Source organism: Streptomyces radicis (assembly GCF_003626575.1).
Classification (GTDB): Bacteria; Actinomycetota; Actinomycetes; order Streptomycetales; family Streptomycetaceae; genus Streptomyces; species Streptomyces radicis.
Map to the genome: position 1 here is coordinate 338582 of NZ_RBDY01000003.1, position 56402 is coordinate 394983.

At 73.2% G+C, this 56402-nt stretch carries 54 protein-coding genes (1 of these 54 cut by a window edge); 32 read left to right on the top strand and 22 right to left on the bottom strand.

Going from position 1 to position 56402, the window contains the following annotated elements; genetic code table 11:
* The 7 genes from D7318_RS07135 to D7318_RS07165 all read left to right on the top strand — a co-directional run.
* Positions 1-773, top strand: the 3' portion of a protein-coding gene (locus tag D7318_RS07135; RefSeq protein WP_120696003.1) for a LacI family DNA-binding transcriptional regulator. It extends 247 nt beyond the left edge of the window; the window shows 773 of its 1020 coding nt (coding positions 248-1020); its start codon lies off the left edge, out of view; its stop codon occupies positions 771-773.
* A gap of 191 nt (positions 774-964) precedes the next feature.
* Complete coding sequence (locus D7318_RS07140) at positions 965-2275, top strand: extracellular solute-binding protein (RefSeq protein WP_120696004.1); 1311 nt, start codon at positions 965-967, stop codon at positions 2273-2275.
* Positions 2276-2283: 8 nt separating this feature from the next.
* The gene (locus tag D7318_RS07145; RefSeq protein WP_230423463.1) at positions 2284-3186 is read left to right on the top strand and encodes a carbohydrate ABC transporter permease; all 903 of its coding nucleotides are present in this window, start codon (positions 2284-2286) and stop codon (positions 3184-3186) included.
* A complete protein-coding gene (locus D7318_RS07150) occupies positions 3183-4085 on the top strand; it encodes a carbohydrate ABC transporter permease (protein ID WP_408055454.1) in 903 nt (300 codons plus the stop codon). Before D7318_RS07145 ends, D7318_RS07150 begins: the two co-directional genes overlap by 4 nt.
* A gap of 31 nt (positions 4086-4116) precedes the next feature.
* The gene (locus D7318_RS07155) at positions 4117-6411 is read left to right on the top strand and encodes a beta-xylosidase/alpha-l-arabinosidase (protein WP_120696005.1); all 2295 of its coding nucleotides are present in this window, start codon (positions 4117-4119) and stop codon (positions 6409-6411) included.
* Positions 6412-6452: 41 nt separating this feature from the next.
* Complete coding sequence (locus D7318_RS07160; RefSeq protein WP_120696006.1) at positions 6453-7349, top strand: oxidoreductase; 897 nt, start codon at positions 6453-6455, stop codon at positions 7347-7349.
* A 104-nt stretch (positions 7350-7453) separates the two neighbouring features.
* A complete protein-coding gene (locus D7318_RS07165) occupies positions 7454-7888 on the top strand; it encodes a hypothetical protein (RefSeq protein WP_120696007.1) in 435 nt (144 codons plus the stop codon).
* 219 nt (positions 7889-8107) lie between these two features.
* Here the strand turns inward: D7318_RS07165 and D7318_RS07170 are convergent, their stop codons facing one another.
* Entirely contained in the window at positions 8108-9061 is a 954-nt protein-coding gene (locus D7318_RS07170) for an ArsR/SmtB family transcription factor (RefSeq protein ID WP_120696008.1), read from the bottom strand.
* A gap of 355 nt (positions 9062-9416) precedes the next feature.
* Between D7318_RS07170 and D7318_RS07175 the strand changes: the two genes are divergently transcribed.
* The 4 genes from D7318_RS07175 (at position 9417) to D7318_RS07190 (ending at position 12462) form a co-directional block, all read left to right on the top strand.
* Positions 9417-9941, top strand: coding sequence for a DUF2617 family protein (locus D7318_RS07175; RefSeq protein ID WP_230423465.1), 525 nt, complete (start codon positions 9417-9419; stop codon positions 9939-9941).
* Positions 9938-10363, top strand: coding sequence for a DUF4247 domain-containing protein (locus D7318_RS07180; RefSeq protein WP_230423467.1), 426 nt, complete (start codon positions 9938-9940; stop codon positions 10361-10363). Before D7318_RS07175 ends, D7318_RS07180 begins: the two co-directional genes overlap by 4 nt.
* Positions 10364-10438: 75 nt before the next feature.
* Positions 10439-10879, top strand: coding sequence for a DUF350 domain-containing protein (locus D7318_RS07185; RefSeq protein WP_230423469.1), 441 nt, complete (start codon positions 10439-10441; stop codon positions 10877-10879).
* Positions 10876-12462 (top strand): polyamine aminopropyltransferase, encoded by a 1587-nt coding sequence (locus D7318_RS07190; RefSeq protein ID WP_220729531.1) that lies wholly within the window; start codon positions 10876-10878, stop codon positions 12460-12462. The genes D7318_RS07185 and D7318_RS07190 overlap by 4 nt, the downstream gene beginning before the upstream one ends.
* Before the next feature lie 114 nt (positions 12463-12576).
* On the opposite strand, the gene D7318_RS07195 is transcribed toward D7318_RS07190, so the two are convergent.
* The gene (locus D7318_RS07195) at positions 12577-13797 is read right to left on the bottom strand and encodes an ROK family transcriptional regulator (RefSeq protein WP_120696011.1); all 1221 of its coding nucleotides are present in this window, start codon (positions 13795-13797) and stop codon (positions 12577-12579) included.
* Positions 13798-13968: 171 nt separating this feature from the next.
* On the opposite strand from D7318_RS07195, the gene D7318_RS07200 reads away from it, so the two are divergent.
* Both D7318_RS07200 and D7318_RS07205 read left to right on the top strand, forming a co-directional pair.
* Complete coding sequence (locus tag D7318_RS07200; RefSeq protein ID WP_120696012.1) at positions 13969-15309, top strand: MGH1-like glycoside hydrolase domain-containing protein; 1341 nt, start codon at positions 13969-13971, stop codon at positions 15307-15309.
* The gene (locus tag D7318_RS07205; RefSeq protein WP_120696108.1) at positions 15309-17225 is read left to right on the top strand and encodes an amylo-alpha-1,6-glucosidase; all 1917 of its coding nucleotides are present in this window, start codon (positions 15309-15311) and stop codon (positions 17223-17225) included. The genes D7318_RS07200 and D7318_RS07205 overlap by 1 nt, the downstream gene beginning before the upstream one ends.
* Before the next feature lie 126 nt (positions 17226-17351).
* On the opposite strand, the gene dusB is transcribed toward D7318_RS07205, so the two are convergent.
* The gene (gene dusB / locus D7318_RS07210) at positions 17352-18491 is read right to left on the bottom strand and encodes a tRNA dihydrouridine synthase DusB (protein ID WP_120696013.1); all 1140 of its coding nucleotides are present in this window, start codon (positions 18489-18491) and stop codon (positions 17352-17354) included.
* Between the two features lie 56 nt (positions 18492-18547).
* Between dusB and D7318_RS07215 the strand changes: the two genes are divergently transcribed.
* Positions 18548-19702 (top strand): aldo/keto reductase, encoded by a 1155-nt coding sequence (locus tag D7318_RS07215; RefSeq protein WP_408055455.1) that lies wholly within the window; start codon positions 18548-18550, stop codon positions 19700-19702.
* Between the two features lie 12 nt (positions 19703-19714).
* Positions 19715-20299, top strand: coding sequence for a TetR family transcriptional regulator (locus tag D7318_RS07220; RefSeq protein ID WP_120696015.1), 585 nt, complete (start codon positions 19715-19717; stop codon positions 20297-20299).
* A gap of 57 nt (positions 20300-20356) precedes the next feature.
* On the opposite strand, the gene D7318_RS07225 is transcribed toward D7318_RS07220, so the two are convergent.
* Entirely contained in the window at positions 20357-21739 is a 1383-nt protein-coding gene (locus D7318_RS07225; protein ID WP_113686354.1) for a glycine--tRNA ligase, read from the bottom strand.
* 174 nt (positions 21740-21913) lie between these two features.
* Here D7318_RS07225 and D7318_RS07230 point away from each other — a divergent pair, with 174 nt between their 5' ends.
* From D7318_RS07230 to D7318_RS07245, 4 genes are all read left to right on the top strand, one after another.
* Complete coding sequence (locus D7318_RS07230; protein ID WP_120696016.1) at positions 21914-22924, top strand: metal ABC transporter substrate-binding protein; 1011 nt, start codon at positions 21914-21916, stop codon at positions 22922-22924.
* A gap of 91 nt (positions 22925-23015) precedes the next feature.
* Positions 23016-23771, top strand: a complete 756-nt coding sequence (locus tag D7318_RS07235) for a metal ABC transporter ATP-binding protein (RefSeq protein ID WP_120696017.1) — start codon at positions 23016-23018, stop codon at positions 23769-23771.
* The gene (locus tag D7318_RS07240; RefSeq protein ID WP_120696018.1) at positions 23771-24691 is read left to right on the top strand and encodes a metal ABC transporter permease; all 921 of its coding nucleotides are present in this window, start codon (positions 23771-23773) and stop codon (positions 24689-24691) included. Before D7318_RS07235 ends, D7318_RS07240 begins: the two co-directional genes overlap by 1 nt.
* A gap of 82 nt (positions 24692-24773) precedes the next feature.
* Positions 24774-25196 carry a Fur family transcriptional regulator gene (locus tag D7318_RS07245; protein WP_120696019.1) on the top strand — a complete coding sequence of 141 codons (423 nt, stop codon included), beginning with the start codon at positions 24774-24776 and terminating at the stop codon, positions 25194-25196.
* Here D7318_RS07245 and D7318_RS07250 read toward each other — a convergent pair.
* Positions 25193-26041, bottom strand: coding sequence for an isoprenyl transferase (locus tag D7318_RS07250; RefSeq protein ID WP_120696020.1), 849 nt, complete (start codon positions 26039-26041; stop codon positions 25193-25195). The two genes, D7318_RS07245 and D7318_RS07250, sit on opposite strands and share 4 nt — an antisense overlap.
* Positions 26042-26088: 47 nt before the next feature.
* On the bottom strand, positions 26089-26838 hold the full coding sequence (gene recO / locus D7318_RS07255) for a DNA repair protein RecO (RefSeq protein ID WP_120696109.1): 750 nt from the start codon (positions 26836-26838) through the stop codon (positions 26089-26091).
* Between the two features lie 124 nt (positions 26839-26962).
* Between recO and D7318_RS07260 the strand changes: the two genes are divergently transcribed.
* From D7318_RS07260 to D7318_RS07270, 3 genes are all read left to right on the top strand, one after another.
* The gene (locus D7318_RS07260) at positions 26963-28174 is read left to right on the top strand and encodes a PP2C family protein-serine/threonine phosphatase (protein ID WP_120696021.1); all 1212 of its coding nucleotides are present in this window, start codon (positions 26963-26965) and stop codon (positions 28172-28174) included.
* A 170-nt stretch (positions 28175-28344) separates the two neighbouring features.
* Positions 28345-30075, top strand: a complete 1731-nt coding sequence (gene leuA, locus D7318_RS07265) for a 2-isopropylmalate synthase (protein ID WP_120696022.1) — start codon at positions 28345-28347, stop codon at positions 30073-30075.
* Between the two features lie 113 nt (positions 30076-30188).
* Positions 30189-30842: a TerB family tellurite resistance protein gene (locus tag D7318_RS07270; protein WP_230423472.1), complete on the top strand. Its 654-nt coding sequence runs from the start codon at positions 30189-30191 to the stop codon at positions 30840-30842.
* A gap of 37 nt (positions 30843-30879) precedes the next feature.
* On the opposite strand, the gene era is transcribed toward D7318_RS07270, so the two are convergent.
* The 8 genes from era to D7318_RS07310 all read right to left on the bottom strand — a co-directional run bounded on the left by era (position 30880) and on the right by D7318_RS07310 (position 38268).
* Positions 30880-31824, bottom strand: a complete 945-nt coding sequence (era, locus tag D7318_RS07275) for a GTPase Era (protein ID WP_120696024.1) — start codon at positions 31822-31824, stop codon at positions 30880-30882.
* Positions 31821-32186: a cytidine deaminase gene (locus D7318_RS07280; protein WP_120696025.1), complete on the bottom strand. Its 366-nt coding sequence runs from the start codon at positions 32184-32186 to the stop codon at positions 31821-31823. Before D7318_RS07280 ends, era begins: the two co-directional genes overlap by 4 nt.
* Before the next feature lie 33 nt (positions 32187-32219).
* Entirely contained in the window at positions 32220-32933 is a 714-nt protein-coding gene (locus D7318_RS07285; protein ID WP_147437636.1) for a hypothetical protein, read from the bottom strand.
* A gap of 598 nt (positions 32934-33531) precedes the next feature.
* Positions 33532-34824 (bottom strand): hemolysin family protein, encoded by a 1293-nt coding sequence (locus D7318_RS07290; protein WP_120696027.1) that lies wholly within the window; start codon positions 34822-34824, stop codon positions 33532-33534.
* Positions 34821-35318, bottom strand: coding sequence for an rRNA maturation RNase YbeY (ybeY, locus tag D7318_RS07295; protein WP_120696028.1), 498 nt, complete (start codon positions 35316-35318; stop codon positions 34821-34823). Before ybeY ends, D7318_RS07290 begins: the two co-directional genes overlap by 4 nt.
* A 12-nt stretch (positions 35319-35330) precedes the next feature.
* Complete coding sequence (locus D7318_RS07300) at positions 35331-36374, bottom strand: PhoH family protein (RefSeq protein WP_120696029.1); 1044 nt, start codon at positions 36372-36374, stop codon at positions 35331-35333.
* 92 nt (positions 36375-36466) lie between these two features.
* On the bottom strand, positions 36467-37231 hold the full coding sequence (locus D7318_RS07305) for a YoaK family protein (protein WP_230423473.1): 765 nt from the start codon (positions 37229-37231) through the stop codon (positions 36467-36469).
* Complete coding sequence (locus tag D7318_RS07310; protein ID WP_120696030.1) at positions 37180-38268, bottom strand: PfkB family carbohydrate kinase; 1089 nt, start codon at positions 38266-38268, stop codon at positions 37180-37182. Before D7318_RS07310 ends, D7318_RS07305 begins: the two co-directional genes overlap by 52 nt.
* Before the next feature lie 51 nt (positions 38269-38319).
* On the opposite strand from D7318_RS07310, the gene D7318_RS07315 reads away from it, so the two are divergent.
* Positions 38320-39606 carry a 6-phospho-beta-glucosidase gene (locus tag D7318_RS07315; RefSeq protein ID WP_120696111.1) on the top strand — a complete coding sequence of 429 codons (1287 nt, stop codon included), beginning with the start codon at positions 38320-38322 and terminating at the stop codon, positions 39604-39606.
* A 25-nt stretch (positions 39607-39631) separates the two neighbouring features.
* On the opposite strand, the gene D7318_RS07320 is transcribed toward D7318_RS07315, so the two are convergent.
* Both D7318_RS07320 and D7318_RS07325 read right to left on the bottom strand, forming a co-directional pair.
* Entirely contained in the window at positions 39632-40540 is a 909-nt protein-coding gene (locus D7318_RS07320) for a ribonuclease Z (RefSeq protein ID WP_120696031.1), read from the bottom strand.
* 12 nt (positions 40541-40552) lie between these two features.
* Positions 40553-40912 carry a histidine triad nucleotide-binding protein gene (locus D7318_RS07325; protein ID WP_120696112.1) on the bottom strand — a complete coding sequence of 120 codons (360 nt, stop codon included), beginning with the start codon at positions 40910-40912 and terminating at the stop codon, positions 40553-40555.
* Between the two features lie 162 nt (positions 40913-41074).
* On the opposite strand from D7318_RS07325, the gene D7318_RS07330 reads away from it, so the two are divergent.
* Positions 41075-41281: a methionine/alanine import family NSS transporter small subunit gene (locus D7318_RS07330; RefSeq protein WP_120696032.1), complete on the top strand. Its 207-nt coding sequence runs from the start codon at positions 41075-41077 to the stop codon at positions 41279-41281.
* Positions 41265-42614 (top strand): GTPase-associated protein 1-related protein, encoded by a 1350-nt coding sequence (locus tag D7318_RS07335; protein WP_120696033.1) that lies wholly within the window; start codon positions 41265-41267, stop codon positions 42612-42614. Before D7318_RS07330 ends, D7318_RS07335 begins: the two co-directional genes overlap by 17 nt.
* 29 nt (positions 42615-42643) lie before the next feature.
* Here the strand turns inward: D7318_RS07335 and D7318_RS07340 are convergent, their stop codons facing one another.
* From D7318_RS07340 to hrcA, 3 genes are read right to left on the bottom strand one after another with little or no spacing between them, the layout of a single operon-like run.
* Positions 42644-43393: a 16S rRNA (uracil(1498)-N(3))-methyltransferase gene (locus tag D7318_RS07340; RefSeq protein ID WP_120696034.1), complete on the bottom strand. Its 750-nt coding sequence runs from the start codon at positions 43391-43393 to the stop codon at positions 42644-42646.
* Between the two features lie 11 nt (positions 43394-43404).
* Positions 43405-44538, bottom strand: a complete 1134-nt coding sequence (gene dnaJ, locus D7318_RS07345; protein WP_120696035.1) for a molecular chaperone DnaJ — start codon at positions 44536-44538, stop codon at positions 43405-43407.
* A complete protein-coding gene (gene hrcA, locus D7318_RS07350) occupies positions 44539-45555 on the bottom strand; it encodes a heat-inducible transcriptional repressor HrcA (protein ID WP_120696113.1) in 1017 nt (338 codons plus the stop codon).
* Between the two features lie 163 nt (positions 45556-45718).
* Between hrcA and D7318_RS07355 the strand changes: the two genes are divergently transcribed.
* From D7318_RS07355 to hemW, 3 genes are read left to right on the top strand one after another with little or no spacing between them, the layout of a single operon-like run.
* A complete protein-coding gene (locus tag D7318_RS07355) occupies positions 45719-46471 on the top strand; it encodes an MBL fold metallo-hydrolase (protein ID WP_230423474.1) in 753 nt (250 codons plus the stop codon).
* 12 nt (positions 46472-46483) lie between these two features.
* Positions 46484-47326, top strand: a complete 843-nt coding sequence (locus D7318_RS07360; protein ID WP_120696037.1) for a DUF3097 domain-containing protein — start codon at positions 46484-46486, stop codon at positions 47324-47326.
* Positions 47327-47364: 38 nt separating this feature from the next.
* Positions 47365-48588 (top strand): radical SAM family heme chaperone HemW, encoded by a 1224-nt coding sequence (hemW, locus tag D7318_RS07365; RefSeq protein WP_120696038.1) that lies wholly within the window; start codon positions 47365-47367, stop codon positions 48586-48588.
* A gap of 441 nt (positions 48589-49029) precedes the next feature.
* Here hemW and D7318_RS07370 read toward each other — a convergent pair whose 3' ends face one another.
* The gene (locus D7318_RS07370) at positions 49030-50910 is read right to left on the bottom strand and encodes an AMP-dependent synthetase/ligase (RefSeq protein ID WP_120696039.1); all 1881 of its coding nucleotides are present in this window, start codon (positions 50908-50910) and stop codon (positions 49030-49032) included.
* Between the two features lie 105 nt (positions 50911-51015).
* Entirely contained in the window at positions 51016-52875 is a 1860-nt protein-coding gene (gene lepA, locus D7318_RS07375) for a translation elongation factor 4 (protein ID WP_120696040.1), read from the bottom strand.
* A 172-nt stretch (positions 52876-53047) separates the two neighbouring features.
* On the opposite strand from lepA, the gene rpsT reads away from it, so the two are divergent.
* Complete coding sequence (rpsT, locus tag D7318_RS07380; RefSeq protein WP_120696041.1) at positions 53048-53314, top strand: 30S ribosomal protein S20; 267 nt, start codon at positions 53048-53050, stop codon at positions 53312-53314.
* 236 nt (positions 53315-53550) lie between these two features.
* Positions 53551-54372 (top strand): hypothetical protein, encoded by an 822-nt coding sequence (locus tag D7318_RS07385; RefSeq protein WP_120696042.1) that lies wholly within the window; start codon positions 53551-53553, stop codon positions 54370-54372.
* 43 nt (positions 54373-54415) lie between these two features.
* Here the strand turns inward: D7318_RS07385 and holA are convergent, their stop codons facing one another.
* On the bottom strand, positions 54416-55402 hold the full coding sequence (gene holA / locus D7318_RS07390) for a DNA polymerase III subunit delta (RefSeq protein ID WP_120696043.1): 987 nt from the start codon (positions 55400-55402) through the stop codon (positions 54416-54418).
* A gap of 53 nt (positions 55403-55455) precedes the next feature.
* On the opposite strand from holA, the gene D7318_RS07395 reads away from it, so the two are divergent.
* Entirely contained in the window at positions 55456-55725 is a 270-nt protein-coding gene (locus tag D7318_RS07395; RefSeq protein ID WP_120696044.1) for a hypothetical protein, read from the top strand.
* A gap of 48 nt (positions 55726-55773) precedes the next feature.
* Positions 55774-56241 (top strand): pyridoxamine 5'-phosphate oxidase family protein, encoded by a 468-nt coding sequence (locus D7318_RS07400; protein ID WP_120696045.1) that lies wholly within the window; start codon positions 55774-55776, stop codon positions 56239-56241.
* Positions 56242-56402 lie beyond the last annotated feature (161 nt).

Sequence of the window (56402 nt, forward strand, 5' to 3'; positions counted from 1 at the left end):
TCGAGGAGGTCGCCCACGCCTCGGGGGTCGGCACGGTCGTCTCGGCCATCCACGACAGGGCGGGGGCGGCGCGGCAGTGGATGACCAACCTGCGGGCGCGCGCCTCCGACGGCGTGATCCTGGTGACCTCCGCGCTCGAGCCGGTGCTCCACAAGGAGCTGCACCGGCTCGGCGTGCCGATCGTCGTGGTGGACCCGGCGGGCACGCTCGCGCTCGACGCGCCGACCGTGGGGGCGACCAACTGGGCGGGCGGCCTGGCGGCCACCGAGCACCTGCTCCAACTCGGCCACCGCAGGATCGGGTTCATCGCGGGGCCGCCGCGGCTGCTGTGCAGCAGGGCGCGGCTCGACGGCTACCGGGCGGCGCTGGAGTCGGCCGGGGTGGCCATCGACGAGTCGCTCATGGTGCCTGGCGACTTCTACCACGAGACCGGGTTCACCGGGTGCCGGCGGCTGATGGAGCTCGACGACCCGCCCACGGCCGTCTTCGCGTCGAGCGACCAGATGGCGATGGGCGCGATCGAGGCGCTGCGGCAGCGCGGTCTCCGCGTTCCGCAGGATGTCTCGATCGTCGGCTTCGACGACCTTCCGGAAATGCAGTGGTCGGCTCCGCCGCTGACGACCGTGCGTCAGCCGCTGGCCGAGATGGGCAAGGTGGCGGCCCGCACGGTGCTCCGTCAGGCGCGCGGCGAGGAACTGGACTCGCCCAGGCTGGAGTTGGCGACGGAGCTGGTGGTGAGGGCGTCGAGCGCCCCGCCGCCCGAGCGCCGCTGAGGGGCCGCGGGGCCCCCGGACGAGGGGCCTTGCCCGACTCCCCACTCGATTCCCCACCCGACTCCCCACCCAACTCCGCACGCGGCTTAATCGACTTGTTGTCGTACGCACCGTTGACGCGAAGGGCACCGCCCCCGTAACTTCCCCGGCACCTGCCCGATAATTTTCGGCGAGTTTCCGGAAGGTGTGCGATGCGAAGCTCTGATCCGTGGCGACCCCGGCGGCCCAGAACCCTGGCGGCTGCGGCCGTTCTCGCGCTGGCGGCCCCCACCCTCGCTGCGTGCGGCAGCGACGGACCCGGCGGCGGCGGTGACACGCTGGAGGTGTGGGTCTACCAGGACGGCTCGTCCACGATCCAGCAGGAGTTCGTGGACCGGTTCAACGAGACGTCCGACATCGACATCGAGCTCACCCAGATACCCGGCGAGAGCTACCAGGACCGCATGCGCACGGCGATGGGCACGCCGAACGCGCCGGACGTCTTCTTCAACTGGGGCGGCGGCTCCATCAGCGACTTCGTGGCCGAGGACATGCTGGTGGACCTCACGCCCTACTTCGACGACGACCCGGAGTTCCAGGACGCGTTCATCCCGACGATCCTCGACGCCGGTGCGGTGGAAGGGCGTTACTACGGCGTCCCGATGCGCGGCGTGCAGCCCGTCATCCTCTTCTACAACCGGACCCTCTTCGGCGAGGCGGGCCTGGAAGCCCCCGCGACGTGGGACGACTTCCTCACCGCGGTGGACACGTTCCAGCGGGACGACATCACCCCGGTCGTGCTCGGCGGCGCGGACATCTGGCCCAACATGATGTGGCTGGAGTACCTGCTCGACCGCCAGGGCGGCTCCGAGGTCTTCGACCGCATCCGCAACGGCGACGCGAGCGCGTGGGGCGACCCGGCGATGCTCTACGCCGCCGAGACCGTCGTCGAGCTGGTCGACTCGGGCGCGTTCGGCAACGACTTCCGTTCCGTGGCCACCACCAACGACGGCGCCCCGACGTTCTTCGCCTCCGGCGAGGCCGCGATGCACCTGATGGGCAGCTGGGAGTACTCCAACCAGCTCACCAACCAGCCGGAGTTCGCCGAGAACGACCTCGCCTGGACCACCTTCCCGACGCTGCCCGACGGCGTGGGCGACCCCTCCTCGGTGGTCGGCAACCCGACCAACTACTGGTCGGTCAACTCCCAGGTGGAGGGCGAACGCCTCGACGCCGCCGTCGAGTTCCTCAAGCTGCACGGCGACGAGGACTACGCCCAGGCGCTCATCGACAACGGCGACATCCCCACCACCTCCAACGCCGTGGACCTGATCGGCAGCAGCCCGAACCCCGAATTCGCCCAGTTCCAGTACGACATGGTGGAGAACGCCGCCAGCTTCACCCTCTCCTGGGACCAGGCGCTGCCCGCCTCCCAGTCGGCCCCGATGATCGACGCCATCGACCAGCTGTTCAGCGGACAGCTGAGCGCACAGGAATTCGTCGATTCCATGCAGGAGTTGTAGGGCGCCCCGTGAAGCCGCAGACGTCCAAAGCTCCGCGCGCCGGTCGCCCAGGCATCGCCTGGGCGATCCCGGGCGTGCTCTTCTTCGCGTTCTTCGCCGCCGCGCCGATGGGCATCGTCGCCTATCTGTCCTTCACGGACTGGGACGGCCTGAGCGACCCCTCCTGGACGGGCCTGGACAACTGGACCAGGCTCTGGGAGGACGACGGCATGCGCAACGCCGTCTGGCTGAGCCTGCTACTGACGGCGCTGACCTGGCTCACCCAGACCCCCATCACGCTGCTGCTGGGCGTGTGGGCGGCGGGGCGCCAGCGCAACAGGGCCGTGCTCTCGGCCGTCTTCTTCCTGCCGCTGCTCGCCTCGTCCGTCGCGCTCGCCCTGCTGTGGCGCACCATCTTCGACCCCAACTTCGGCCTCGCCGCCGACATCGCCGACTGGTTCGACCTGGAGAGCGCCGACCTGCTCGGCAGCTCGCGGGGCGCCTTCGCGGCGATCCTCTTCGTCACGGGCTGGCAGTTCATCCCGTTCCACATGCTCATCTACCAAGGCGGCGCCCGGCAGATCCCGCGCTCGTTCTACGACGCCGCGTCGATCGACGGAGCGGGCACCGTACGGCAGTTCTTCCACATCACGCTGCCCCAACTGCGCAACACCATCGTCACATCAACGGTGTTGATGGTCGTCGGCGCGCTGACCTACTTCGACACCGTCCTGATCCTCACCCGCGGCGGCCCGGGGGACGCCACCGAGATCGTGCCGTACCTGATGTACGACACCGGCTTCGCGGCGTTCGACCTCGGCTACGCGAGCGCGATCGCCTGCGCCCTGGTCGTCGTGGCCACCACGGCGTCCCTGCTGCTGGTGCGGCTGACCGGGTTCACCAGGATGCGCAGCACCCGGGAGGGGATGTGACCAGCACCATCGACAAACGGCCCCCGCGCCTGGCGGACGACGGGCCGCGGGCCGAACGCCCCCGCGCCCGGCGGCCGTTCCGCCTGCCGCGCGCCAACTACCCGGGCGGCCTCGCGGCGTTGATCTGGCTGGGCATCGTGGTGGTGCCGCTGTATGTGCTGATCGTCTCCACGATCCAGACGCGGCAGTCGTACCTGGAGAACGGCCCGCTCTCGATCCCCGACGAGATCACGTTCGACGCCTACCGGACCGTGCTCGAGGGCGACTTCCCTCGCTACCTCCTCAACACCCTGGTCGTCACCGTCGCGTGCGCCGCCATCGCGGTGACGCTCGCCGTGACCGTCGCCTACAGCGTCGTGCGCACCCGATCGCGGCTCTCGCGGCGGGTGTTCCAGCTCTTCCTGCTCGGCCTGGCGATCCCCTCCCAGGCCGTGATCATCCCCGTCTATCTGATCATCACCGAACTCCAGCTGTACGACACGCTGTTGGCGATCATCCTGCCCACCGCGGCGTTCTCCCTGCCGGTGGGCGTGCTCATCCTGGTCGGCACCATGCGCGACATCGACGAGGAGCTCTACGAGTCCATGGCTCTCGACGGCGCGAGCCAGGTCCGCATGCTTCTCCAGCTCGTGGTGCCCGTCTCCAGGGCGGGCATCTCCACCGTCGCGGTCTTCTCCGCCCTCAACGCGTGGAACGGCTTCCTCTTCCCCCTGATCCTCACCCAGTCACCGGAGACCCGGGTACTCACCCTCGGCCTGTACGACTTCGTCGGCGAGTTCCGCACCGACATCCCGTCGCTGCTCGCGGCCGTGGTCCTGTCGATCGTGCCGATCTTCACCGCCTATCTCTTCGCCCGCAGGCAGCTGATCAACGGCCTGATGGGCGTCGGCGGTCGCTGACCAGCGCCGTCCGCATCCGACAAGGAGCCCTATGCACCACCGCCCCTGGCAGGACACCTCGCTCCCGGCCGACACCCGCGCCGCGGAGCTGCTGTCCGTCATGACCCTCGAGGAGAAGCTCGCCCAGCTCGTCGGCCTCTGGCCGGGCTCGGACGCCGGGCAGGACGACGACGCCGACGTGGCGCCCATGCAGAGCCAGGTCAACTCCGGGTCCCCCGACCTGTCGGCCCTGCTGCCCCACGGCCTCGGCCAGCTGACCCGCCCGTTCGGCACGGCCCCCGTGGACCCGGCCGAGAAGGCGCGGGCACTCGCCGAGGACCAGCGGAAGATCGTCGCCGCCAACCGCTTCGCCCTCCCCGCGCTGGTCCACGAGGAGTGCCTGACCGGGTTCGCCGCGTGGCGGGCCGCGATCTTCCCCACCCCGCTGGCCTGGGGCGCCTCCTTCCACCCCGAGCTGATCGAGGAGGCCGCCCGGCTGATCGGCGACTCGATGCGCGCCGTCGGCGTCCACCAGGGCCTCTCCCCCGTCCTCGACGTCACGCGCGACCCGCGCTGGGGCCGCACCGAGGAGACCATCGGCGAGGACCCCTACCTGGTGGCCACCGTCGGCACCGCCTATGTGAAGGGCCTGGAGTCCGCCGGGATCGTCTCCACCCTCAAGCACTTCGCCGGACACGCCAGCTCGCGCGGCGCCCGCAACCACGCGCCGGTCTCGATGGGCCCGCGCGAGCTGGCCGACGTCGTGCTGCCGCCGTTCGAGATGGCGCTGCGCGAGGGCGGGGCGCGTTCCGTCATGTCCGCCTACCACGACATCGACGGCGTGCCGACCAGCGGCGACCCCGTGCTCCTCACCCAACTCCTGCGGGAGGACTGGGGGTTCACCGGAACGGTCGTCTCCGACTACTTCTCCGTCTCCTTCCTCGAGCTGACCCACCGCGTCGCGGGCTCCCCCGCCGAGGCCGCGGCGCTCGCGCTCGCCGCGGGCGTCGACGTCGAGCTGCCCGCGCAGCGCTGCTACGGCACCCCGCTGTTCAAGGCGGTCCAATCGGGCGAGGTCGCCGAGGAGTTGGTGGATCGCGCGGTGCTGCGCGTGCTGCGCCAGAAGGCCGAGCTCGGCCTGCTCGACCCGGACTGGTCGCCCGAGCCGCCCGCGCTCGTGGACGGCGGCACCGTCGACCTCGACCCGCCCGCGATGCGCGAGGTGGCGCGGCGCATCGCCGAGGAGTCGGTGGTGCTGCTCGCCAACGAAGGGGGCGCGCTGCCGCTCGCGCCGCGCGGGCGCATCGCGGTGGCCGGGCCGCTGGCGGACGACGTCGCGCCGCTGCTCGGCTGCTACACCTTCCCCCGGCACGTCGGCGTCCGCCACCCCGAGCTGCCCGTGGGCGTCGCCATCAGGACCCCGCTCGACGCGCTGCGCGACGAGCTGCCCGACGCGGACATCGACCTCGTGACGCGGCCAGCCGACGCGGCGGACGCGGACGTGTGCGTCATGGTCGCCGCCGACCGCTCAGGGCTCTTCGGGCGCGGCACATCGGGCGAGGGATGTGATGCCACCGACCTGGAACTCCCCGACGAGCAGGGGGCGTTGCTCGACGAGCTGCTGGCCACCGGCGTTCCCGTGGTCCTGGTGCTGCTCACCGGTCGGCCGTATGCGCTGGGCCGGTGGGCCGATCGCCTCGCCGCCTGCGTGCAGGCGTTCTTCCCCGGCGAGGAGGGCGGCGGCGCGGTCGCGGGGGTCCTCTCCGGACGGATCAACCCGTCGGGGCGGCTGCCGGTCGGGGTGCCACGGCACACCGGCGCGCAGCCGTGGACGTATCTCGCGCCGCCGCTCGGACAGCTCGGCGACGCCAGCAACATCGACCCCGGCGCGCTCTACCCGTTCGGACACGGCCTGTCCTACACGGAGTTCACCTGGAGCGACGCCCGGGCCGACGCCGACGCGGTGGACACGGACGGCGAGACGACCGTCACCGTCACCGTCACCAACACCGGCGAGCGGGCCGGGACCGAGGTCGTCCAGCTGTATCTGCACGACCCGGTGGCCAGGACCGCGCGCCCGGTCGACCGGCTCGTCGGCTACGCCCGCGTCGACCTGGCGCCCGGTGCCTCCGCCGATGTCGGCTTCGCGTTCCACGCCGAACTCGCGGGCTACAGCCTCGGGAACGGCCGCCACCTGGTCGAACCCGGCGCCCTCGAACTGCGGTTCGCCGCGTCGAGCCGCGACCCGCGGCACTCCGTCCCGCTCACCCTGACGGGGCCCGAGCGCCATGTGGGCCACGAACGCCGCCTGCGCTGCCCGGCGACCGTGCGCATGAACGGAGGGTAAGCGGCTCGCCACCCACCGCGGTCGCGGCCTACCCTGGGGCCATGGGCTGGACCGTACGCGACATCCCCGACCTCAAGGGCCGCACCGCGGTGGTGACGGGCGCGGGCAGCGGACTCGGCTATGTCACCGCCCGCGAGCTCGCCCGGCGCGGCGCCCGTACCGTCCTGGCCTGCCGCAGCCAGCGGAGCGGCCAGGACGCGCTCGAACGCCTCTTCGGCGAAGTCCCCGAGGCCCGGGCGGAGATGCAGCTCCTCGACCTCGCCGACCTGGCCTCCGTACGGGCGTTCGCGCTCGAGTGGGGCGACCGGCGGCTCGACCTGCTCATCAACAACGCCGGGCTGATGGCCGTTCCCTATGCCGAGACGGCCGACGGCTTCGAAATGCATTTCGGCGTCAACCACTTGGGGCACTTCGCCCTGACCGGACTGCTCCTCGACCGCCTGGTCGCCTCGCCCGGATCCCGCGTGGTCACCGTGTCGAGCCTGCTCCACCTCATCGCCGACGTCGATCTGCGCGACCTCAACTCCCAGCGGCGCTACCGGCGTTGGGTGGCATACGGCCGATCGAGGACGGCCAACCTCCTCTTCACCCACGAGCTGGCCCGCCGCCTGCGAGGCCGCGACGTGGTGGCCGTGGCCGTCCACCCCGGCTGGGCCGACCCGGGGCCGCCCGCGCGGGGTCGGCGCGGGCGGCCCACGCGGCTCGCCCACCGCCTGGTGGCCGCGCCCCCCGAGGTGGGCGCGACGCCGTCGCTGTACGCGGCGACGGCACCGGCGATCGCCCCCGACTCGTTCACGGGCCCGAGCGTGCTGGGCGCGCGCACCCCCAGGGGCGGCCCCGGCGGCCCCTGGCGCGCCCCCTGGACCCGCAACGCCAGGACGGCGGCCCACCTGTGGCGGGCGTCCGAGGAGCTCACGGGGGTGCGGTGGGAGGGGTGAGCCGCGCCCGACGGCGTAGCGTCGCCCTGTACGCGGGTCGTTCCGCGGGGTCGTTCCGTGGGTCGTTCCGTCGGGGGATGATGGGTGATTTCTGCGGTGTCGACATGGACGAGGATCTCTACGCGCCGCTGTTCCCCAACGGCTCCGAGTTGGACGTCGATCGGTCCTTCGACGACTACGCCCACGGGCCCCTTCGGGGCTGCGAACTGTCCGTGGACGGCGAGGCCTTCGTCGAGGCGGACGCGGCCGGTACCGGCTCGTTCGACCGGTGGGAGCTGGGTGATCTCAGCCTGGACGACGCCGAGAACGTGCCGGGAGACCACGAAGCGCTGGTCTGGCCCGGCGTGGCCAAGGCCATCGCACCCTGCACCGTGCAAGGCCCGAGCGGGGAGCCCTCCATCAGGGAGCCGCGCGTCATCGTCGAGGCCGAACACCCGGGCGACGACGCCGAGTCCGTGGAGGCGCTCTCCCGCCTCATCCAACCGTTCCTCGCGGGCGCTCTCGAGATGACGCCGTGCCAGGGGCACGGCGCCGGGTGAGGCGTTCCGTTCTCCTCGTCCACGGCGTTCCCACTCCCACCGCCCAGTGCCGCGCTAGGGCCTGTCTGACAATTCCCGGTGGATCAGCGAGCGGCGGATGGCGCCCGCCTGGCAAGGCGCCGGATCGCAGCTCGTACTTGGCCGTACTCGCGCGATTCGGCAACGCAGCCAGGCGGGATGCCAGTCGTCGCGAGCCCGCCGGGGATTGTCAGACAGGCCCTAGGTCAGCAGCTCCAGGCCGAGCGGCGTCAGGGTGTGCAGCACCTCGCTGCCCCTGCGCGTCGAGTGGATCAGGCCCGCGTCGCGGAGGACGCGGGCGTGCTGACTGGCCGACGCCGGGGACACGTTGGCGCTGCGGGCCAGCTCGCCCGTGGTCGTGCCGCTGCCGATGCAGCGCAGGACGCGGGCGCGCGTCGTGCCGAGGAGGCGCGGAAGTGCCATCGGGCTGCCGGACGTCGGAGGCGCGTGCTCGATCGGATAGACCAGCACCGGGGTCTGGCCGTCGTCCGCGTAGGTGACCGGGCGGCGGGAGCAGAAGAAGGACGGGACGAGCAACAGGCCCCGGCCGCCCGGGTGGAGGTCGCGCGCCACGGGGTAGGGCGCCTCCAGGACGGGGGCGTTCCAGCGCAGGACCGGGCGCATGCCCTCGAGCAGGCCCTGCGCGCCGCCCGACATCAGGTCGCGGGCGCGGACCGCGCGATCCGCCGCCACGTCGGCGTGCACCCGGGCCCACACCGACGCGTCGGCCTGGAGCGCGGTGCGGTGGTAGCGCGCCAGGTCGGTGGCCAGCTGCTCGACGGCCTCACGGTCGCCGCCCGCGAGGGTGCGCAGCCAGCCGTGGAACGGCGTCGCCGGGTCGAGGCGGGCTATCTCGGCGGCCAGGCGGCGCCGTGGCGTGGCGCGCAGCGCGTCCAGGCCGCTGTCCCAACTGTCGGCCGCCTGCGGGGGGTTGAGGAAGTCCGGGAAGTAACCCGTCGGCGGTATCAGGGCGCGTAACGTGCCGGGCAGCGCGCCGAGCCGCCGCCGCGCGCCCTCGCGCCAGCCGCCGTAGACGTGCGCCCCGCGCCGGTCGCGGAAGCGGTGCGTGCTGAGCACCGTCTCCCACAGCGGATCGGGACGGTCCGCGACGCGGATGCGGGCCAGGTCCTCGCCGGTGAGATGGATCCGCAGCACCGAGCGCCCTCCTTGTGCAACAACGCTTGCATCACCCCACCCCATTGACCACGGAGTTTCAGCCTACGCCGAAATGATTCGCCCGATGGCCCGGTTGTCCGCGAAGGTGGGGCCGTCCGGCACCGCCCGGTACGGGGGGAACAGCGTCGGCTCCGCTTCGCCACCGCTGTTTACCAGACACGCCGAGGGCAGCTGAGGGGACCTTTCTTCCGCCACGGCGCGTCCTCCGGGCGTGTGCCGGACGCCACGGTGGCCCCACCATGTCCCAATGGTGTAACCGCGCCCCGGAGTTGGCATGCTCCCGTGCCATACTCAGCGCCGAAATCACCGGGGAACGAGTGGCGGGGGAGTCGAGTTGGCCGCCGAGCGCGGGGGCGTCGGCGTGGGCGGAATACGCCTGGCGACGCCCTATCTGGACACCAGCGCCGAGCAGTTGTCGTTCGCCATAGGACTGCCCGCGCGCCCGGCTCTGGCCGTCAGCCGGATCGAACTCGGCGGCGTTTCCCTGGAGTTGCGGCTGCTCGGCGCGTCGCACCAGGTGTTCGCCGGGCCCGTCGCCGAGACGTTGGCCTGTCTGCCGGGGGAGCCGGGCGGGGGACCGCCTCCCTCGGTGGAGCGGGACGTCGAGGGGTGGCGTTACCGGTTCGGCTCGCGGGTCCACCGCCACGCGCCCGAGGCGTTCGCGGCCGAGGCCGCACGGCTGCGCCGCGCGACGGCCGACCGCCCAGGGGCGCTGTGCGGCGTCTTTCCCGGCTCCCCCCACGCCATCACCGCCCTGACCGCGCGGCGGGAGGCGGACGTCATCATCTGGCAGACCTGGCACGCGTACCCGCAGACGGGCCAGATCGTGGAAACCCGGACTCGGCTGGAGGGCCCGTGAAGCGAACTCCCGTGAAGCGCACCAGGATCGTCGCGGCGGCGGCCGTCGCGGGCGCGCTGCTGCTGAGCGGCTGCGGCGGTGGCGACGACGACGACGCGCCGCGCGCCTGGATAGCCAGCACGTACGACCGGGTGCGGACCGATGTCTACGCGGACCCGGCCGATCTCCCGACGCGCGTCGCCGGGGAGATCGAGGACGAGCGGGGCCCCGAGGACCGCGTCACGAGCGAGGACATGGTCTTCCTCTGGTACGACGACGACATCGTGGCGGTGGCCCCGAGCACCGTGGGCGGCAGCGAGATCGAGGTCGGCGACTACGACCGCATGCGCTCGCGCTACAGCGCCCACCTCGGCCGGTGGCCCGTCTCGCAGAGCAGCAGCGGCGGCGACTTCAGGGGCGGCGGCCCCGGCTCGGGCAAGTGACGGCGGCTGGGGCACGTGGCGGAAACGTAAGGGACCGGACGAGGAAGCGACGAGAGAGTACGGAGTGGGAACAACATGGTGGAAGAGATAGTCGAGTCCGCCGGGCAGGCCGTGCTCTACGGTCTGGTCGGCTTCGCCGTCATGGCGGTGGCGTTCGTCGCGCTCGACCTGGTGACGCCGGGGCACCTGTTCAAGGTGGTCTGGTCCGAGCGCAACAAGGGCGCGGCCGTCGTGCTGGGCTCGGAGATGGCGGGCGTTGGCTGGATCGTCGCCGAGGCGATCAGGGCGAGCGAGTCCGAGGCGGGCCTCGACTACGGCCTGCTCTCCACCGGCCTCTACGGCCTCGCGGGCGTCGTCGTGATGACCCTGGTCTTCCTCGTGGTCGGCGCGATCACGCCCGGCCCGATGGGCGCGCGCGTGCTCGAGGACCAGGACGGCCGCCCGCACCCGGCCGCGTGGGTGCAGGGCGCGGTGTACCTCGGCACGGCGCTCATGGTCGGCGCGGCGCTGTCGTGAGTCCGCGCCCCAGGCTGGCGCGGTTCCTTCTGCTGCTGACCGTCTTCCTGTGCGCCGCCTGCGGGTTGGCGTACGAGCTCGCGCTGGTCGCGCTGGGCGGCTACCTCATCGGGAACACGGTCTTCCAGACCTCGCTCGTGCTGTCCGTGATGGTCTTCGCCATGGGCTTCGGCTCGCTCGCGGCCAAGCCCCTGCAACGGCGCGCGGTCGGCGCGTTCGCCGTGGTCGAGGGGATCCTCGCGCTGGTCGGCGGCCTTTCCGTGCTGCTGCTCTACGTGATGTTCGCGTGGCTGAACATCTACACCCCGGCGATGATCGTCGTCGCGTCCGTCGTGGGGCTGCTGATCGGCGCGGAGATCCCGCTGCTGATGACGATGCTCCAGCGCATCAGGCGGCAGGAGCCGGGCGGCGCGGTCGCGGACATGTTCGCGGTCGACTACCTGGGCGCGCTGGTCGGCGGCCTTTCCTTCCCGCTCCTGCTGCTGCCGACGTTCGGGCAGCTCAAGGGCGCGCTGGTGGTCGGCGCGGTCAACGCGGTCGTGGGCATGGCGGCCGTCGTGTGGATCTTCAGGCGCCAGCTGCGCGCGGTGGTGCGCGGCGGGCTGCTCGCCGGGATGGCGACCGTGCTCACGGTCCTCGGCGTGGTGTACGCGTACGCGGAGGACATCGAGGTCACCGCGCGGCAGCGGCTGTACCGCGACCCGATCGTGCACGCCGAGCGCACGCCGTACCAGGAGATCGTGATCACGCGCTCGCTCGGCTTCACCGAGGCCGAGGACCTGCGGCTCTTCCTCAACGGCGACCTCCAGTTCTCGTCGCTCGACGAGTACCGCTACCACGAGGCGCTGACGCACCCCGCGCTCGCGGGCGACCGCTCCGACGTGCTGATCCTGGGCGGCGGCGACGGCCTGGCGCTGCGGGAGGTGCTGCGCTACGACGACGTGGAACGCGTCACGCTCGTCGAGCTGGACGGCGCGATGACCGGGCTGGCCGAGGAGTACGGCCCGCTGCGCGAGCTCAACGGCGACGCGCTGGCCGACCCGAGGGTCACGGTGGTCAACGAGGACGCGTTCACCTGGCTGCGCGAGGCGCCCGGCGGCTTCGACGCGGCGCTGGTCGACTTCCCCGACCCGGAGGACACGGCGACGGCGAAGCTGTACTCGGTGGAGTTCTACGCGATGCTCTCCGGGGTGCTGGCGCCCGAGGGGCGCGTGGTGGTGCAGGCGGGCTCGCCGTTCTTCGCGCCGCGCACCTACTGGTCGATCGACGCGACGCTGCGCGAGGCGGGCCTGTCCACGACGCCGTACCAGGTCGACGTGCCGAGCTTCGGCAACTGGGGCTTCGTGCTCGCCACCGACGAGGCGCCCCACGGGCGGGGCGCGGGGTTCAGCTCGGGGGCCACGACCTCGGGGCCGCCGCTCGCGCTGGCCCCCGACGCGCCGGAGCTGCGTTTCCTCGACGACGCCGTGCTGCGCGCCGCCACGGTCTTCCCGCTGGACCGCCGCGAGCGGGACGTCAGACCGAGCACGCTGATGGACCCGGCGGTGATCGAATACGCCCAGAGCGAGTGGCAGTTCGATTAGCCCTGACCGGGTGGCCGTGTCCCCGCCGCGCGCCACCGAGGGCGGCGGATCGCGAACGCGCCTCGAACATCCCCGAAACCCCGTGGAAACACGGCGGGTCGGGCCGCCGACCGCTCACGCCCTGGCCGGGGTCGTCGCCGCGAGGGCGGCCAGGCGGCGGTCCGCGCTGTCGGGGGCGTAGAGCGACTCCACCACCATCGCCGCCGCCCCGACCAGGCCCGCCCTGTCGCCCAGGCGCGACGTGACCACCTGGAGATACGCCGTGGTCCTCGGCATCGCCCGCTGGTAGAGCGTCTCCCGCACCCCGGTGAGGAACGGCGGCCCCGCCAGGTCGCCCGCGATCATCAGCACCCCGGGGTTGATCAGCGTGACCACGGTGGCCAGCACCCCGCCCACCAGGCGCCCGGCCTCGCGCGCGAGCCGCACCGCGTCCGGGTGGCCGACGGCCAGTTGGTCGCGCACCCCCGAGCCCGACGCGGTCGGCGTGCCCGACGCGGTCAGCTGCTCGGCGAGCGCCCGCCCGCTGGCCACCGCGGCCAGGCAGCCGTAGAAGCCGCAGCGGCACAGGGCGTACCCGTACTCGCTCAGCCTGATGTGACCGATATCACCCGCGGCGCCGTCGATGCCCTGATAGATCTCGCCGCCGACCACGACCCCGGCCCCTATGCCGGTGGACACCTTGATCAGCAGAAACGCCGAACAATCGGCGAAATTCCGCCGCTGTTCGGCGAGGGCCATCAAGTTCGCGTCGTTCTCGAGCAGTACGGGTATGCGCGAGGCGCCGTCGAAGCGCAGCTCGGCGGCAAGCGCCGCCCGCAGCCGCCGCGCCACGGGGTAACGGTCCCAGCCCGGCATCATCGGCGGCTGCACGACCTCGCCCGAGACCGGGTGCACGGGCCCCGGCACCGAGAGGCCGATCCCGCACACCGCGTCCACCCGCACGTCGGCCTTGTCGAGCAGCAGCGCGAACCAGTGGGCCAGCCGCCCGAGCACCTCGTCGGGGCCCTGATTGATCATCAGCGCGCCCGAGTGCTCGGCCAGCACCGTGCCGCCCAGGTCGAGCACGGCCGCGCGGGCGTGGCGCGTCTCGAGGTCGGCGCACAGGACCACGGCGTGGCCCGTGTCGAACGTCAGGCGCAACGAGGGGCGGCCCCCGGTCGGCGCGTCCACCGGATCCCCGGCCGCCTCACGGATCCAGCCCGCGCGGAACAGCTGGTCCAGGCGCTGGGAGACGGTCGAGCGGGAGAGCCCCGTGACCCGTTGCAGCTCTCCCCTGGTGCGCGCCTGACCCCCGCGGATCAGACGCAGCAGGTGTCCCGCGCTCGCCTGGTTCATGGACTGCCTTCCCGGCCCACCGGATCTCGGATTCCCGCCCCCTTCAGCTTGTGAAGGAGATATTACAGCGGTACTTTTGCGTGTTAAGTAGACGTAACTCTGCGGTACCTTCGACAAAACGACAGGTGCGTCCGCCAGGCAGCGAACGCGCCGCCCTCCTCCGGAGCCCACGTGGACACCGCTGATCAACTTCAGCTTCCGAGACCCTCATCGATCGCATACAACGACGCCCGCCGCGTCCTCTCGGGCAACTGGACCGGATGCTCCACGGTCCCCTCGCGCACCCTGTACCCACACCAGTGGAGCTGGGACTCGGGCTTCGTCGCCATCGGCCTGCGCCATCTCTCCCCCGTCCGCGCCCAGAGCGAGCTGGAGTCGCTGCTCGCCGCCCAGTGGGCCGACGGCCGGGTCCCGCACATCGTCTTCAACCCCGCGGTCCCGCTCACCGCGTACTTCCCGAGCCCCGACTTCTGGCGCTCCTCGCTCGCCGGGGACCGCGCGGGGGCGCCGACCGCCGTGGAGACCTCCGGCATCGTGCAGCCCCCCATCCACGCGGTGGCCGCCTGGCTCGTGCACCAGGCCGACCCCGCCGCGTCCGAGAGCCGCGGCTTCCTCCCCCGCGTCTACCCCCGCCTCGTCGCCTGGCAGCGCTACCTCACCGAGCGCCGCGACCTCGGCGGGCGAGGGCTCGCGTCCATCGTCCACCCGTGGGAGTCCGGCATGGACAACAGCCCGTGCTGGGACCCGCCGCTCTCCCGCATCGAGCCCGCCGCAACCGCGACGTTCCAGCGCGCCGACCTCGACCACGGCTGCGCGACCGACCGGCCCACCGACCTGGACTACGGGCGTTATGTCCGCCTCGCCGAGCGGTACCGCGACGACGGGTACGCCGACGACGCGGGCCGCCACCGCTTCGCCGTGGAAGATCCCGGGTTCAACGCCCTGCTGGCCGCCTCCGAGCACGCGCTCGCCGACATCGCGGCCGCGATCGGCGCCGACCCGTACGACCACCAGGTGCGCGCCGAGCAGTTGACGACGGCGCTGCTCAAGCGGCTGTGGAGCCAGGACGACGGCCTCTTCCTGTGCCACGACGTGCTCGCCGGGCGCACGGTGCGCGAGCGCAGCGCCGCCGGGCTGCTGCCGCTGATCCTTCCCGGCCTTCCCGACGAGATCGCCACCGCGCTGCTGGCCACGGCGGCGGGCGAGCACTTCGGCCTCGACGGGTCGGTCCGGCTCGTGCCGAGCTACGACCTCAAGGGCCACGCGTTCGACCCGTGCCGGTACTGGCGCGGACCCGCGTGGTTCAACGTCAACTGGCTGCTCGAGCGCGGCCTGCGCCTGCACGGCGCGGCCGACCGGGCCGACGCGCTGCGCGCCACCCTGCTGGGGGCGGCCGCGGAGTCGGGGTTCGCCGAGTATGTGGACCCGTTCACCGGCCAGGCCAGGGGCAGCCGCGACTTCAGCTGGACCGCGGCCCTCACCATCGACCTGCTCGCGGAGGTAGTCCGTTGATCACGACCGGCCACTGCCTGCTCGTCAACGACGGCACCTTTCTCGCGGTCGGTCCTTCGGGGGACATCACCGGGGAGCGCGGCGCGCACCCGCACGGCCTCTTCGCGCGCGACGCCCGGCACCTCAGCCGCTGGCAGCTCACCGTGGACGGCTCGACGCCGACCGTCCTGATGCCCGCCGAGTCCACGGGCGCGAGCGCGACCAGCGTCCTCACCCCGCCGGGCAGCCGCGCCGAGGCGCCCGCGCTGACCGTCTTCCGCGAGCAGCGCGTGAGCGACGGCGGCCTGGTGGAGCGCATCCGGCTCAGCAGCAACCGAGGCGCGCCCTGCGACACGCTGCTCGCCCTGACCGTCGACGCGGACTTCGCCGATCAGTTCGAGCTGCGTTCCGATCATCGCTGGTACGAGAAGCCCCACGCGGTGCGCACCAGGTCGTTACTCCCCGACGGGGTCGAGTTCGGCTACCGGCGCCGTGAGTGGCACTCGCGCACGGCCGTGACGGCCGAGCCCGCGCCCGACGCGGTCGAGGAGACCGGCAGCGGCGCGCGGCGGCTGTGCTGGCGCGTCGAGCTGCCGCCGCACGGCTCGGCCGAGCTGACGCTGCGCGTCGTGGCGCACCCGTACGGCGCCCCCGAGTCGGCGGCGGTCTTCCCCGACGACCCGGCGCCCGATGAGGTGGACGTCCCCGAGGGCTGGCCCGAGCTCGCCCGCGCGTGCGCGCAGGGCCTCGCCGACCTGACCGCGCTGCGCATGACGGCGGTGGGACCCGAGGGCGAGCCGGTGCGCGTTCCGGCGGCGGGGGTGCCGTGGTTCCTCACGCTGCTCGGCCGCCATGCCGCGATCGCCTCGCTGTTCGCGCTCTCCGCGCGCCCCGCGACGGCGGCGGCGACGCTGCTCGCGCTGGCCGCGGCGCAGGCCACGGGCGAGGACGCCGACCGGCTCGCGCAGCCGGGCAAGATCGTGCACGAGCTGCGCCACGGCGAGCTCGCCCACTTCGGGCAGGTGCCGTACGGGCGTTACTACGGCTCGGTGGACAGCACCCCGCTCTTCCTCGTGCTGCTCGGCGCGCACGCGGAGGCCACGGGCGACGACAAGCTGGCCCACCGCCTCGAGCGGAACGCCCGGGCGGCGGTGGACTGGATGTTCCACTCGGGCGGCCTGGCCGAGCACGGCTACCTGCTGTACCGCGCCGACGAGGGCGGCCTGGCGAACCAGAGCTGGAAGGACTCCCCCGGCGCGATCTGCCGCGCCGACGGCACCCCGGCCAAGGGCGTCATCACGGCGGCCTCGGCGCAGGGTTACGCGTACGACGCGCTGCGCCGCACGGCCCGCGTGGCGCGTTCGACCTGGGACGACCCCAGGTACGCGGACCGCCTCGACGCGGCGGCCGACGCGCTCAGGGCGCGCTTCCTCGCCGACTTCTGGCTGGCCGAGCAGGACTTCCCCGCGCTGGCCCTGGACGGCGAGGGCGAACGCGTCGACGCGCTCGGCTCGGACGCGGGCCACCTGCTGTGGACGGGCATCCTCGACGAGGAGCGCGGCAGGTCCGTGGGGCGGCGCCTGCTGTCGCCCGCGTTCTTCACCGGCTGGGGCGTGCGCACGCTGGCGGCGGGTCAGGAGGCGTACCACCCGCTGTCGTACCACCGGGGCAGCGTGTGGCCGCACGACAGCGCGATCGCGGCGCTCGGCCTCGCACGGTACGGCCTGCACGAGGAGGCGGCGACGCTCGCGCGCGGCCTCCTCGCGATGGCCGAGCGGCACGCCTACCGAATGCCCGAGGTGATCGCGGGCTACGCCCGCGCCGAGCACCCCGACCCCGTGCCCTATCCCCACGCGTGCTCGCCGCAGGCGTGGGCGGCGGCCTCGCCGCTCGCCCTGCGCACGGCGGTCTCGACCGTCGCGGCGGCGGCGCGCTGACCCGGACCGCCCGCCCCTTCCGGGAGGGGCGGGCGGTGCGGGGCGGGGGGCGGTGCGGTCCGGGGCGCGGGGCGTGGCGGTGCGGTGCGGTGCGGGGCGTGCGACGCGGTCGGCGCGCCGAGGCCGTCATCCTCCCGAGGTCGCGGACTCCGCTTCGGCGGTCACCCACGCGGCCGCGTCGTACGGGTCCGCCAACCAGCCGTCGGGGAGCGCCACTCTGTTCCGGCCGGAGGTGCGGCCACGGGGCCCGTCGGCCGCCGCGGGCCACTCCTGGGAGAGGTCAAGGGTGCCGAGCAGGTCCTCGAGCTCGGCGAGCGAGGCGACCACGGCCAGGCGGCCCCGCAGGTCGGAGCCCACGGAGAACCCCTTGGTGTACCAGGCGACGTGCTTGCGGAAGTCGATCACCCCGCGCGCCTCGTCCTCGAGCCACTCCCCCAACAGCCTGGCGTGCCGCAGCATCACGTCGGCGACCTCGCGCAGCGAGGGGCGCGTGTAGCCCTCGGGCCCCCGCCCGTCGAACGCGGCCACCAGGTCGGCGAAGAGCCAGGGGCGGCCAAGGCAGCCGCGGCCCACGACGACGCCGTCGCAGCCGGTCTCGCGCATCATCCGCACCGCGTCGTCGGCGGACCAGATGTCGCCGTTGCCCAGCACGGGGATCCCTGGCACGGCCTCCTTGAGCCGGGCGATCGCGGACCAGTCGGCCAGGCCGCCGTAGTGCTGCGCCGCGGTGCGGCCGTGCAGGGCGATCGCGGTGACGCCCTCGTCCGCGGCGATGCGGCCCGCGTCGAGATGGGTGAGGTGGTCGTCGTCGATGCCCTTGCGCATCTTCACCGTGACCGGCAGGCCGCCCGCCCCCGCGACCGCCTCGCGCAGGATCGCGCGCAGCAGCGGGCGCTTGTACGGGAGCGCCGAACCACCGCCGCGCCTGGTCACCTTGGGGACGGGACAGCCGAAGTTCAGGTCGATGTGGTCGGCCAGGTCCTCGTCGGCGATCATCCGCACCGCGCGCCCGACCGTGGCCGGGTCCACGCCGTAGAGCTGGAGGGAGCGCGGCTTCTCGGCGGCGTCGAAGTGGATGAGCCGCATCGTCTTGTCGTTCCGCTCGACCAGGGCCCTGCTGGTGATCATCTCGCTGACGAACAGCCCGCGCCCGGCCGCGAACTCGCGGCACAGGGTCCGGAACGGCGCGTTGGTGATGCCCGCCATCGGGGCCAGCACCACGGGCGGGTCCACGGTGTGCGGGCCATAGGTGAGCGGAGTCGTCATGGGGCCATTGTCCCCCGGCGGGGCGGGGGACCGCGCGAGGGCGGACAGAATCATGACTGACAGATATTGACATCTGTCAGTTGATGGGTCACTCTGGGGGCATGACGCATTCAGAGACGGCTTCCTCGACGGCCACTTCTTCCCCGGCTTCCCCGGCTTCCCCGGCTTCCCCACTGGCCACTTCCTCGGCATCCGCGACATCCGCGACGCCCACGCGCCGACTCGGGGCCACGGGTCCCTCGGTCTCGGCGCTCGGCCTCGGCTGCATGGGCATGTCCGCGCTCTACGGCGAGGCCGACCGCGCCGAGTCCCTCGCGACGATCCACGCCGCGCTCGACGCGGGCGTCACGCTGCTGGACACCGGCGACTTCTACGGCATGGGGCACAACGAGCTGTTGATCGGCGAGGCGCTGCGCAGGGCGCCGACGGGGGTGCGGGAGCGGGCCCTGGTCAGCGTGAAGTTCGGCGCGCTGCGGACGCCGGAGGGCGCCTTCGTCGGCTATGACGGCCGTCCGGCCGCCGTGAAGAGCTTCGCGGCGTACTCCCTGCAACGGCTGGGCACCGACCACATCGACATCTACCGCATCGCGCGGGCGGACCCGGACGTGCCGATCGAGGAGACGGTCGGCGCGATCGCCGAGCTGGTCGAGAGCGGGCATGTGCGCCACATAGGACTCTCGGAGGTGGGGGCCGACACGATCAGGCGGGCCGCGGCCACCGCGCCGATAGCGGACCTCCAGATCGAGTACTCACTGGTCTCGCGTGACATCGAGCGGGAGATCCTGCCCACCCTGCGGGAGTTGGGCATCGGCGTCACCGCCTATGGCGTGCTCTCCCGCGGCCTGATCAGCGGGCACTGGACGCCCGACCGGCGGCTGTCGCCGACCGACTTCCGCGGCATGTCCCCGCGCTTCTCCCCCGAGAACCTCCAGCACAACCTCAGCCTGGTCGAGACCCTGCGGGAGATGGCCGACGACAAGGGCGTGACGGTCGCGCAGCTGGCCATCGCGTGGGTGCTCGCCCAGGGCGAGGACATCGTTCCACTCGTGGGCGCCAGGACCAGGCAGCGGCTGGCGGAATCGCTCGCCGCGCCGGGCGTTAGTCTCGACACCGACGAGCTGGCCGCCATAGGCAAGGCCCTCCCGCCCGGCTCCATAGCGGGCGAGCGGTATCCGGCGGCCCAGATGCGGCACCTGGACAGCGAGAAGTGAAGTAGGGACGGCATGGCCGAGGCGCTGACGCCCGAGCAGATCCTACGGACCACGGAGGAGGTGCTGCGGCGCTACGGCCCGGCGAAGGCCACCGTGGTGGACGTGGCACGGGCCCTGGGCGTCAGCCATGGCACGGTCTACCGCCACTTCAGGACGAAGGCCGCGCTGCGCGAGGCCGTCACCAAGCGCTGGCTCGACCGCACCACCGAGCAGCTGGAGTCCGTGGTCGCGCGCCAAGGCCCGGCCGAGGAGCGGCTGGTGGACTGGCTGACGGGCCTGTTCACGGCGAAGCGCCACAAGGCGGGCGACGACCCCGAGCTGTTCGCGACCTACACCTCGCTCGTCGGCGAGCACAGCGAGGCGGTGGACCAACATGTCACCGACCTGGAGGGACAGCTGGCCCGGATCATCGAGGACGGCCGCGCGCAGGGCACGTTCACCGGCCTGACCTCGGGACCCGACACCGCGGCCCGCGCGGTCTTCCAGGCCACGGCCCGCTTCCACGACCCCTCGTACGCCCCGCAGTGGTCCCACCCCTCGGTGGACGCGGACTTCGCGGCGGTCCGCGACCTGATCCTGCGCGGCCTGACCTCTTGAGCGACGCCGGTCGCGTCCCGGGTGGGGCGGACCGGCGCCGGTCGGGAGGGGCGGGGGTCAGCAGCCCACGAGGCGGGCGCCCAGGTAGGACTCGATCTGGTCGAGCGAGACCCGCTCCTGCTTCATCGAGTCACGCTCGCGCACGGTCACGGCGTTGTCGTCCAGGGTGTCGAAGTCGACCGTCACACAGAACGGCGTGCCGATCTCGTCCTGGCGGCGGTAGCGGCGGCCGATGGCGCCCGCGTCGTCGAACTCGATGTTCCAGCTCCGGCGCAGCGCGGTGGCCAGGTCGCGGGCCTTCGGGGAGAGCTGGGGATTCCGGGAGAGCGGCAGCACGCCCACCTTCACCGGGGCCAGGCGCGGGTCGAGGCCGAGCACGGCGCGCTTCTCCATCTTGCCCTTGGCGTTGGGCGCCTCGTCCTCGCGGTACCCGTCGAGGAGGAACGCCAGCATCGTGCGGCCCACGCCCGCGGCCGGCTCGATGACATAGGGGGTCCAGCGCTCGCCGGCCTCCTGGTCGAAGTAGCTCAGGTCCTGGCCCGACGCCTTGGAGTGGGCGTTGAGGTCGTAGTCGGTGCGGTTGGCGACGCCCTCGAGCTCACCGAACTCCGAGCCCTGGAAGTTGAAGCGGTACTCGATGTCGGCGGTGCGCTTGGAGTAGTGGGACAGCTTCTCCTTGGGGTGCTCGTACCACCGCATGTTCGCCTCGGAGAGGCCGAGGTCGCGGTACCAGCTCCAGCGCTGCTCCATCCAGTACCCGTGCCAGTGCTCGTCCTCGCCGGGCTTGACGAAGAACTCCATCTCCATCTGCTCGAACTCACGGGTGCGGAAGATGAAGTTGCCGGGGGTGATCTCGTTCCTGAAGGACTTGCCCATCTGCGCGATGCCGAACGGCGGCTTGCGGCGCGACGTCTGCTGCACGGCGGCGAAGTTGGTGAAGATGCCCTGCGCGGTCTCGGGCCGCAGATAGGCCACCGAGCCCGAGTCCTGCGTCGGGCCGAGGTGGGTGGAGAGCAGCCCGGAGAACTGCTTGGGCTCGGTGAAGGTGCCTTTGTTCCCGCAGTTGGGGCAGTTGAGGTCGGCGAGGCCGCCGGTGGGCGCGTGGCCGTGCTTCGCCTCGTACGCCTCCTCCAGGTGGTCCGCGCGGAAGCGCTTGTGGCAGGAGGTGCACTCGGTCAGCGGGTCGGTGAAGGTGGCGACGTGCCCCGACGCCTGCCACACCTCCGTGGCCAGGATGACCGACGAGTCGATCCCGACGACGTCGTCGCGCGAGGTGACCATGGCGCGCCACCACTGGCGCTTGATGTTCTCCTTCAGCTCCACACCCAGCGGTCCGTAGTCCCAGGCGGCACGCTGCCCGCCGTAGATCTCGCTGCTGGGGTAGACGAAGCCACGGCGCTTGCTGAGGCTGACGATGGTGTCGATCTTGTCGGCGGCCACGGTGCTCTCTTCAGGACGAAGGACGACATGGAATTGCCTCAGGTTACCGGCGTACAAGGGGGCCGCAGCAAATCGGTAACGGGAATCGGGACAGGCCACGGCACCCCCCTCCCACCGGGCCTGTCGTCAGGCCGACGTTGACCCATTTGACAATCATTTCCATTTGTAGTGAAAATGGCTGTCATGACAGCCAGACGCCGCTCGCGCTCCCGGATACGCACCCCCGCCCTGGCCGCCGGTGCCACGGCACTCGGCCTGCTGGCCCTCTCGGCCTGCGGCTCGGACGACGGCGGGGGCGGGGGAGACGAAGGACGGGGCGGGGACGGCCGGTTGAGCGTGGTGGCGTCGTTCTACCCGATGGAGTTCCTGGTCGAGCGCATCGGCGGCGACCACGTCTCCGTCGAGACCCTCACCGAGCCGGGCGCCGAGCCGCACGACCTGGAGATCACCCCCCGGCAGACCGCCTCACTCCACGAGGCCGGCCTCGTCGTCTACCTGGCCGGGCTCCAGCCCGCCGTGGACGACGCGATCGAGCAGTCGGGCGCGGAGCACGTCGCCGAGGCCACGTCGTTCACCACCCTCCACGAGGAGGAGGGCGCCGAGGACGAGGGCCACGCCGAGGACGAGGGCGCCGAGGAGGAGCACGACCACGAGCACGAGGGCGGCCTCGACCCGCACGTGTGGCTCGACCCGCTGAAGTACGGCGAGATCGCCGAGGGCGTGGGCGCCGCGCTCGCCGACGCCGACCCGGACAACGCCGCCGACTACGAGCGCGCCACGGCCGAGCTCACCGACGAGCTGACCGCGCTTGACCAGGAGTTCAGCGAGGGGCTCGCCACGGCCGAGACGGACACGTTCATCACCGCGCACGCGGCGTTCGGCTACCTCGCCGAGCGCTACGGCCTCCACCAGGAGTCCATCGCCGGTCTCGACCCCGAGTCCGAGCCCAGCGCGGCCAGGATGCGGGAGCTCCAGGAGATCGCCGAGGCGGACGGCGTGACCACCGTGTTCTTCGAGACCCTGGTCAGCGATGAGACGGCCAGGACCCTGGCGGGCGACCTCGGGATCGACACGGCCGTCCTCGACCCGCTCGAGGGAATCACCGAGGACTCCCCCGGCGCTGACTATCTCGCCGTCATGCGCGCCAACCTGGAGGCCCTCCGCCTGGCGCTCGGCGCCGCCTGACCCCCGGCGGCGCACACGGCGGCACCCGCGGCACCCGCGACAGCGGCACGAGGCACGAGGCACGAGGCACGACGAAACGGAAGAGGTCCCCATGGAGCCCGTGATATCCCTGACCGGGGTCTCCGCCGAGCTCGGCGGGCAGCGCGTCCTGCACGGCGTCGACCTGGCCGTGCACCCGGGCGAGGTGGTCGCGCTGCTCGGCGCCAACGGCTCGGGCAAGTCCACCGCCGTGCGCGCCGCCGTGGGGCAGGTGCCGGTCAGCGCGGGGACGTTGACGCTGTTCGGCACCCCGGTCCGGCGGTTCCGCGACTGGGCCAGGGTCGGCTATGTGCCGCAGCGCTCGACCGCCGCGAGCGGCGTGCCCGCCACCGTGCGCGAGGTCGTCGCGGCCGGGCGCCTGGCCCGCCGCGGCCTGCGCCCGCTGCGCCGCGCCGACCGGGCCGCCGTGGACCTGGCCCTCGACCTGGTGGGCCTGGCCGACCGGGCGAACGACGCGGTGGACGCGCTCTCGGGCGGCCAGCACCAGCGCGTGCTGATCGCCCGCGCGCTGACGGCCGAGCCCGAGGTGTTGATCATGGACGAGCCGCTCGCGGGCGTCGACCTGGCCAGCCAGCGCGTGCTCGCGGGGACGCTGCGGACGCTGGTCGCCGACGGGGTCGCGGTGCTGCTCGTGCTGCACGAGACGGGCCCGCTCCAGCCGTTGATCGACCGGGCCGTCGTGCTGGCCCACGGCCGGGTGGAGCGCACCGTCGAGCACCCGGCGGGGCTCCCCGAGAGCCCCTCATGCCATCCGGCCGACGCCGCGGAGCCGTCGGCCGAGTCGCCGCTCAGGACGGGGATCCTGTGATGTTCGAGCTGCTCGACTACCCCTTCATGCAACGGGCCCTGCTGGCCGCCCTGTTGATCGGCGTGGCCGCCCCGGCCGTCGGCATCTACCTCGTGCAGCGGCGGCAGGCGCTCATGGGCGACGGCATCGGGCATGTCGCGTTGACGGGCGTGGCCCTCGGCTTCCTGTTCGAGAGCAGCCCCGTCTGGACGGCCGTCGCCGTCTCGGCGCTCGGCGCGGTGGGGATGGAGCTGTTGCGCGCCTCGGGGCGTGCGCGCGGCGACATCGCGCTGGCCATGCTGTTCTACGGCGGCATGGCGGGCGGCGTCATGATCATCAACCTGGCGCCCGGCGGCTCGACGGCCAACCTCACCAGCTATCTGTGGGGCTCGGTGACCACCGTCTCGCCCGACGACATCACGGCGATCACGCTGCTCTCGGCGTTCGTGGTGCTGGTGGCGCTTGGGCTGCGCAGGCAGCTGTTCGCGGTGTGCCAGGACGAGGAGTTCGCCCGGGTGACGGGCCTGCCGGTGCGGGCGCTCAACCTCCTGCTGGCCGTCACCGCGGCCGCCACCGTCACCGTCGCGATGCGCGTGGTCGGCCTGCTGCTGGTCAGCGCCCTGATGGTGATCCCCGTGGTGGCCGCCCAGCAGGTCACCCGCGGCTTCGCGACGACGCTGGCCGCGGCCCTGACGATCGGCGTGCTGGTCTCCGTCTCCGGCACCGCCACGTCGTACTACCAGGACGTGCCGCCCGGGGCCACCATCGTGCTCCTGGCGATCGGCGTCTTCGTCCTCGCGGCCCTGCTCGCCGTGCCGCTGGCCAGGCTGCGGACCCGGCGCGCGCGGGCCGCCACCCCGGGCACGCCCCCCGGCTCGCCCCCCGGCTCGCCCCCCGACGCCGGGAGCGACCCTGACCCCGCGCTCACGGCCCGCCCCTGACGGGCGCCCGAAACCGATGCCGAAAGGGGCTACCCTGGCCGAGCAGACGAGGCAGGAACGAACGACGCTCGGGAGGCTCTCCGTGGGGACGGCAGAACCGTCGGTACGCGGCCGGTCGACGCGCCAGCGCGCGGCGGTCGCGGCCGCGCTGGCCGAGGTGGACGAGTTCCGCAGCGCGCAGGAGCTGCACGACATGCTCAAGCACCGCGGCGACTCGGTCGGGCTCACCACCGTCTACCGCACCCTCCAGTCGCTCGCCGACGCGGGCGAGGTGGACGTCCTGCGCACCAACGACGGCGAGGCCGTCTACCGCCGGTGCAGCACCGAGGAGCACCACCACCACCTGGTGTGCCGCTCGTGCGGCAAGGCGGTGGAGGTCGCGGGGCCCGCGGTCGAGAAGTGGGCGGACGCGATCGCCGCCGAGCACGGGTTCGTGGACGTGGACCACACCGTGGAGATCTTCGGCACGTGCGGCGACTGCGCCCACAGGGCCGAGGAAGGCTAACGCCCGTCGTCCGGGACTTCGTCGGGGAGGGCGCCCGCGATCTCGTTGGGGAGGGCGCCGCCGAAGCGGCGGTCGCGGGAGGCGTACTCGACGCAGGCGTCCCACAGGTTGCGCCGGTCGAAGTCGGGCCACAGCACGTCCTGGTAGACCATCTCGGCGTAAGCGCTCTGCCAGATCAGGTAGTTGGACGTGCGCTGCTCGCCCGACGGGCGCAGGAAGAGGTCCACGTCCGGCATGTCGGCGTGGTACAGATACCGCGCGAACGTCCGCTCGTCGACCTTGTCCGGCGATATCCGCCCGGCCCGCACGTCCTCCGCCAGGCGCGCGGCCGCGTCCGCGATCTCCGCGCGGCCCCCGTAGTTGAGGCACATGTAGAGCGTCATCACGTCGTTGTCCCGCGTGCGCTCCTCGGCCACCTGGAGCTTGCGGATCACCGACTTCCACAGGCGCGGCTCGCGCCCGGCCCAGCGCACCCGCACGCCCATGGCGTCCAACTCGTCGGTGCGCCGGTCGATCACGTCGCGGTTGAAGCCCATGAGGAAGCGGACCTCGTCGGGCGAACGCTTCCAGTTCTCCGTGGAGAAGGCGTAGAGCGAGAGGTTCCGCACGCCCATCTCGATGCAGCCCTTGACCACTTCGAGGACGACGCCCTCGCCGACCTTGTGCCCCTCGGTGCGAGGGAGCCCTCGCTGCTTGGCCCAACGGCCGTTCCCGTCCATCACGATCGCGACATGGCGGGGGATCAACTCGCCGGGGAGCTTGGGCGGTCGCGCGCCCGAGGGGTGCGGGTCGGGGGCGCGGTACTCGCGACGCGGCCGGGACGCGAGGATTCCACGGCGGGCCATGGCGAACTCCAGGAGTAGGTGCTGTCCTGCCGCCGAGGGTATCCCTCTCAGCCCTTCTCGACGAACCGCAGGGACCGCAGCCCCCGTTCGAGATGCCAGTGCAGATACGCCGAGACGAGCCCGCTGCCCTCGCGCACATGCCGGGCCTCGGCCCCGTCGGCCGTCGCCCAGTCGCCCGCGAGCAGCGCGCCGAGCAGCCGCAGCGCCCCGGGCGAGGGCACCACGCTGCCGGGAACGCGGCAGTCGCCGCACACCGAACCCCCCGCGGCCACCGAGAAGAAGCGGTTCGGCCCAGGGAGCCCGCACTTCGCGCAGTCGACGAAGGTCGGCGCGTACCCGCCGACCGCGAGCGAACGCAGCAGGAACGCGTCGAGCACGAGCCCCGGCGCGTGCGCCCCGGCGGCCAGCGTCCGCAGCCCGCCCACGAGCAGGAGGTACTGCTGGACGTTCGGCTCGCCCTCGTGGTCGGTGAAGCGCTCCGCGGTCTCCAGCATCGCGGTGCCCGCGGTGTACCGCGCGTAGTCGTCGACGATGTGCCGCCCGTACGGCGCGATCGTCTCGGTCTGCGTGCACAGCGGCAGCCCGCGCCCGACGAGCCCGCTGCCCCGCGCGAAGAACTGCACGTCCACGTGCGAGAACGGCTCGAGGCGCGCGCCGAACCGCGACTTCGTGCGCCGCACCCCGCGCGCCACCGCCCGCACCCGCCCATGGGCCCTGGTCAGCAGCGTGATGATCCGGTCCGCCTCCCCGAGCTTCTGGGTGCGCAGCACGATGCCGTCGTCGCGGAACAGGGTCATGCGGCCATTCTGGCCCATGCCCCGTTCGGCCGACCCCCGCCGGGCGCGGCGGGGGCGGCTCCAGGAAGGTGGAGGGGTGGACCCCTCGGTGACGCCAAGTCGCAGACGGTGGCGCCGCTGGGTCATGTCGGGCGAGCCCGGGCTGCGGGTCGGCCGCCTGAACCTGGCCCTGCTGCTGCCGACCGGGCTGCTCGTCACCATCGCGGCCGTGGACACGCAGACCTCGGGCGATCTCAGGATCGTCACCTGGATCGTGCTGGTGCCGGGTATCGCGGCGGCGCTGTGCGGGGTGGTGGCCACGGCCCTGTTCGCGGCGGGCGCCGCCGCCCTCTTCGCGATCCTCGACCAGGCCCACGAGTACCGCTACCACCGCGGCGCGGTCGACTTCTGGCTCGTGGTGGCGGGCGGGTTGCTCGCCGTGCTCGCCGCGTGGCTGCGCCGCCGCGCCCGCGATCTGCTGGTGCGCGTGGAGAACGCCGCCGACGCGACCCGGCTCGCGGTGCTGCGCCCGATCCCGCGGGGGGCGGGGGGCCTCGAGTCGGCCAGCGTGTACCTGGCGGCGGACAGCGCGGCCCGGGTGGGCGGCGACTTCTTCGACATCCAGCCGTCGCCGCACGGCACGCGCGTGCTGCTCGGCGACGTACAGGGCAAGGGGACGTCCGCGGTGGACGCGGCGGCGGCGCTGCTGAGCGCGTTCAGGGAGGCCGCGTACTACGAGCGGGACCTGGCGTCGGTGGCGTGGCGCCTCGAGACCAGGATGCGGCGGCACAACTACTACATCGCCGCGCTCGGCCAGCCCGACGCGCGCTTCACGACGGCGGTGCTGGTGTCGTTCCCGCCCGCGGACACCGGCTGGATCGAGCTGGTCAACTTCGGGCACCCGGGGCCGCTCGCCCTCGGCGGCACGGAGCGGGTGCGGCCGCTGCCCGAGGGCGAGGGGGCGCCGCTCGGCATGGTCGACCTGGTGGCCAGGGTGGAGGGGCGGAGGTGGGCGGGGTGGCCGCCGACGCGGCGGGTGCCGTTCGGGCGGGGGGAGACGCTGCTGCTGTTCTCGGACGGGGTGACGGAGGCGCGCGACCGGTCGGGCGCTTTCCTGCCGCTGACCGACCGGCTCGAGGAAGACGACGACACCGCGCCCGACACCGTGGTGGACCGGGTCAGCCGGGCGGTGCTCGACCACACCAGGCGGCGCCTGGCCGACGACACGGCGATCCTGGCGGTCCGCAGGACGCCGCCGGAGAAGGAGGGGGAGGAGAAGCGCGAGGGGAGGGGGAGCGTCACGGCCTACGCGTTCCCCGAGCCGCCGCCGGGGGTGCCCTCCCGTCTCGGATGCTGATACGGCCGAGGCGCATGGCGCCCGGGGGATTACCCTGGTCAGGCGATGCGTTTCGGGATCCTTCTCCTTAGCCGCCGCGGCGAGGGTCTGTAGTCAGGCCGACCCCCTCCCCGCGGAGTGCGGCGCTGCCGTCGGCCCCCACGTCCGTCCGCCCGGGAGATTCGCCCCTCATGAGCAAGCCGACCCCGTTGACCGCCGCCTCCGTACGCCAGCGGCCCTCCGGGATGCCGATCCACAAGTACCGCCCGTTCGAGGCCGTCGACCTGCCCGACCGCACCTGGCCGAGCAAGCGCGTCACCGCCGCCCCCCGCTGGCTCTCCACGGACCTGCGCGACGGCAACCAAGCCCTGATCGACCCGATGTCCCCGGCCCGCAAGCGCGCGATGTTCGACCTGCTGGTGCGCATGGGCTACAAGGAGATCGAGGTCGGCTTCCCGTCCTCGGGACAGACCGACTTCGACTTCGTGCGCTCCATCATCGAGGAGGGCGCCATCCCCGACGACGTCACCATCTCGGTGCTGACGCAGGCGCGCGAGGAGCTGATCGAGCGCACCGTCGAGTCGCTCGCGGGCGCCCACCACGCCACCGTCCACCTGTACAACGCCACCGCCCCCACGTTCCGCCGCGTCGTCTTCCGCGGGACCCGCGACGACGTCAAGCGGATCGCGGTGGACGGCACCCGGCTGGTGATGAAGTACGCCGAGAAGCTGCTGGACGACCGGACGGTCCTCGGGTACCAGTACAGCCCCGAGATCTTCACCGACACCGAGCTGGACTTCGCCCTCGAGGTCTGCGAGGGCGTCATGGACGTGTGGCAGCCGGACGAGGGCCGCGAGATCATCCTCAACCTGCCCGCCACGGTCGAACGCTCCACGCCCTCCACGCACGCCGACCGCTTCGAGTGGATGGGCCGCCACCTGTCGCGCCGCGAGCACGTGTGCCTGTCCGTCCACCCGCACAACGACCGCGGCACCGCCGTCGCCGCCGCCGAGCTCGCGCTGATGGCGGGCGCCGACCGGATCGAGGGCTGCCTGTTCGGGCAGGGCGAGCGCACCGGGAACGTCGACCTGGTGACCCTGGGCATGAACCTCTTCTCGCAGGGCGTGGACCCGCAGATCGACTTCTCCGAGATCGACGAGATCCGCCGCACGTGGGAGTACTGCAACCAGATGGAGGTCCACCCGCGCCACCCTTACGTGGGCGACCTCGTCTACACCGCCTTCTCGGGCTCGCACCAGGACGCGATCAAGAAGGGCTTCGAGGCGATGGCCGAGGAGCCGGGCGACGTGTGGGACGTGCCGTATCTGCCGATCGACCCCAAGGACGTGGGCCGTTCCTACGAGGCCGTGATCCGGGTCAACTCCCAGTCGGGCAAGGGCGGCGTCGCCTATGTCCTCAAGAACGACCACAAGCTGGACCTGCCGCGCCGCATGCAGGTGGAGTTCTCGCGGATCATCCAGGAGAAGACGGACGCCGAGGGCGGCGAGGTCACCCCGGCGCTCATGTGGGACATCTTCACCGACGAGTACCTTCCGGCGCCCGGCTCGGGCTGGGGCCGGGTGGCGCTGCGCGAGGCGCAGGCCTCGACGACGAGCGAGGGTCAGGACGCGCTCACGGTGGCGGTCGTGGTCGACGGCGCCGAGACCACGCTGACCGGCACGGGGAACGGGCCGCTCGCGGCGTTCTTCGACGCGCTGGCCACCGCGGGGGTCGTCGGGGACGAGATCCGGCTGCTCGACTACGTCGAGCACACGATGAGCGAGGGCGCGGGGTCGCAGGCCGCCGCGTACATCGAGTGCGCCATCGGGGACCGGGTGCTGTGGGGCGTCGGCATCGACGCGAACATCGTGCGCGCCTCGCTCAAGGCCGTGGTCTCCGCGGTCAACAGGGCGTCGCGCTAGGCGCTGTCCCGGCGCCGGGCGCGCTTGGTGCCGACGCACTACTGACGCGGACGCCCGCCTGTGGCTAACATCACGCCCACGGCAGAGTGGCCGGCGGGTTACGGAGGTACGGCGTGGTGCATCCCCGATTGGCGGGCGTCCGCACGGCCTGGCGCGTGGTGGACGACGGTGATTTCTTCTGCGCCGCCTGCGGCGGCGACCGCTGCTACCGGCGGCTCGCAGGGCGGCGCAGGCTGACCGTCCTCGGCGTGCCGGTGCTGCCGCGCGGCACGGCCGAGCCCGTCGTCGAGTGCGTCTCGTGCCGCGGCCGCTTCCCGCTCACCGCCCTGGACCGGCCCACCACGACCCGGCTCTCCGCGCTGCTGCGCGACGGCGTCCACACGATAGCTCTGGCACTGCTCGCGGCGGGCGGCGGCATGAGCACGAGGGGGACGGCGGGGACGGCCGCGCGGCGGGCGGCCGTGGAGTCGATCCGCGCGGCGGGCTTCCCCGAGTGCACCGAGGAGCGCCTGCTGACGCTCCAGGCCGCGCTCGGCGCGGAGAGCCTCCCGCTGCTCGACCGCGAGGTCAGGGCGACGCTCTCGGAGCTGACCCCGCACCTGGCCTCGCCGGGCCGCGAGGCGCTGCTGCTGCACGGCGCGCGCATCGCCCTGGCCGACGGCCCCTACCACGCCACGGAACGCACCATGCTGACGGCGGTCGGCGAGGCGCTGCGCCTGTCCCCGTCGGACACCGAACGGCTGCTGGCGACGGCGCTCTCGGCGTAATGGCCCCGACGCGCCCCGCCGCTCGCCCTTGGCGCGTTCAGAAGCCCAGGCGCCGCAGCTGCTTGGGGTCGCGCTGCCAGTCCTTGGCGACCTTCACATGCAGGTCGAGGAAGACCGGGGTGCCGAGCAGGGCCTCGATCTGGCGGCGCGCGGTGCTGCCGACGTGCTTCAGGCGCGCGCCCTTGGGCCCGATGACGATGCCCTTCTGGCTGGGGCGTTCGATGAAGAGGTTCGCGTGGATGTCGAGCAGCGGACGGTCGGCCGGGCGGTCCTCGCGCGGCAGCATCTCCTCGACCACGACGGCGATCGAGTGCGGCAGCTCGTCCCGCACCCCTTCGAGCGCGGCCTCCCTGATCAGCTCGGCCACCATGACCTGCTCGGGCTCGTCCGTGAGGTCGCCCTCGGGGTAGAGCGGCGGCCCCTCGGGCAGCAGCGGCACCAGCAGGTCCGCGAGCAGCTCGACCTGGGCGCCCGAGACGGCCGAGACGGGCACGATCTCGGCCCACTCGAACCCCGCCTCCTTGCCGAGGCGGTCCACGGCGATCAACTGCTCGGCGAGCGCGTCCCGTTCGGCCAGGTCGGTCTTGGTGACCACCGCGACCTTGGGGGTGCGGCGGATCTGCGCGAGCTCGCCCGCGATGAAGCGGTCGCCCGGGCCGACCTTCTCGTTCGCCGGGAGGCAGAAGCCGATCGCGTCGACCTCGGCCCACGTCGCGCGCACCACGTCGTTGAGCCGCTGGCCCAGCAGCGTGCGGGGCTTGTGCAGCCCCGGGGTGTCCACGAGCACGAGCTGCGCTTCGGGGCGGTGCACGATGCCGCGCACGGTGTGCCGCGTGGTCTGCGGGCGGTTGGAGGTGATCGCGACCTTGGTGCCGACCAGGGCGTTGGTCAGCGTGGACTTGCCCGCGTTGGGGCGACCGACGAAGCACGCGAAGCCGGAGCGGTGCCCGGCGGGGGCGGAGGAGGAGGCGGGGATGCTCATGAGGCCGCGATCGTCGCACGGAGGACGCCGTCGGGGCCAGCCAGCAGCACGGGAACGCCCGCCCCGCCCAGGTCGAGCACCGCCGCCAGGTCGTCGTCGGGCAGCGTGCCCGCCTCGGTGACGACGGCGGCGGCCTCGAGACCTTCGGCGCCGCCGGCGACCGCCATCGCGACGGCGAGGCGCAGGGCGCTCAGCCGCAACGAGTCGAGCGCCACCGTGGTCGCCGCATAGGTCCGCCCCGTGGTGTCCCGCACCGCGGCCCCCTCGGCGACGCCGTTGCGGGCCCGCGCGCCTCGGGCCAGGGTGATGATCTTCTTGTCCTCGGGATCGAGGGGCCCGGTCGGGTCAACGGCCTCAGTCATGGCTCCGAGCTTAGGCCCTGCCGGGACAGCGCCTCACAGGTCCGTGGTGCCGGGCTGATCGGGGCGGGGCACGGCCGTGCGGCCCGCGGCGACCTCCTCGAGCTTCTCCACGGCGCGCTCGGCGAACGCCACGATGTCGCCCGAGCCCGAGTCGTCGCGGCCCGCCTGGGCGACCCGCACGGTGTGCGCGCCGACACGGGCGATCACGACGTCGGCGACGACCGGCGCCGTGGCCGACTCCCCCTCGACCCGCCGCTGGAACCTGACGGCCAGCGCCTCCTCGCCCAACTCGCCGACGGACGCGGCGTCCAGGCGCTCGGCGTCATAGGCCACGCGCTCCCCGCCGCCCTCGGTGGCGTGGAACGTCCGGCACGCGCCGTCCACGGCGTCGCGCAGCGCGTCCAACGACCGCCGCGCCCGATCGGTGTCACGGTGCGCCGCGGCGACGGTGGTGACGAACGGCCCGCTGCGCGTCCGCGCGAACCCGGCCCGCGCGGCGGTCTTGGCGTCGGTGTCGAACAACTCACGGCAGCGGGACTCACTCGGGTCCGGCACGCCGAACCCGCGCCTGGCGGCGGACCGCTCGCTGTCACTGGCCCACCCGGCGGGAAAGTCGACGGCGTCGAGCAGGGCCTCGCGGAGCTGCTGCTCACTGAGCGCGTCGGAGGCGAGGGGCCGCCCGGGCGCCAACGCCAGGCTCAGCATGGCGATCCCCGCGACCACGGCTGTCCGAAGGTGCGTGTCCATGCCTCCCATGGCGCCAGCCGAACGCCCGTACGGCCACCACGTGAGCCCCATTCGAGTGAGAAACACCCTGCGGGCAGCGGGTGCCTCCGGCGGCGGAACGGTGACGTCGGCCATGGAGCCGGGCCGCCGTTGTCGGGCCTCCCGCCGGGGCGGGCCGGTGCCCCGGAGGCGGCGGCCGAACGCCGTACGAGGGCCGTCAGCCGCGGCACGCGACGAAGCGGCAGAGACCCCGCCGCGCGGCGGCCCTGGCCGCCGGAGGCGGCGCGTCCCACCCCGCCGCAGCCATGCGAACGGACCACCACTGCCAGGCGGCAGCCGAGTCGCCGCGCGGCGGACCCTGCGCCACCGCACACCGGTCAGCCCACACCGGCCCATCGCCGGGCACCCACCGGAGACGGCGAGGCACCGAGGCCCCACCGCTCAGACCGAGGTGCGCCCGCCAGGGCGCGACTCCACCACCGACCACCGGCACCCCGCCGCTCAGCGGCGAACGTGCCGCACAGCGGCCACCACCCCACACCGGTGGCCCGCCGGACCGCCCGCCGCGCAGCGGCCCTCGCCGCCGGAGGCGGCGCGTCGCACCCCGCCGGAGGCGCCCTCACTCGAGCCGCACCGGCTCGACAAGCACCCGGTCAATCCTGTTGCGCCGCCCCGCGGGCGACTCCGCCGTCAGGCGCAGCGCGGACAGGCCCGTTCCGCCCTGCTCGGCCGAGACGTCCACCTCGGCCACCGCCCCGGCGATCGGCACCCGCCCCAGCGCCTTGGCCAGCAGGCCGCCCACCGTTTCCACGTCCTCGTCCTCGAGGCGCAGCCCGTACAACTGCCCGAGCTGCCCCAGGTCGAGACGCGACGTCACGCGGTAGGCGCCGTCGCCGACCGACTCCACGGGCGGCAGCTCCACGTCGTACTCGTCGGTGATCTCGCCGACGATCTCCTCCAGGATGTCCTCGATCGTCACCAGGCCCGCCGTGCCGCCGTACTCGTCGATGACGACCGCGACATGCGTCCGGCTGCGCTGCATCTCGCGCAGCAGATCCCCCGCGTTCTTCGTGTCGGGCACGAACGCCGCGGGCCGCATCACCGTCTCGACCAGCTCGGACTCGGCCTCGCGGCTGATGTGCACCTTCCGCGCCAGGTCCTTGAGGTAGACGATGCCGACGATGTCGTCGTCGCTCTCCCCCGTCACCGGGATCCGCGAGAAGCCGGAGCGCAGCGCGAGCGAGAGGCCCTGCCGCAGCGTCTTGTGGCGGTCGAGCGAGACCAGGTCGGTGCGCGGCACCATCACCTCGCGCACCAGGGTGTCGCCGAGCTCGAAGACGGAGTGCACCATGCGGCGTTCCTCGTCCTCGATCAGCGACTCGCGCTCCGCGAGGTCCACCATGGCCCGCAGCTCCGCCTCGGACGCGAAGGGGCCCCTGCGGAACCCCTTGCCCGGCGTCAGGGCGTTGCCCAGGATGATCAACGCCTGGATCAGCGGGCCGAGCACGCGCGCCAGCGGGATCAGGACGTAGGACGCCGCCGTGACCGTGTTGAGCGGGTGCTGGCGGCCGATCGTGCGCGGCGAGACGCCGACGGCGACGAACGACAGCAGCAGCATCACGCCGAACGCCGCGGCCAGCGCCTGCCACACCTCGTCGAACTCCTGGAGCAACGCGTACGCCACGAGCACCGCCGCCGCCATCTCCCCGGCGACGCGCAGCAGGAGCGCGAGGTTCAGGTAGCGGGCCGGGTCGGCGGCCACGAGCGCGAGCCGCTCCGCGCCGCGCCGCCCGTTGCGCTGCGCCTCCTCCGCGCGGAACCCCGTGATCACCGCGAGCGCCGCCTCCGCGCACGAGGAGAGCCAGGCCACGATCAGCAGCCCGATGACGGAGACGAGCAGGGTGGCGGTCATGTGGTGGTGGGGGCGGGGGACGGACCCGGCAGGCCGCGCTCGGCGCGCCAGCCGTCCACGATGGCCTTCTGGAGCCCGAACATCTCTGCCTTCTCGGCCGTCTCCTCGTGGTCGTACCCGAGCAGGTGCAGCACCCCGTGCACGGTGAGCAGCTGGAGCTCGGTGTCCATGGAGTGGCCCGTGGGGGCCGCCTCCCCCTGCCGGCGGGCCACCTCGGGGCAGAGCACGACATCCCCGAGCAGGCCCTGGACCGGCTCCTCGTCGTCCCGCGAGGGCGGCCGCAGCTCGTCCATCGGGAACGACATCACATCGGTGGGTCCGGGCAGCTCCATCCACTGGAGGTGGAGCTGCTCCATCGCCGCCTCGTCCACCGCGATCACCGAAAGCTCGGAGAGCGGATGGATCCGCATCCGGGTCAGGGCGTAGCGCGCGATGTCGAGGATGGCCCGTTCGTCGATCTCCAGGCCGGATTCGTTGTTGACCTCGATCGCCATGATGAGGAGAGGCTACTTCCCGTTCCGATCGCCGCCGCGGTCACCGGTGCGTTCGCTGGTCCGCACGTCGAAGCGGTCGTAGGCGTCCACGATGCGGCCGACCAGCTTGTGGCGGACCACGTCCTGGCTGGTGAGGCGCGAGAAGTGCACGTCATCGACGCCGTCGAGGATCTCCTGGACCTGGCGCAGGCCGCTCTTGGTGCTGCCGGGGAGGTCGACCTGGGTCACGTCGCCCGTGATCACGATCTTGGACTCGAACCCCAGGCGGGTGAGGAACATCTTCATCTGCTCGGGGTTCGTGTTCTGGGCCTCGTCCAGGATGATGAACGCGTCGTTCAGCGTCCGGCCGCGCATGTACGCGAGCGGCGCGACCTCGATCGTGCCCGCGCTGAGCAGCCGCGGGATCGAGTCGGGGTCGAGCATGTCGTGCAGCGCGTCGTAGAGGGGGCGCAGATACGGGTCGATCTTCTCGTAGAGCGTCCCCGGCAGGAAGCCGAGCCGCTCCCCCGCCTCGACGGCGGGCCGGGTGAGGATGATCCGGTTGACCTGCTTCGACTGGAGCGCCTGCACGGCCTTGGCCATCGCCAGATAGGTCTTGCCGGTGCCTGCGGGGCCGATGCCGAAGACGATCGTGTGGGTGTCGATCGCGTCCACGTAACGCTTCTGGTTGAGCGTCTTGGGGCGGATGGTCTTCCCTCGGTTCGACAGGATGTTCTGCGTCAGGACCTGGGCGGGGCTCGCGCCCGAGCCCTCCTCGCCGCGCAGCATGCCGATCGACCGCTCCACGGCGTCCTCGCTCAGCGGCTGCCCGGTCCGCAGGACCAGCATCATCTCGTCGAACAGGCGCTGGACCAGGCGGACATCGTCCTCCTCGCCGGTGGCGCTGATCTCGTTCCCCCGGACATGGATGTCGGTGCCGGGGAAGGCCCGCTCGATGACGCGCAGCAGGGAGTCCCCGGAGCCCAGCACCGTGACCATGGGGTGCTTGGCCGGCACGGTGAACCGGGCGGTCGCCTCGGCGCGGGCCGCTGGCTGGTGTGTGGGTGTCTGTGTCATGGGCGGCCCACTGCGGACCTGCTCATCCCTCTCTGCGCTGGGGTATCCGTGGATCCCAGGGTACGCCGCGGATCCGACAGAGCCACAGGAAATTACCCAGCGCGATCGACCCTGTTCGTCGTGCTCTTGACAACGTGCCGAGCGGTGTCGGAGCGGCCGCGCGCGGCGCCCTGGCCGACCACCGCGACGGCCAGCGCGATCGCCGCCGCGGCCAGCAGCGCCCAGGCCGCGCCGAGCCTGATCAGGCCCGCCCCGGCCGCCGCGCCCGCCCCCATCGTCGCCAGCACGACCGCCCGCCTGACCCACGGCTGACCGGGCCCGTCGGCCATCAGCCCGGTGAACGTGGAGGTGACCACGACCGTGGGCACGTCGCGGACGGCGAGGTGGCGCGCGGTCGCCGCCTGCCCGCCCAGGGCGAGCGCCAACGCGCCCGAGACGAGCAACGCCCCCGCCTCGTCCGGGTGGTCGACGGCGAAGAGCGCGGGCGCCGACCCCGCCACCAGCGCCACCACGGCGCAGAGCAGCGCGGTGTGGCGGCCCGCCCAGACCTTCGGCGGCGCCGACCGCAGCGCGAGCCCGCCGAGCGCCGCGCCCGCCGCGAATGCGGCCAGCACCACGGCGGGCCCGAGCACCGGCAGGCTCCCGGTGCCGGGCACGGCGGCGCCGAGGATGATCAGATTCCCCGTCATGTTCCCGGCGAAGACGCCGCCGAGTGACAGGAAGCTGACCGCGTCGACCATGCCAGCGGCGAAGGTCAGCACCATCAGCAGGACGAGCGGCGAGCCCTGGCCTTGGCCTGGCATCGTCAGGTGGGGGTGCGGAAGCCGAGGGTCGGCACCGCCCTGCGGCGCGGCCACGGCCTGGGGTCCTCGGGCAGCACGTCGCGCAGGAACGCGTACCGCTCCAGGGCCTGCCCGAGCGGCCCGCTCTCCGGGGTGAGCTGCCGCACCCGCTGCCACCACGCCGCGATCTCGCCCCAGCCGGGCGCGGAAAGGGAGCCGCCGAACTCCTGGACCGAGAGCGCCGCCGTGAGCCCCGCGAGCGCCAGCCGGTCGGCCAGCGGCCAGCCCGCGAGCGTCCCGGTCAGGAAGCCCGCGACGAAGACGTCGCCCGCGCCCGTGGTGTCGAGCGCCTCCACCACGATCGCGGGCACCTCGGCCGTCTCCCCCGTGCCGCCGTCCACGGCGTACGCGCCGTCCGCGCCCATGGTCACCACCGCGAGCGGCACCGTGCGGGTGAGCGCGTGGGCCGCCGCGCGCGGGGAGTCGGCGCGGGTGTAGCGCATGGCCTCCGTGGCGTTGGGCAGGAACGCCGCGCAGTGCTCCAGGTCGGGCAGCGCCGCCAGGTCCCAGCGCCCCGTGTCGTCCCAGCCGGTGTCCGCGAGGACGAGGCTGCCCGCGCGGGCCGCGGCGCCGATCCACTCCTGGGGCTGGCCAGGGCTGAGCGAGGCGACGCACGAGCGGGCGCGCGGCGGCTCGGGGCTCGCCGCCGAGACGGGCGCCTCGTGGCCGTGCGAGATCATGGTCCGCTCCCCGTCGTAGGCCAGGGAGACGGTGACCGGCGAGTGCCAGCCGGGGACCGTGCGGGAGCGGGACAGGTCGATGCCCTCGCCGCGCTCGAGCGTCTCCCAGCAGTACTCGCCGTAGTGGTCGTCGCCGAACGCCGCCGCGAGGCTGGTGCGCAGGCCGAGCCTGGCGAGGGCGGTGGCCATGTTGGCGACGCCGCCCGGGCTCGACCCCATCCCGCGCGCCCATGACTCGGTGCCGCGCACGGGCGCGGAGTCGAGCCCCGTGAAGATGATGTCGAGGAAGACCGTGCCGGTCAGATACACGTCGCACGGGGGATCCCCGGGCGCGCGCACCCCGGCGAGTGGGTCGACGTTCTCCGTGGTCACGAGGTGCTCCCGGTCATGGCGGCGGTCCCTTCCTACGGTACGTTCCGCCTCATGAGGCTCACGATCATCGGCGGCGGCGGGTTCCGTGTCCCCCTGGTATACCGGGCGCTACTGACAACGCCTGGGAGCGAGGTCACGCTGTTCGACCCGGACGGGGCCAGGGTGCGGGTGATCGGGGACGTGCTCGCGGGGATGGCGGCAGGGCGCCGCGACGCGCCCGCGGTGCGGATCGCGCCGTCGCTCGACGAGGCGGTGCGCGGCGCGGACTTCGTGTTCAGCGCGATCCGGGTGGGCGGCACGGCGGGCCGGGTGCGCGACGAGCGGGTGCCGCTCGCCGAGGGCGTGCTCGGGCAGGAGACGGTGGGCGCGGGCGGCGTGCTCTACGGGCTGCGCACGGTGCCGGTGGCGCTGCGGATCGCGGCCCGCGTGCGGGCGCTCGCCCCCGACGCGTGGCTGATCAACTTCACCAACCCCGCGGGTCTGGTGACCGAGGCGATGGCCGCCGAGCTGGGCCACCGGGTCATCGGCATCTGCGACTCCCCCGTGGGCCTGGTGCGGCGCGCGGCGCGGGCGGCGGGCGTGGACCCCGAGGACGTGCGGTACGGCTATCTGGGCCTCAACCACCTGGGCTGGCTGCGCTCGTTGACCCACCGGGGCCGTGACCTGCTGCCCGGGCTGCTCGCCGACGACGCGGCGCTCGCGTCGTTCGACGAGGGGCGCCTCTTCGGCGGCGAGCTGCTCAGGGCGCTCGGCGCGCTGCCCAACGAGTACCTCCAGTACTACTACCGCGCGCCCGAGACGCTCAGGGCCGCGCGGGAGGCGGACGAGACGCGCGGGGAGTTCCTCGACCGTCGGCAGGGCACGTTCTTCGCCGCCGCGGCCCGCGACCCCGGGAGCGCGGGCGCGCTGTGGGAGCGCGCGCGGCGGGAGCGCGAGGAGACCTACGGCGGCGGGGACCGCGACCCGTGGGACCTGGAGGGCGGCGGCTACGAACGCGTCGCGCTGGCCCTGATGCACGCCATCGCCGAGGACCGCCGCACGCGGCTGATCCTCAACGTCCGCAACGGCGACGCCTGTCCCGCCCTGCCCCATGACGCGATCGTCGAGACGGTGTGCGAGGTCGACGCCAACGGCGCCCACCCGGTGCCGTGCCTGTCCCCCGGCATGGCGGAGCTGGGCCTGATGCTCCAGGTGAAGGCGGCCGAACGCGCCACGATCGAGGCGGCGGTGAGGCGCTCGCGCCCCGCGGCCCTGCGCGCCCTGGCGCTGCACCCCCTGGTGGGCTCGGCGGACACGGCCTCCAGGATCCTCGCGGCGGTGGCGTTCCCGCCGCTCTGAGCGGGGGCCTCCTGGCGGGTCCGCCTCAGGCGCGGGGTGGGACGGGGACGCGTTCCAGGTCATCGGCCACCGTGAGGGCGCCGGTGAAGCCGGCGGCGCGCGCCTCGTCCTCGAACGCCGCGGGGTCCTGGTACCGCTGCGAGAAGTGCGTCAGCACCAGGTGCCGCACCCCGGCCCCCGCGGCGACGCGCGCGGCCTGCGCGGCGGTGAGATGGCCGTACTCCTCGGCGAGGCGCGCGTCGCGGTCCAGGAAGGTGGACTCGATGACCAGCAGGTCGCATCCGTCGGCCAGCTCGTGGACCCCGTCGCACAGCCGCGTGTCCATGATGAACGCGAAGCGCTGGCCCCGGCGTTCGACGCTGACCTCGTCGAGGGCCACGCCGCGCAGCGAGCCCTCCCGCAGCAGCCGCCCGACGTCGGGGCCGCCGATGCCGCGCGCCGCGAGGCGCTCGGGGAGCATCGTGCGGCCCGCGTGCTCGGCCAGCCGGTACCCGAAGGAGTCGACGGGGTGCGACAGGGCGCGCGCGTGGAGCGTGTAGCCCTCCGTCCGCGCCAACGCGCCCCCCTCGCCCGCCACGGGGCTCGGCTCGATCCGCGCCGTCTCGTGGTACGCGGTGGCGTGCCGCAGCCGGTCGAAGTACGCCTGCCCGGTGGCCGGGTAGTGCACGGGCACGGGGTGCGGCACGCGGTCGAGGCTGATGCGCTGGAGCACCCCGGCGAGCCCGAGTGAGTGGTCGCCGTGGAAGTGGGTGACGCAGATCCGGGTCAGCTGGTGCGCGGTGACCCCGGCGTGCAGCAGCTGCCGCTGCGTCCCCTCGCCGGGGTCGAACAGGATCGCGTCGGAGTCCCAGCGCAGGACATAGCCGTTGTGGTTGCGCAGCCGGGTCGGCACCTGGCTCGCGGTGCCGAGCACCACGAGCTCACGCGCGGGCACCGGTGGCTCCGGCTAGCCTGGCGGCCATGCGAGGCCGCGCCCGCCCAGCACATGGGCGTGCGCGTGGAAGACCGTCTGCCCCGCCCCCACGCCGGTGTTGAACACGACGCGGTACCCGGTCTCGTCCACCTTCCCCCCCGCGGCCACCGCGCCCGCCTCGCGCAGCACGTCGGCGGCCAGCGCGGGCGCCTCGGTGGCGAGGGTCACGGCGTCCCTGTAGTGCGCCTTGGGGATCACCAGGACATGGCAGGGTGCCTGGGGGTTGATGTCCTGGAAGGCGACCACCGTGTCCGTCTCGTGGACCACCGTCGCCGGGACCTCGCCGGCCACGATCTTGCAGAACAGGCAGTCGGCCTGGGGTTCTCCCGCCATCGCCTTGGGGCCCTCCTCGCGGGCGTCGTCCAACGAGTACGCCCCCGGATGCTATCGGCTGACCCGGGTGTCAGGAACGCGGGGATGCGGGTACGCGCTCCTTCGGCTCGCCGGGGCACTGTCAGAACCGGCTGGTAGCCTCCGACGGCGGGCACGGACACCATGACCGCACGACCAGGGACCGCCGAGTTCGAGGAGAATGACGGCGGATACGACTCGTCGTTCCTGCTCCGGTCCGGCTGGGGAGAGGAGCCTGTGATGTCCACGGATGCCGTGGTGATGCCGATCGTGACCATCGGGGTGCTGTGGGGCGGCCGGGTGGTCGCGCTCCTCGAGCCGCGCGGCCACCCCGATGAGCGGGCCTCGTAACGCCGTCCGGCTCCGTTTCTCGCTGGCCGACGACCCGGACACCGGGCGGGCGGTGGCCACGGCGGTGGACGTGCCGGGCGAGGGCGCGGCGTTCGATGGCGCGACGTTCGATGGCGTGGTGTTCGAGCCGCCCGAGCGGCTGGCGCGCCTGGTCGCGGCGGCGGCCCCTGCCCCGGGGCGCGGCTCGCTCGGCCACGCCAGGCTGCCTGACGGCGGGGGCGCGGTGCTGTGCCATGTGCCCGAGGGCGGCGGCACCGCCGAGGTGCTGTTCGTGCCGGACGGCGCGGCGGGGGCGCCCGTTCCGCACCCCGTCGACCTGTGGCGGCCGCCGGGGTGGGCGGACGACGAGCGGCTGGCGCGGTTCGCCGGGGAGCGGGCCGACCGGGTGGTGCCGTTCCTGTCCGATGTGCGGCGGCTGTTCGTCGCGTTCGACGGGCGGCCGCTCGTCGTCGCGGAGGAGGAGCAGGAGACGGTGGCGCTGTGGATCGCGCTGGCCTGCCGCTTTCTGCACCGCTCGGGCGAGCCCGCGAACGCCGGAGCGCTGACGTTCACCACGCGCGCCCCTCGGCCCCACGACGCGCCCCAGCAGATCGTGGGGATCGGCCCCGACAGCCCGTTCGACCGCGCCGACCCGGCGCTGCTCGGCACCCGGTACCGGGTGCACGACGGGCTCGGCGGCGAGGGCAGCCCGCCGGAGCCCGACCCCTGGGTGGAGCAGGTGGTGCGCTCATGGCTGCGCCCTGCCGACGAGCGGCTGAGGCTCGCCGCCGAGCGGCTGCGCGGACGGCCCCACGAGCTGCGCGGCGTCGGTCTGTTCCGGATGCTGGCCGGGCGGCTGCCCACGGGCGGGCCAGGGGACGCCGCGTCCCTCGCGCTGCTCTACGAGCTGGTGTGGGGCCGGGACGCCCCCGATGTCGCGGGCGCGCTCGAGCTGATCCGCTCGTGCCCCCCTGGGCTGCTGGCCGAGGCGCGGCTCCATCCACGGCTCGCCGGGGCGCTGGTCGGCACGGGCGAGATCACCGACGAGCACTGCGCGCTCGCCAGGGAGCTGCTGCGGTGGGAGCGCACCCTGCCGCTCGCCCCCCGGGTGCGCGCCACGGCCCAGCTGCTGGTCGCGGGCCAGGACATCGCGGCGGGCGGCCAGGCCGCCGAGGCGGCGGAGCGCTTTCTGCGCACCGAGCTGAACACCCCGCACTCCCGCGTCCCCCAGGGCCCGCTCGCCTGGGCCCGCCGCAGGCTGCGCCGCTCCGAGACCGGCGCGCGCCTGCCCCCGCCGCTGCCTGACCCGCGCCGCGCGCGGCGCGGGGAGTGGGAGGAGCGCCCCGGCGCGTGACGGGCGTCACCGGCGTGCGCGGGGCGCGTTCAGGCCCAGCGGCCCGTGCGGCCCATGAGCAGCGCCGCCGCGGCGGTTCCCGCGGTCGAGGTGCGCAGCACGGTGGGACCGAGCCGGTAGGGCGTGGCGCCCGCCGCGGTGAACGCCGCCAGCTCGTCGGGGGTCACGCCGCCCTCGGGGCCCACGATCAGCACCAGCTCCCCGGCGTCCGGCAGCGGAGCGGTGGCCAGCGGCGCCTCGGCGCCCTCGTGCAGGACCGCAGCGAACGCCGCCTCCTTCGCCAGCCACTCGGCGACCTCACGCGTGGTCCTGGCCGCCGACACCCGGGGGAAACGCGTCCTGCGCGCCTGCTTGCCCGCCTCGCGCGCCGTCGCGCGCCACTTGGCGAGGGACCTGGCGCCGCGCTCGCCCCGCCACTGGGTGACGCAACGGGCCGCCGACCAGGGGGTGATCGCGTCCACGCCGGTCTCGGTCATGGTCTCCACGGCCAGCTCGCCGCGGTCCCCCTTGGGCAGTGCCTGGACGACCGTGATCGACGGCCGCGGCGGCGGCTCGTGCCAGACCTCGCCGACCTCGACGGTCAGCCGGTCCTTGCCCTCGACGGCCGCGACCGTGCCCGAGGCCCCCGTGCCCTCGCCGTCCGTGAGGACCACGGCCTCGCCGACCCTCAGGCGCCGCACGGAGACCGCGTGGCGTCCCTCGGGCCCTTCGAGCAGCAGCGCGGCGCCGCGCCCGACCGCCGTCAGCGAGTCGTGCACAAAGACGGGAGCGGTGGTCATGTGGCCGCCGCCTAGCGTCCGTTGAAGGCGTCCTTCAGCCGGGAGAACAGCCCCTGCTGCCCCGGCTGGAACTGCCCGAGCGGACGCTCCTCGCCCCTCAGCTTCGCCAGCCGGCGCAGCAGCTCCTCCTGCTCGGGGTCGAGCTTGCCCGGGGTCTGCACCTCGACATGGACGACGAGGTCACCCCGGCCGTTGCTCCGCAGGTGGGAGACGCCGCGGCCGTGCAGCGGTATCGACTGACCCGACTGCGTGCCGGGCCTGATGTCGACCTCTTCCATGCCGTCGAGCGTCTCGAGCGGCACCTTGGTGCCGAGCGCGGCGGCCGTCATCGGGATCGTGACCGTGCAGTGCAGGTCGTCGCCGCGCCGCTGGAAGACGGGGTGCGGCTTCTCGCGGATCTCGACGTACAGGTCGCCCGCGGGGCCGCCGCCTGGGCCGACCTCGCCCTCGCCCGCGAGCTGGATCCGCGTGCCGTTGTCCACGCCCGCGGGGATCTTCACCGTCAGCGTGCGGCGCGTGCGGACCCGGCCGTCGCCCGCGCACTCGGGGCACGGGGTCGGCACCACGGTGCCGAAGCCCTGGCACTGCGGGCACGGCCGCGACGTCATGACCTGGCCGAGGAACGAGCGCGTGACCTGCGAGACCTCGCCGCGCCCCCGGCACATGTCGCACGTCTGCGCGGAGGTGCCGGGAGCGGCGCCCTCGCCGTTGCACGTCGTGCAGACGGTGGCCGTGTCGACCTGGATCTCCTTGGTGGTGCCGAACGCCGCCTCGTTCAGGTCGATCTCCAGGCGGATCATGGCGTCCTGGCCGCGCCGCGTGCGCGACTTCGGGCCGCGCTGCGACGCGGTGCCGAAGAAGGCGTCCATGATGTCCGAGAAGTTCCCGGGGAAACCGCCCGCGCCGAAGCCCGCGCCCGCCGAGGCGCCGCCCATCGGGTCGCCGCCCAGGTCGTACATCTGCTTCTTCTGCGGGTCGGAGAGCACCTCGTACGCGGTGTTGATCTCCTTGAACCGCTCCTGCGTCTTCGGGTCCGGATTCACGTCCGGGTGGAGCTCCCGCGCGAGCCTGCGAAAGGCCTTCTTGATCTCGTCCTGCGAGGCATCGCGCTGCACGCCCAGGACCGCGTAGTAGTCCGCCGCCACTTAGTTCTCCGCGAGGATCTGTCCGACGTACCGTGCCACTGCGCGCACCGCTCCCATCGTTCCGGGGTAGTCCATGCGGGTCGGTCCGACCACGCCGAGCTTAGCGACCGCCTCGTCCCCTGAACCGTAACCGACCGAGACGACCGAGGTGGACGTGAGCCCCTCATGGGCGTTCTCGTGGCCGATGCGCACGGTCACCCCCGAGTCCTTGGCCTCCCCCAGGAGCTTCAGGAGCACGACCTGCTCCTCGAGCGCCTCGAGCACCGGACGGATGGTGAGGGGGAAGTCGGTCGCGAAGCGGGTCAGATTGGCGGTGCCGCCGATCATGAGCCGCTCCTCCGTCTCCTCCACCAGAGTCTCCAGCAAGGAGGACAGCACCGTCGAGACCGTCCCCCGGTCCTCGGCGTCGAACGAGTCGGGCAGGTCCGCCACGAGCGGCGGCACGTCGGTGAAGCGCTCCCCGACGATCCGGCTGTTCAGCCGGGCGCGGAGATCGGCCAGCGACGTCTCGCCGAACGGTGCGGGGCAGTCCACCACGCGCTGCTCGACGCGGCCCGTGTCCGTGATCAGCACCAGCATGAGGCGGGCAGGGGCCAGGGCGAGCAGCTCCACATGGCGCACCGTGGAACGGCTCAGCGAGGGGTACTGCACGACGGCGACCTGCCGGGTGAGCTGGGCGAGGAGGCGGACCGTGCGGCCCACCACGTCGTCCAGGTCGACGGCGCTCTCCAGGAAGCTCTGGATGGCGCGACGCTCGGGCGTCGACAGGGGCTTGACGTCGGCGAGCTTGTCGACGAACAGCCGATAGCCCTTGTCCGTGGGCACGCGCCCCGCGCTCGTGTGGGGCTGGGCGATGTACCCCTCCTCCTCGAGCGCGGCCATGTCGTTGCGCACGGTCGCGGGGGACACCTGGAGGTTGTGCCGCTCGGTCAACGCCTTGGAGCCGACCGGCTCCTCCGTGCCGACGTAGTCCTGGACGATGGCGCGCAACACCTCGAGCCTGCGTTCACTGAGCATGTCGCGCACACCTCCCGTCCGGCGGTCACCTGCTGGCTGCCGTCCTGGCACTCCGCTGGGCTGAGTGCCAAGCCCTGTCCCAGTGTACGGCCGGGTAGCACGGCCAGGGAACGAGCAGCCGGGAGAGATCGGGAAGAACTGGGGGGCACGTTACGGTCGTGGCATGGACACGCGGGACGCAAGGGACATGGGGGACCCGACGGGCTGGGACGAGCCGGCCCCTGGGGTGCTGCGCCGTCGGCTGCCCGGGTGGGACGAGACGGTCGGGGCGGTCGTGGGCGACGACGGGGTGCTGCTCGTGGACGCGGGCCCGTCGCGTTCGGCCGCCGCGGCGCTGGCCGACGGGCTGCGGAGGAGGCTCGGGGCGCCGGTGACGCGCCTGGTCCTCACGCACGCGCACTTCGACCACGCGCTCGGCGCGGGCGCGTTCCCTCGGGCCGAACGGTACGCGGCGGCCGGACTCGCCGCGTCGCTGGCGCGGGGGGCGCGCGCGGCGCTGGCCGCCGACGCGGCGCGCCACGGGGCGGACCTGGCGGCGGCGGAGGCGGACGCGCGCGCCGTTCCCGCGCGGTGGCGCGAGGTACGCCGGGGGCTGACGGTGTCGCTCGGCGGCGCGCGGAGCGTGGTGCTGGCATCCCTCGGCGCCGCGCACTCCCCCGGCGACCTGGCGGTGCTGGTGCCGGGAACGCCCCCCGTGGTGTTCTGCGGCGACCTCGTCGAGGAGTCGGGCGAGCCCCAGGCGGGCGATGACGCCTCGCCGGAACGCTGGCCCGCCGCCCTCGACCGGCTGCTGGCCATCGGCGGCCCCGCCGCGCGGTATGTGCCGGGCCATGGCGCGGTGGTGGACGCCGCGTTCGTCCACGCCCAACGGGCCGCGCTGGCCCAGCGCTTCGGGATCGGCGCCCCGCGCCCGTGATCTGATGGACCCATGCGCAGCAGACAGTACGGACCGGGGCTCGGCGGCCCCGACCTCACGCCGCCCTGGAAGCGATCGGCGCCCGCCCCCGAGGTACCGGCCGAGCCCGACCTCGTGGTCGAGGAGGTCACCACCGGGTTCTGCGGCGCGGTGATCGCGTGCGACAAGGCGACCGTGACACTGGAGGACCGTTTCGGCGCCCATCGTGTCTTCCCGCTCGAGCCGCGCGGCTTCCTGCTCGAGGGCAGGCCCGTCACGCTGGTCCGCCCCCGGGCGACGCCGCACGCCGGGCGGGGGCGCCCCGCGAGAACGGCCTCCGGGTCGATCGCCGTGCCGGGCGCCCGCGCGCGGGTGGCGCGCGCCGGGCGCATCTATGTGGAGGGGCGCCACGACGCCGAGCTGGTCGAGAAGGTGTGGGGCGACGACCTGCGCGTGGACGGCGTGGTCGTGGAGTACCTGGAGGGCATCGACGATCTCCCGGCCGTCGTCGCGGAGTTCGGGCCCTCGGCCGACGCCAGGCTGGGGGTGCTGGTGGACCACCTGGTGCCGGGATCGAAGGAGTCCCGGATCGCCGCGGCGATCGACGACCCGCATGTGCTGGTCGTGGGCCACCCGTTCATCGACATCTGGGCGGCGGTCAAGCCGTCGGCGGTCGGGATCGACGCGTGGCCCGACGTGCCGCGCGGCCAGGACTGGAAGACGGGCGTGTGCCGGGCGCTCGGCTGGCCTGGGCCCACGGGCGCGGCCTGGCAGCGGATCCTGGCGCGGGTGCGCGACTACCGCGACCTCGACCCGGGGCTGCTCGGCCCCGTCGAGCACCTCATCGACCATGTGACGGTCGGCACCTCCGCCTGAGCCCGGCGGTCGCGGGCGGGTGGCGGACAATGGGGGCCATGCCCTCCGCCCTCCCCGAAGGCGAGCCCGTCCCCGACGACGGCGCGCTCCCCGCGTCGGCCCTGTCGGGCGCCGCCGACCGGCCGCTCGCGTTCTACCTGCATGTGCCGTACTGCGCGTCCCGCTGCGGGTACTGCGACTTCAACACCTACACGGCGAGCGAGCTGCGCGGCTCGGGCGGCGTCCTGGCCTCCCGCGAGCGGTACGCCGAGACGCTCGAGCTCGAGATCCGGCTGGCGCGCAAGGTGCTCGGCGACGACCCGCGCCGGGCGAGCACGGTGTTCGTCGGCGGCGGAACGCCCACGCTGCTGCCGCCCGAGGCGCTGGCGCGGATGCTCGACGCGGTGCGGAGCGAGTTCGGTCTCGCGCCAGGGGCCGAGGTGACCACGGAGGCGAACCCCGACTCCGTCGACCCCGCGTCCCTCGCGGCGCTGCGCGCGGCGGGCTTCAACCGGATCTCGTTCGGCATGCAGAGCGCGCGCCCCCATGTGCTCGCGCTGCTGGAACGCACCCACACGCCGGGGCGCCCTGAGGCGTGCGTGGCGGAGGCGCGCGCCGCCGGGTTCGACCATGTGAACCTCGACCTGATCTACGGAACGCCGGGCGAGACCGACGACGACTGGCGCGCCTCGCTCGACGCGGCGATCGGCGCCGGACCCGACCATGTCTCGGCGTACTCGCTGATCGTCGAGGAGGGGACGCGGCTGGCCGCCCGGGTGCGGCGGGGCGAGGTCCCGATGACGGACGAGGACGAGCACGCGGACCGTTACCTGATCGCGGACGAGCGACTGTCGGCGGCGGGCTTCGCGTGGTACGAGGTCTCCAACTGGGCGACGTCCCCCGCCGCCCGCTGCCACCACAACGAGCTGTACTGGACGGGCGCCGACTGGTGGGGCGCGGGCCCCGGCGCGCACAGCCACGTGGGCGGCACCCGCTGGTGGAATGCCAAGCACCCCGGCGCCTACGCGGCGGCGCTCGCGGCGGGCCGCTCCCCCGGCGCGGGCCGTGAGGTCCTCACGCCCGAGGACCGCAGGGTGGAGCGGATCCTCCTCGAGCTCCGCCTCTCCGAGGGATGCCCGCTGTCACTGCTCCGCCCCTCGGGGCTCGCGGCGGCCGAGCGGGCGGAACGCGAAGGGCTGCTCCGCCTGACCGCGACCCACGCGCGGCTGACTCGGCGAGGCCGCCTCCTGGCGGACGCGCTGGTCCGCGAGCTGGTGGACTAGTCCCCTCCGGGGAGGTACCCGCGCGCCGCATGCGGGTACGGCGCCAGCACCGTTGCGCGGCCCCCCGGCCGCAAGCCCGCTACGCATCGGCATCAGCGCCATCGACCGACCGCCACGGGCCGGGCTGAGCCCAGGTGAACGGGTGCCAGCGCCGTTGCCACCCCGCACGAGGCCCCGGGCAAAGCCCGGCACGTACCGGGGTCAGCGACGTTGACCCAACCGCCGCACGGCAAGGCCCGGGCAAAGCCCGGAGCGCACCGGCACCAACGGCGTTGACCCACCGCCGCGCGGCACCAACGGTCCGGGCGGAGCCCGGAACAGCACGCGCATCGGCACCACCGCCACCGCGCGACAGGCCCCGGGCGGAGCCCGGCACGCGCCGACGCGGACGTGGGATCGTGCGACGCGGTGGGTGGGCGCGCGGGTAAGGCCCGGCAAGGGCTACTGTTCCACGAACATCCGCTCGATCAGGGGCTCGAACTCCCGCTCCACCACGGGCCGCTTCAGCTTCAGGCTCGGCGTCAGGTCGCCGTGTTCGACGTCGAGCTCCCTCGGCAGCAGCTCGAACTTCTTGATCGTCTGCCACCGCTGCAACCCCGCGTTGAGCGTGTCGACATAGCCGTCGATCAGCCGCCGCGTCCGCTCATGGGCCACGATCTCCGCGTAACTCCCGGTCAGACCCTCCTCCTTGGCCCACCCCAGGATCGCCGCCTCGTCGAGCGCGATCAGCGCCGCGCAGTACTTGCGGCCCGCGCCGATCACCACCATCGTCGAGGCGTAGGGACACACCACCTTGAAGCGGCCCTCGATCTCCGTGGGCGCGACGTACTTCCCGCCCGACGTCTTGAAGAGGTCCTTCTTGCGGTCGGTGATCCGCAGATACCCGTCGTCGGACAGCTCCCCGATGTCCCCCGTGTGGAACCAGCCGTCCGGCTCGAGCACCTTCTCCGTCTGCTCGGGCAGCCCGTGGTAGCCCTGCATGATGCCGGGCCCGCGCAGCAGGATCTCGCCGTCCTCGGCTATCCGCACCTCGTTGCCGGGGAACGCCTTGCCGACCGTCCCGGTGCGCAGCGCGCTGCTGGGGTTGATGAAGCTGGCCGCGGCCGACTCGGTCAGCCCGTAGCCCTCCAGGATCGGTATCCCCGCGCCCGCGAAGAAGAAGCCGATGTCCGGGGTGAGCGCGGCGGAGCCGGAGACGCACGCCCGCATGTTCCCGCCGAACGCCGCCCGCAGCTTCTTGTAGACCAGCCGGTCGGCGACCGCGTGCTTCGCCGCGAGCCCGGCGGGCACGGACGCCTTGCCGGTGCGGCGGAAGCTCTCCTGGGAGGCGCGGGCGTGGGCGCGGGCGATGTCGGCGGACCAGTTGAATATTCTGAGCCTCGCCGCCCCGCCCGCCCTGGCCTTGGCCGCGACGCCGTTGTAGACGCGTTCGAAGATGCGCGGCACCCCGCACATGTAGGTGGGCTTGACCACGGGAAGGTTCTCGATGATCTTGTCGACCCGGCCGTCCACCGCCATCACATGGCCGACCTTGATGTGCCCGGCGAGCAGCACCTTGCCGAAGACGTGCGCGAGCGGCAGCCACAGGTACTGGATGTCGTCCTCGTGCACGACGTTGACCGCCTCGATGGCCAGGGCCATGTAGGACCATGTGTCCTGGCTCAGCCGCACGCCCTTGGGGCGGCCCGTGGTGCCCGACGTGTAGATCAACGTCGCCAGCTGGTCGCCGCGCAGCGCGGCTGTCGTGTCGGTGACGCAGTCGGGCTTGGCCTCCAGGTACGCGGCGCCCCGCTCGGCCAGCTCGGCCAGCGAGAGCACCCACCCCTCGGGGTCGTCCGCCGCGGGCTCGACCCCGGACGGGTCGATCACCACGACATGGTCAAGACCCGGGAGGTTGCCGCGCGCCTCGCGGACCTTGGCGAGCTGCGTGGCGTCCTCGGCTATCAGCACGCGGCTGCCGGAGTCGGCCAGGATGAAGACGGTCTCCTCGGCGTTGGTCTGGGGGTAGACCGTGGTGGTCGCGGCGCCCGCGCACATGATGCCGAGGTCGGTCAGGATCCAGTCGACGCGCGTCGTCGACGCTATGGCGACGCGCTCCTCGGGGCGGATGCCGAGGTCCATCAGCCCGGCGGCGATGGCGTACACGCGTTGCGCCGCCTGCGCCCACGTGTAGCTGTGCCACGCGTCGGGGCCCCCTTCCGTGGCGACCGGGTAGCGGAACGCCTCGAGGTCGGGGGTCTCCGCCACGCGCTCCAGGAGCAGATGCGCCACGGAGGGCGGGCGGTCGCTGATCGAGGTGGTGGACGACTGTGTCTCGGTCACGACTTCCTCCGGGTGCCGCACTGCACGGACGTAACTGCCGGGTAACCCATGGGTGGCGATCAGACTAAGCGCCCGGGCCCCGGCGCGTAAGAGGCTTCCCGCCCGTCATTTCCTGCTCTTCGCCTCGCCGCCGTCCGAGTCGGAGGAGAGCGCGGCGATGAACGCCTCCTGAGGCACCTCGACGCGGCCGACCATCTTCATGCGCTTCTTCCCCTCCTTCTGCTTCTCCAGCAGCTTCCGCTTCCGCGAGATGTCGCCGCCGTAACACTTGGAGAGCACGTCCTTGCGGATGGCGCGCACGGTCTCCCTGGCGATCACCCGGGAGCCGATGGCGGCCTGGATCGGCACCTCGAACTGCTGCCGCGGGATGAGCTCGCGCAGCTTCGCGGCCATCTTGACGCCGTACGCGTACGCCTTGTCCTTGTGCACGATCGCGGAGAACGCGTCCACCTTGTCGCCGTGCAGCAGGATGTCGACCTTGACCAGGGCCGCGGCCTGCTCGCCCGTGGGCTCGTAGTCGAGGGAGGCGTAGCCGCGGGTCTTGGACTTCAGGGCGTCGAAGAAGTCGAAGACGATCTCGGCGAGCGGCAGGGTGTAACGCAGCTCGACGCGCTCCTCGGAGAGGTAGTCCATGCCCTTCATGACGCCGCGCCTGGTCTGGCACAGCTCCATGATCGCGCCGATGTACTCGCTCGGGGCGATCAACGTCGCGCGCACGACCGGCTCGCGCACGTCCGCCACCTTGCCCACGGGGAACTCGCTGGGGTTGGTGACCGTGTGCTCGACGCCGTCCTCCATGGTCACGCCGTAGACGACGTTGGGCGCGGTGGCGATCAGGTCGAGGCCGAACTCCCGCTCGAGGCGCTCCCTGATGACCTCGAGGTGCAGCAGGCCGAGGAAGCCCACGCGGAAGCCGAAGCCGAGGGCGGCGGAGGTCTCCGGCTCGTACACCAGCGCCGCGTCGTTGAGCTGGAGCTTCTCCAGGGCGTCGCGCAGCGCGGGGTAGTCGGAGCCGTCGATGGGATAGATCCCCGAGAACACCATCGGCTTGGGGTCCTTGTAGCCGCCGAGCGCCTCGGTGGCGCCGCCGCGCTGGAAGGTGACGGTGTCGCCGACCTTGGACTGGCGGACGTCCTTCACGCCGGTGATCAGATAGCCGACCTCGCCCACGGAGAGGCCGTCGGCGGGCGTCATCTCGGGGGAGTTGACGCCGATCTCGAGCAGCTCGTGGGTGGCGCCCGTGGACATCATCGCGATGCGGTCGCGGTGGCCGAGGCGGCCGTCGACGACCTTCACATAGGTGACCACGCCGCGGTAGGCGTCGTAGACCGAGTCGAAGATCATCGCGCGGGCCGGGGCATCGGCGACGCCGACCGGGGCGGGGACCTGGCGGACGACCTCGTCGAGCAGCGCCTCGACGCCCTCGCCCGTCTTGGCGGAGACGCGCAGCACGTCGCCGGGGTCGCAGCCGATGAGGTGCGCGAGCTCGGCCGCGAACTTGTCGGGCTGGGCCGCGGGCAGGTCGATCTTGTTGAGCACGGGGATGATCGTGAGGTCGTTCTCCATCGCCAGGTAGAGGTTGGCGAGGGTCTGGGCCTCGATGCCCTGGGCGGCGTCCACCAGCAGGACGCAGCCCTCGCACGCGGCGAGGGAGCGGGAGACCTCGTAGGTGAAGTCGACGTGCCCCGGGGTGTCGATCATGTTCAGCACATGGGCGGTGTCCCCCGCGGCCCAGGGCATCCTGACCGCCTGGGACTTGATCGTGATGCCCCGCTCGCGCTCGATGTCCATCCGGTCGAGATACTGGGCACGCATCTGGCGCTGTTCGACGACGCCGGTGAGCTGGAGCATCCGGTCGGCAAGGGTCGACTTGCCGTGGTCGATGTGCGCGATGATGCAGAAGTTGCGGATGAGAGCCGGGTCGGTACGGCTCGGCTCCGGCGCGTTCGAGGAGATCGCGGGCACGCGGGATCCTGTCGGGTCATGGCTGTGGGTCGTGTGGTCGCTGTCCATCGTCCCATGCGGACGGGGGTCGCCCCGGATTGGGAGCGCGGGGGCGGCCGCTGGTACGCTGGCCCACTGTGTCCGATGAGGGCACACTCTTTTTCTCCCCATCTCCACCGAGAAGGCTCACTTCGTGGCGAACATCAAGTCCCAGATCAAGCGCATCAAGACGAACGAGAAGGCCCGCCTGCGGAACCAGGCGATCAAGTCCGAGGTCAAGACGGCGGTGCGCCGGGCCCGCGAGGCCGCGGCCACCGGCGACGTCGAGAAGGCCGAGGCGGCGCGGCGCGAGGCGTCCCGCAAGCTCGACAAGGCCGTGAGCAAGGGCGTTCTGCACAAGAACAACGCCGCCAACAAGAAGTCGGCGCTCGCCCAGCAGGTCAACGCGCTCCAGGGCTGACGCCCGCGCGCCGGTACGGCTCGGCGGCCCCTCTCTCCGCCCCTGCCGGTCGCGGCACCGCACCGATCACCGTTCGCCACGCGGGTGCGGTGTCCTCGTGAACGTTTCCCAGGCCCCCGGCCGCCCCTCGTGGGTGGCCGGGGGCCTGTGTCGCGTGCGCGCGCCTGGCGCGTGCCCGGTGCGTTCCGGGGGAAAACGCGAGGGAGGGACGGCAGTTGAGCGGGTAGGTTCGCTGTATGTCGATGCCGGGGGGCTCGAACCCTTATCAGCAGCCGCAGCCGTACGGCGCGCCGCCCGCGTCCTACGGCTATCCGCAGGGGCCCGGCGGGTTCGGGCCGATGGTGCCGCCGGGTCCGCCCTCGGGTGGCAGGGGCCGTTCGGCGGTCTGGGTCGCGGGCTTCGCGGGCGCGCTGCTCGCGTCGGCCGCGTGGGGCGGGGTCGTGGTGGCGACCGGGGGCCTCGGCTCGGGCGAGGGGGACGCCGACCTGGCCGGGTACCGGTTCGCGCGGGACATGTGCGAGACGGGCGACATGACCGCGTTCGAGGACGACTACCGGCCGTACGCCGAGAGCGAGCCGCGTCCGCAGTCGGCGCGGAGCGACGCTCTCGACCTGAGCAGCTGCGAGTTCTCCCTCGAGCCGCGGGGCGCGGACCCGAGCGGCTACGAGACGGCGTACATGAGGTACGAGATCACCTGGCACAAGGCCACCGATCCCGAGGGGGAGTTCGCGGCGGCGGCCGAGTCGTACGACCAGTACAACGAGTTCGAGGGGTTCTACGAGTACCGCGCCGAGCCCCTCGACGACCTGGGCGACGAGGCGTTCATCGTCTACGGCGACGACTCGTCCACGGGCGACCTTTCGTGGGTGAGCCTGATGGTGCGGGACGGGTGGTTCGAGTACGGGCTGACGTGGAACGCGTTCCTCACGGAGCCTGGCAGCGACCACCTGACCGAGCCCGACCGCGTGCGGGACATGCTCGTCGCCGCGACGGAGGAGACGCTGGCGGCGCTCCAGGAGCCGGTGGGCGAGGGGGACACCCCGGGGGACTCGGTCTGAGCCGGGGCGGGGCCGAGGCGGAGGGCGGGCCGGGGCGCGGGCCTCAACGGGAGCGCGCCGAGGCCGCGATGGTCACCACCGCGCGCTCCAACGCGTACCCGGGGTCGTCGCCCCCGCCCTTGACGGCGGCGTCCGCGTCGGCGACGGCGGTCAGGGCGGTGGCCACGCCGTTCGCCGACCAGCCGCGCATCTGCTGCCTGACGCGGTCGACCTTCCACGGCGGCATGCCGAGCTCGCGCGCCAGGTCGGCGGGGCGCATCCCGCCGGGGGCCGAGGCCAGCTTGCCGATGGCGCGCACCCCTTGGGCGAGGGCGCTGGTGATCAGCACGGGCGCGACGCCCGTGGCCAGCGCCCAGCGCAGCGCCTCCAGGGCGTCGGCGGTGCGGCCCTCCACCGCGCGGTCGGCGACGGTGAAGCTGGACGCCTCGGCCCTGCCGGTGTAATACCGCGCGACGACGGCCTCGTCGATCGTGCCCGGCTCGTCCGCCGCCAGCTGGGAGCAGGCCGAGGCCAGCTCGCGCAGGTCGCTGCCGATGGCGTCGACGAGGGCCTGGCAGGCGGCGGGCGTGGCGCTGCGCCCGACGACCCTGAACTCCGCGCGCACGAACGCCAGCCGGTCGGCGGGCTTGGTCATCTTCGGGCAGGCGACCTCGCGGGCCCCGGCCTTGCGGGCGGCGTCCAGCAGCCCCTTGCCCCGCGCCCCGCCCGCGTGCACGAGGACCAGGCTGATCTCGTCGGCGGGCGCGGCCACATACGCCTTGACGTCCTTGATCGTGTCCGCGCCGAGGTCCTGGGCGGCGCGGACGACGATGACCTTGCGCTCGGCGAAGAGGGACGGGCTGGTCAACTCCGCGAGCGTGCCCGGCTGGAGCTCGCCCGGGCCCACGTCGCGCACGTCGGTGTCGGGGTCGGCGGCGCGCGCCGCCGCGACCACCTCGGCGACGGCCCGGTCGAGCAGCAGCTCCTCCTGGCCCACGGCGAGGGTCACGGGGGCGAGCGGGTCGCCCTGACCGGTCGTTCTGGCAGCCATGCGGCCAGCATCCCACGTGCCTGTGACAGTCGGCGGATCGGCAGAATGGCCGGGTGACCCCTGAGCGACACGTTCTGGTGCTGCCCGACCGCGACGCGGCCGATGAGGTGGCGGCCGAGCTGGCCGAGCGGCTCGGGCTGCCCGAGGAGCCGCGCCCGGTGCGGGAGGCCCTCGCGGGCGAGGACGACGCGGAGGACGCGCAGTGGCTCGTGGTGCTCGACGCCCCCGAGGGCGGAACGGACGAGGCGGCCTGGCGCCCCGAGTCCCTGGCGGCGCTCGCCGAGGCGTACGACGGGTGGCTCGAGCGCGAAGCGGGGCCCTGACCGGGCGGGTCGACCGGGGCTCCGACCGGACGGGTAGCGTGGCGGGTCATGGCGAGGGAGTTGCCGCCCGCGCGTGACGCGGCGCGGCGCAAGCGGGATGTGCTGGAGCGGCTGGCCGGGGACGAGGACGCGTGGGTCGCCACGGCGGACGCGGCGGGTGAGCCGTGCCTCGTGCCGCTGTCGTTCGTGTGGCACGGCGGGGCGCTGGTGATGACGACGCGGGCCGCCAATCCGACGGCGGTCAACGCCGCGGCCTCGGGCCGTGCCGTGGTCTCGCTCGGGCACACCCGCGACGTGGTGCTCATCGACGCGCGCGTCGAGGTCGTCGCCGACGGCGCGCTGGGCGAGGCGGAGGGCGAGGCGTTCGTCGCCAAGCTCGCCTGGGACACCAGGGGGCGCCCCGGCTGGGTGTTCCTCCGCTTCCACCCTCGGGCCATCCGGGCCTGGCGCGAGGTGAACGAGCTGCCAGGGCGGCAATTGATGGCGAACGGCGTCTGGCTGGTCCAGGGCGCCTGAGGCGTACGACGGGGCGCTCGAGCGCGAAGAGGGGCCCTGACCGGGCGGGTCGACCGGGGCTCCGACCGGGCGGGAGGCGCGCCCGGGGCCTTGGCGAGGGTGCTCTCGATCCGGCGGGCCGAACGACCCGAAGCGCCTCGCGTCGGTCCGCACCTCCCCTC

What these genes read in the sequence shown, in the direction of transcription:
- D7318_RS07140 (WP_120696004.1), top strand. Translation starts at nt 965, where the DNA reads ATGCGAAGCTCTGATCCGTGGCGACCCCGGCGGCCCAGAACCCTGGCG.
- D7318_RS07155 (WP_120696005.1), top strand. Translation starts at nt 4,117, where the DNA reads ATGCACCACCGCCCCTGGCAGGACACCTCGCTCCCGGCCGACACCCGC.
- D7318_RS07160 (WP_120696006.1), top strand. Translation starts at nt 6,453, where the DNA reads ATGGGCTGGACCGTACGCGACATCCCCGACCTCAAGGGCCGCACCGCG.
- D7318_RS07165 (WP_120696007.1), top strand. Translation starts at nt 7,454, where the DNA reads ATGGACGAGGATCTCTACGCGCCGCTGTTCCCCAACGGCTCCGAGTTG.
- D7318_RS07185 (WP_230423469.1), top strand. Translation starts at nt 10,439, where the DNA reads ATGGTGGAAGAGATAGTCGAGTCCGCCGGGCAGGCCGTGCTCTACGGT.
- D7318_RS07195 (WP_120696011.1), bottom strand. Translation starts at nt 13,797, where the DNA reads ATGAACCAGGCGAGCGCGGGACACCTGCTGCGTCTGATCCGCGGGGGT.
- dusB (WP_120696013.1), bottom strand. Translation starts at nt 18,491, where the DNA reads ATGACGACTCCGCTCACCTATGGCCCGCACACCGTGGACCCGCCCGTG.
- D7318_RS07220 (WP_120696015.1), top strand. Translation starts at nt 19,715, where the DNA reads ATGGCCGAGGCGCTGACGCCCGAGCAGATCCTACGGACCACGGAGGAG.
- D7318_RS07230 (WP_120696016.1), top strand. Translation starts at nt 21,914, where the DNA reads ATGGCTGTCATGACAGCCAGACGCCGCTCGCGCTCCCGGATACGCACC.
- D7318_RS07235 (WP_120696017.1), top strand. Translation starts at nt 23,016, where the DNA reads ATGGAGCCCGTGATATCCCTGACCGGGGTCTCCGCCGAGCTCGGCGGG.
- D7318_RS07240 (WP_120696018.1), top strand. Translation starts at nt 23,771, where the DNA reads ATGTTCGAGCTGCTCGACTACCCCTTCATGCAACGGGCCCTGCTGGCC.
- D7318_RS07250 (WP_120696020.1), bottom strand. Translation starts at nt 26,041, where the DNA reads ATGGCCCGCCGTGGAATCCTCGCGTCCCGGCCGCGTCGCGAGTACCGC.
- recO (WP_120696109.1), bottom strand. Translation starts at nt 26,838, where the DNA reads ATGACCCTGTTCCGCGACGACGGCATCGTGCTGCGCACCCAGAAGCTC.
- D7318_RS07260 (WP_120696021.1), top strand. Translation starts at nt 26,963, where the DNA reads ATGTCGGGCGAGCCCGGGCTGCGGGTCGGCCGCCTGAACCTGGCCCTG.
- leuA (WP_120696022.1), top strand. Translation starts at nt 28,345, where the DNA reads ATGAGCAAGCCGACCCCGTTGACCGCCGCCTCCGTACGCCAGCGGCCC.
- era (WP_120696024.1), bottom strand. Translation starts at nt 31,824, where the DNA reads ATGAGCATCCCCGCCTCCTCCTCCGCCCCCGCCGGGCACCGCTCCGGC.
- D7318_RS07280 (WP_120696025.1), bottom strand. Translation starts at nt 32,186, where the DNA reads ATGACTGAGGCCGTTGACCCGACCGGGCCCCTCGATCCCGAGGACAAG.
- D7318_RS07285 (WP_147437636.1), bottom strand. Translation starts at nt 32,933, where the DNA reads ATGGACACGCACCTTCGGACAGCCGTGGTCGCGGGGATCGCCATGCTG.
- D7318_RS07290 (WP_120696027.1), bottom strand. Translation starts at nt 34,824, where the DNA reads ATGACCGCCACCCTGCTCGTCTCCGTCATCGGGCTGCTGATCGTGGCC.
- ybeY (WP_120696028.1), bottom strand. Translation starts at nt 35,318, where the DNA reads ATGGCGATCGAGGTCAACAACGAATCCGGCCTGGAGATCGACGAACGG.
- D7318_RS07300 (WP_120696029.1), bottom strand. Translation starts at nt 36,374, where the DNA reads ATGACACAGACACCCACACACCAGCCAGCGGCCCGCGCCGAGGCGACC.
- D7318_RS07315 (WP_120696111.1), top strand. Translation starts at nt 38,320, where the DNA reads ATGAGGCTCACGATCATCGGCGGCGGCGGGTTCCGTGTCCCCCTGGTA.
- D7318_RS07325 (WP_120696112.1), bottom strand. Translation starts at nt 40,912, where the DNA reads ATGGCGGGAGAACCCCAGGCCGACTGCCTGTTCTGCAAGATCGTGGCC.
- D7318_RS07330 (WP_120696032.1), top strand. Translation starts at nt 41,075, where the DNA reads ATGACCGCACGACCAGGGACCGCCGAGTTCGAGGAGAATGACGGCGGA.
- D7318_RS07335 (WP_120696033.1), top strand. Translation starts at nt 41,265, where the DNA reads ATGAGCGGGCCTCGTAACGCCGTCCGGCTCCGTTTCTCGCTGGCCGAC.
- D7318_RS07340 (WP_120696034.1), bottom strand. Translation starts at nt 43,393, where the DNA reads ATGACCACCGCTCCCGTCTTTGTGCACGACTCGCTGACGGCGGTCGGG.
- hrcA (WP_120696113.1), bottom strand. Translation starts at nt 45,555, where the DNA reads ATGCTCAGTGAACGCAGGCTCGAGGTGTTGCGCGCCATCGTCCAGGAC.
- D7318_RS07355 (WP_230423474.1), top strand. Translation starts at nt 45,719, where the DNA reads ATGGACACGCGGGACGCAAGGGACATGGGGGACCCGACGGGCTGGGAC.
- D7318_RS07360 (WP_120696037.1), top strand. Translation starts at nt 46,484, where the DNA reads ATGCGCAGCAGACAGTACGGACCGGGGCTCGGCGGCCCCGACCTCACG.
- hemW (WP_120696038.1), top strand. Translation starts at nt 47,365, where the DNA reads ATGCCCTCCGCCCTCCCCGAAGGCGAGCCCGTCCCCGACGACGGCGCG.
- D7318_RS07385 (WP_120696042.1), top strand. Translation starts at nt 53,551, where the DNA reads ATGTCGATGCCGGGGGGCTCGAACCCTTATCAGCAGCCGCAGCCGTAC.
- holA (WP_120696043.1), bottom strand. Translation starts at nt 55,402, where the DNA reads ATGGCTGCCAGAACGACCGGTCAGGGCGACCCGCTCGCCCCCGTGACC.
- D7318_RS07400 (WP_120696045.1), top strand. Translation starts at nt 55,774, where the DNA reads ATGGCGAGGGAGTTGCCGCCCGCGCGTGACGCGGCGCGGCGCAAGCGG.